Genomic DNA, 55,851 nt, shown 5'->3' on the forward strand with positions numbered 1-55,851 from the left:
CCGCAGCTCACCCCGGGCGCGGACACCGCCGACCTGGTCAAGCGGGTCGCCGCCGCGTGGCGCGGCCCGGCCGCCCCGCGGGTCCGGCTGCTGCCGCCGGTGCTGCCCTACGCCGACCTGGACCTCTCCGGGGCCACCGGGCTGCGGATCCCGGTCGGTGTCGCCGAGGCCGACCTGCGGCCGGTGGTGCTGGACTTCGCGGCCGAGCCGCACTTCGTGGTGTTCGGCGACGCGGAGTGCGGCAAGTCGTCGTTCCTGCGCGCGCTGGCCACCTCGATCATGGCCCGCTTCACCCCGGAGCAGGCCCGGGTGATCCTGGTCGACTACCGGCGCAGCCTGTTCGACCTCACCGAAGCGGTGCACGTCATCGGCTACGGCACGGCCGCCGCCCACACCACCGAGCTGCTGGAGTCGGCCGCCGGCTACCTCCAGGCCCGGGCGCCGGGCCCGGAGGTCACGCCCGCCCAGTTACGGGAGCGGTCCTGGTGGTCCGGTCCCGAGCTGTTCGTGCTCGTCGACGACTACGACCTGGTCGCCAGCGGCCCGGCGAACCCGCTGCGGGCCTTGGAGGAGCACCTGCCGCACGCGCGGGACGTGGGCCTGCACCTGGTCCTCGCCCGCCGTACGGGCGGTGCCGGGCGGGCGCAGTACGAGCCGGTGGCGCAACGGTTGCGCGAGCTGTCCACGGCCGGTCTGGTGATGGCGGGCAGCCCGGAGGAGGGTGCGCTCGTCGGTCCGGTGCGGCCCGGACCATTCCCGCCGGGACGCGGGCGGCTGGTCACCCGGCGCGAGGGCGTACGCCTGGTCCAGTTGGCTCATCTGCCTCCGCCGGGACTGGTGTCCCTGGAACGCCCCTGAGGGCGGGTGGGAACCGGTAATCTCCCTTCGTCATGTTTGCGTCGAGGTGATTGGCCGAGGATGTGACCAGGGTGCGGCGAAGCGGTGCCGCTCGACGTGCTGCCGGCCGGGCGTTGCTCGGTGTGGCGGCCGTTGCCGTGTCCGTCGGCCTGCCGGTCGCACCGGCGGCCGCCGCCCCGGCCGTCGGGGAGCAGGCCACCGCGCGGGTCACCGTGACGGTGCCCGGCGCCGCCGCCGGCCCGCTCGCCGCGCCTCCGGTGCGCCGCGCCCCCGACGCGAAGGGGCGTCCCGACCAGGTCCGCGACGAGCAGTGGCAGATCGACGCGCTGCGGGCCACCACCGCCTGGCGCACCTCCACCGGCTCCGGTGTGATCGTCGCGGTGATCGACTCCGGAGTGGACGCCTCGCATCCCGACCTGGCCGGCCAGGTCCTGCCGGGCCTCGACCTGGTCGGCCCGGAGGGCACGGCCGAACCGGATCCGGTGGGTCACGGCACCACCGTGGCCGGCCTCATCGCCGGCCGCAACGACGACAGCCGCGGCGTGGTGGGCCTGGCACCCGAGGCGCGGATCCTGCCGGTGCGGGTCCTCGACGCCAAGAACCGCTACGACGACGCCATGGTCGTCGCCAAGGGTGTGCGCTGGGCCGTCGACAACGGCGCCCGCGTGATCAACCTGTCGCTCGGCGGCAGCAGCGACAGCCCGGCCCTGGCCGCCGCGCTGGACTACGCCTTCGCCCGGGACGTGGTGGTCGTCGCCTGCACCGGCAACGTGGCGACCTCGACCAGCAGCAAGGTGTGGTACCCGGCACGCGAGCCGGGCGTGCTCGCGGTGTCCGGGCTGGAGGGGGACAGCGAGGACCTCTGGTCCGGCGCGATCACCGGCCGTCAGACGGTGCTCACCGCGCCCGCCACCGGTCTGGTCGGCGCCCGCTCCCCCGACGGCTACTGGCGGGTGCAGGGGACGAGCTTCGCCGCGCCGCTGGTGGCGGCCACCGCCGCGCTGGTCCGGGCCCGCTATCCGCAGATGTCCGCCGGTGACGTGGTCAACCGGCTGCTGGCCACCGCCCGCGACATCGGGCCGACCGGGCGGGACGACCGTTTCGGGTACGGGCTGGTCGATCCCGTTGCCGCGCTGACCGCCGACGTGCCGTCGGTCGGGCGCAACCCGCTGGACGACCGGTCCTCGCCCGGCGTGGTCGGCTTCGGTCCGGCACCCGGGGCGGCCGACGCGGCGGCGGGCGGCGACGAGATGGGCATCGACGCGTCCCGGCAGCAGGCCCGCTGGTCGGCCCAGCCGGCCGGCTCCCACCACGACTCCACCCCGGAGCGGCTCTGGACGGGGCTGGCGATCTCCGTCGCGCTGCTCACCGGGACCGCGCTGGTGGTGCGCCGGCTCCGCCAGTGGGGCCGCTGACCGCTCGCCGGATCCGTCCGACGCCGGTCTGGCCGGGTCACTTTCCGGGTAGAACGGACGTCATGACTGCGCCCGGCCCCCGTACGCTCCACCGGCCGTCCTGCCTGTCCTGGCGTGAGCGACGGCTGCACCCGGACGACGCCCGGGGTCTGCGGCTGACCCTGGCCGTGGCGGCCGCGTTCCTGGTGGTGGTGCCGTTCACGCTGCTCGCCCTGCTGGTGCTGTCGTCCTGGTCACCGCTGCGCCGGCTGGACCTCGCGGTGACCGAGACGCTCGTCGGCCACGGCCACGACCACCCGAGCTGGACCGGGGCGTTGTCGGTCTGGACCACCGTCTTCGGGCCGATGCCGCTGCGGGTGGGCGCCCTGGTGCTCGTGCTCTGGCTGCTCCGGCGCGGGCTCCGGCAGTTGGCGCTGTGGGTCGCCACCACCATGACGGTCGGCGGGCTGCTGGGGCCGCTGCTCAAGCTGCTCGTCGGGCGACCCCGGCCGGACCTTCCGGAGCCGCTGGCGCAGGCGGTCGGGCTGGCGTTCCCGTCCGGGCACGCGCTGAACGCCGCGCTGGCCGCCGGGGTGCTGCTGGTGGTCTTCCTGCCCGCGGCGGGCCGGCCCGGCGGGCGGTACGCGGTGTGCGCCGCCGCGCTGGTGCTCGCCGGGGTGACCGGGTTCAGCCGGGTGGCGCTCGGGGTGCACTGGGCCAGCGACGTGGTGGCCGGCTGGCTGCTGGGCGCCGCCGTGGTGACCGCGACCGCCGCCGCCTTCACCGTCTGGCGGGCCGTCCCGCCGACCGTCGCGCGGCCGTCGGCACGCTGACCGGCTGCCCCGCGTCGACGGTCACCGCCGGGACGTCGACGCCGCTCTAGGTGCAGTCGCCGGTGGCGACACCACGGGTGCGCTCGGCGCCGGCCAGGGCGACCGGGCGGGCCTCGGCCGCGGTCACCGCGAAGCCGGTGTTCGGGTCGTCGGCCGCCGCCGCGAAGATCACCCCGAGCACCAGGCCGTTCGAGGAGACCAGTGGGCCGCCCGAGTTGCCGCTCTGCACCAGCGCCCGGATCGTGTAGATCTCCCGGGTCACGTTCCCGGCGGAGTAGATGTCCGGACCGGTGATCTCGTCGACGTCCCGGATCCGGGCGGACTGCGCGTTGTACGGGCCGTCGAGCGGGAAGCCCAGCACGATCGCGTCCGCGCCGCTGCCCGCGTTGCCCGCGGCGAAGCGCATGGACGGGCCGGGCAGCCCCGGGGCGTACAGCACGGCCAGGTCCCGGTCCGGGTCGTACACGACCACCCGGGCGTCGTACCGGTCGCCGTTGAGTTCCACGACGGTGGAGCGGGTGCCCGCCACCACGTGCGCGTTGGTCATCACCCGGTCGTCGGCGTACACGAAGCCGGAGCCCTCGATCCGGCGGGAGCAGCTCGGCGCGGAGCCGAGGACCTTGACCACCGACCGCTGGCTGTTGGCCACCACCTGGGAACCGGCGAGCGCCGGGTCGGGCGGGGCGACCTGCCGGGCGCGGGTCGGCGCCAGGTCGCCGAAGACGTCGGGGAAGCCGTTGGTGTCGACGGTGTCCCGCAGCGCGGTGGAGAGTTCCTGCGCCTGGTCGGGCAGGACCCGGTCCACCACGGTGAGCAGCGCGCTGTTGCGGATCGAGGAGGCCAGCCAGGGCAGCGACGAGGAACCCAGCGGCACCGCGACCAGCCAGGCGACGAGGAGAACGGCGAACAGCGAGACGAACGCCCCGCCGATGTCGTCGGCCTGCCGTCCGACGTCGCTGGTGATCGTGCGGCGCAGGTGGGAACCGAGCCAGCCGGCGAGGGCCTGGCCCACCACCGCCAGCCCGAACACCGCGACCAGGGAGATCAGCACCCGGGTGCCGCTGTCGACGAACTGCTGCGCGAGCAAGGGCCCGAGCTGGAGCCCGACCAGCGCGCCCAGGAAGAAGCCGGAGAACGACAGCACCCCGATGACGAAGCCCTGGCGATATCCGCTGATCGCGAACACGAGCATGAGCAGCAGCAGTACGAGATCCACGGCGGACACGCCGTCAAGCGTACGGGCACCGGGCCCGCGGGATGACCATCGCTGGCGGAAGGTGACCGTCGAGTCAGCGCAGGGCGGTCTCGTCCACCTCGTCGCTGCCGGCGGACGGTGCCGGGCTGGCCCCCGTCGGCGGGAGTTCCACGACGCGTCCCCGGTGCCACGGGCGGGCCCAGCCGCCCATGTCCAGCAGGGTCGACAGCACACCGGCGGTGAAGCCCCAGACCAGCATCCCGCGTACCGAGAACGCCGGGCCGATCCAGCCGCTCGGGTGGCGTACCCGCATCCGGTTCTCCGGGTCCACCAGTTCGGCGACCGGCAGCCGGGCGACGTGGGCGACCTCGGCCGGCTCCCGGGGGTGCACCGGGTGCGGGGCGTGCCACCAGGCGAGTACCGGGGTCACCACGAAGTCGCTCACCGGGATCCACAGCTTCGGCAGCTCGGCGAGCACCGTCACGCTGGCCGGGTCGAGGCCGACCTCCTCGTTGGCCTCGCGGAGTGCCGTCGCCGACGCGTCCGCGTCCTCCGGATCGGCCGCCCCGCCGGGGAAGGCCGGCTGGCCGGCGTGGTTGCGCAGGGTGGCGGCGCGCTGGAGGATCAGCACGTCCGGGCCGGCGCCGGCCGCCTCGCCGAGCAACACCAGCACGGCGCTCTCCCGCCCGCCGCTCTCCGGGGTGGCGAGCCGGGTGAAGTCCTCGGTGCGCGCGCTGCCGAGCCGCGCCAGCAGCGGGTCGAGCCAGGGCGGCGGCTGACGGGTCACGCCGGCACCTCACACGCCGGCACGGCGGCCCCGCAGCACGCCGGCACGGCGGACGCCGCCCCGCAGCACGGCGGCACGGCGGACGCCGCCCCGCACCCCGGCCCTGATCCGCTCACGCCGGCACCGCCACGTCCAGGTGCTCGCGAACGAGGGCGGTGAGGCGGGCGTCGTCGAGCGCCCCGCTGGCGTCGACGTGCCGGATCCGGCCGCCGCCGTCGACGAGGACGGTCAGCGGGATCGCGTTGCGGCCCAGCGCCCGTTGCAGCGCCTCGCCCTGGTCGACCAGGGTCGGGAACCGGACCCCGAAGTCCTCGCCGATGGACTGCGCGCCGCCGCGCGTGTCCCGCGTGTTGACCCCGAGGACCGTCAACCGGCCGTCGGCCCGCTCGCTGAGGCGTTGGAACGCGGGAAGCTCCTTGCGGCAGGGCGCGCACCAGGAGGCCCAGAGGTTGATCACCACGGGCCCTCGGACGTCCCGCAACGCGACCGGCGCGCCACCGGTGAAGCAGGTCAGCGTCAGCTCGGGCAGCGGCGTACCCCCGTCGGTCGGGACGGGGGTCGCGGTGCCGGACGGCGCCGGCGCGGCGGTCAGCTCGGCGCAGTCCGCGAACGGGGACGGCCGGCTCTGCGCCGCGCGGTCCCGCGTGGTGGGGGCGCCCTCCTCGCCGCCAGCGGTGCAGCCGGCGAGCAGCAGCACGGGGACCAGCAGGGCGGCCAGCCGCGTCCTCACGGCGCCTCCGCGACGACGGCCTGGACGGGGACCAGCTCCGGGTCCACCCCGGCGGCCGCCGCCAGGTCCCGGGCGCGGGGCCCCTTGAGCAGCTTGGCGGCCGCTGCCGGCTCGGTCGGACCGGTGCCGTACGAGGGGCAGAGCTTCGCGAGGGTGCACGCACCGCAGGCGGGCTTCCGCGCGTGGCAGACCCGCCGCCCGTGGAAGATCACGCGGTGCGACAGCATGGTCCAGTCCCGCTTGGGGAACAGCGCGCCGACCGCGTGCTCGATCTTGACCGGGTCGGTCTCGGTGGTCAGCCGCCACCGGTGCACGAGCCGCTGGAAGTGGGTGTCGACGGTGATCCCCGGCACACCGAAGGCGTTGCCGAGGATGACGTTGGCCGTCTTGCGGCCGATCCCCGGCAGGGTCACCAGGTCGGCGAGCTTGCCGGGCACCCGGCCGTCGTACCGCTCGACCAGCGCCTGGCCCAGCTTGATCAGGGAGTCGGTCTTGTTGCGGTAGAAGCCGGTGGGCCGGATCAGCTCCTCCAGCTCCGCCCGGTCCGCGCCGGCGTAGTCGGCCGCGCGCGGGTAGCGGGCGAACAGCTTCGGGGTGACCTCGTTGACCTTCTTGTCCGTGCACTGCGCGGAGAGGATGGTCGCGACGGACAGCTCCAGCGCGTTGGAGTGGTTGAGTTCACAGTGCGCGTCGGGGTGGGTCTCGGTCAGCACCCGCCCGATCCGTCGGGCGCGGCGCGTCCGCCCGAGATCGGTCTCGGTGAAGCTGGTGGTCACGCGGAAAGCCTACGTCGCCGGCCCGACAGACGGTCGGGCCACGCCCGCGCCCCGGCCGGTCAGCCCTCGGCGGGCGGGCTGATCTTCCCCGAGTCGTCGAGGACCGCCCCGGTCTCCGGGAAGTCCTTCTCGCTGAGGTCCCGCACCAGGCCCAGGCCACGGTCGTCCGTGTCCATCCTCGGGAGACCCGCCGAGTTCATGTACGTCGCGGCGAACGACCCGCCGGCCCAGGTGCCGTCCGGCTTGAGCGAGACCTTCAGCACCCCGCCCCAGCCCAGCCGGCCGCTGTTGTTGAGCGAGTTGCCGCCACCGGCGAAGTTCCCCAGGCTGTACGCGATCAGCCGGCCCTTGTAGAACTCCATGCCGCGCAGCACGTGCGGGCCGTGGCCGACGATGAGGTCCGCGCCGGCGTCGATCATCGCCTTGCTGAACCGCACCGGGTCGCCCCGGTTCTCGCCCAGGTACAGCTCGGTGCCCGGCTTCACCCGGGTCTTGTCGGCCCCCTCGGCGCCCATGTGCACCTGCACGACCACCAGGTCCGCCATGCCGGCCGCCTTGGTGACGACCTCCTTCGCCGCCGCGATGTCGGTCAGCGGGTTCGACCACGGGTACGACGAGAAGCCGGCGACCGCGACCTTGACGCCCTTCACGTCGACCACGGCGATCTGGTCGGGCGCGCCGGTGTGCGCGAGCTCGTACTTCTCGAGCGCGGCCTGGGTGTTCTCGTAGCCCTTCGCGCCGTAGTCGTACCCGTGGTTGTTGGCCTGGTTGAGCAGGTCGAACCCGGCGTCGCGCAGGTGTGCCGCGTACTCGGGCGGGGCGCGGAACTGGTAGCAGCGGGTGGAGTTGGCCCCGCACTTGCCGGTGCCGGTGTCGACGGTGAGCGGCTCCTCCAGGTTGCCCATCACCAGGTCCGCGGCGAGCGCCTTCTCGACGTCGTCGAAGAAGCCCTTGCCGTTGTTCGCCGGAAGCTTGTTCGGCGCGTTGGCCATGATGATGTCGCCGGTGGCGGAGAGGGAGATGGCCGCCTCGGCGGGCTGCGAGGCCTCACCGGACGGCACCGGGGCGCCGGTGCCGCCACCCCCGGCGCCGGGCTGCCAGACGGGGCCGGCTCCCGGGCCGGCGTCGCCGCAGCCCGCCACGAGCAGGGCGACGAGCAGCGCGCCGACCACCGGGAGGAGGCGGCGGCGCGGACGGGGTGGCGCGGGGGCGGCAGCGTACATCGCCCGCGACCCTACCGGCAGGTGGACGCGCCGACATGACCCGATCGGGCAGATGTTCAGCCGGGGAGCCGGTGGGACCAGGGCACCACCGTGCCGGCGCCTCCGACGGTGACGGCGGCGTGCACCGCCCGGGCCAGCGGCGCGCCCCAGGTGGAGCGGGGGCCGCCGTACGCCGCCTCCGGCCCGTCGGCCGGGCAGAGGACCGTCACCGCGTCGGTGGGGGTGCCGGTGCCCGGCACCCCCAGCTCCGCGAGCGCCTGCGCCTTCGCCTCGGTGGCCGTCGCCACCGCGTTGACCAGGGCGGCGTGCCCGAGCCGGGCCGGCACGTACACCACGATGTTGACCGTTCCCACCCGCTGGGAGGGGGCAGCCGGTGTGCTCGCCGTCACTCCGCCCTCCACCGCGGCGGCCGCCCAGACCGGCACGCCGAGCCCGACCGTGGCCCAGACCCGCACGCCGCTGTCGGTCCGGGCCACCACCTCCGCGACGTCCACGCCGGTCAGCAGGCCCACCCCGGGCCCGTCGAGGCCGAGCTGGTCGGTCAGCTCGGCCAGGTGGTCGGCCGGGTCCTCCCGGTCGTACGACATGGACACGGTGGCATTGACGACCCATTCCCGTACACCGAGGCCACCGCCGAGTGGCGCCGAGCTCACGGCGAGAAGCGGACGGTCGGCCCGCCACACCAGCAGCGGGGCGTCCCGCCCGTCCTCGCGGCGGGTGGTCAGGAACGGCTCGTTCAGCACGTGGCGACCCTACGACCTGCGGCACCGGCCGGCGTGCGCCCCTCCGGCGGGCGGGCGATCCTAGCGGGTGATCACGACGGGCACGTTACGTCCAACGATCAAGATTCCAGGGGTGCACCTCGGATAACCGCTCACGTGCGCCTAGACTGGCGACGCGCGAGGGAGAAGCGGACGGCGGACCCGGCCGAGAAGACGGCACGCGCAGGCGGAGGTGCGCGATGGACGAGGTACTGGCCCGCAGCGGGATCTTCCAGGGCGTCGACCCGGAGGCTGCCGAGGCGCTCGCCAAGGAGATGGAGACGCTCGAGGTCCGGAAGGGCGAGGTCGTCTTCAACGAGGGCGAGCCCGGTGACAGCCTGTACATCCTGCTGTCCGGCAAGATCAAGGTCGGCCGCCGGGCGGCGGACGGCCGGCAGAACCTGATCGCGGTCATGGGACCGTCGGACATGGTCGGCGAGCTGTCGCTCTTCGACCCCGGCCCGCGTACGGCGACCGCCACCGCGGTGACCGACACCCGCCTGGTGCGGCTGCGCAAGCAGGCGCTGCGCCCCTGGCTCAACAACCGGCCGGAGATCGCCGAGCAGCTGCTGCGGGTGCTCGCCCGCCGCCTGCGCCGGACGAACGACTCGCTGGCCGACCTGATCTTCACCGACGTCCCCGGCCGGGTCGCGAAGAACCTGCTCCAGATGGCCGGCCGGTTCGGCACCCGCGACGGCGGCGTGCTGCGGGTGACCCACGACCTGACCCAGGAGGAGATCGCCCAGCTCGTCGGCGCCTCCCGCGAGACGGTCAACAAGGCGCTCGCCGACTTCGCCTCGCGCGGCTGGCTGCGCCTGGACGGCAAGAGCATCATCATCCTCGACCCGGAGCGCCTGGCCCGCCGCGCCCGCGTCTGACCAAGAGCATCTGACGAAACGGCCCGGCCCACCCTCGCGCGGGCCGGGCCGTTCGCGTCCACCCGCCCCACTCCCCGCCGATCATGGAGTTTTGGTCCCCGTTTCGCCCCCGTCTGTGGCTTTTGCGGGGTCCAGAACTCCATGATCGACGGGAGCCGGGACCGCGGTGGTCTGCCGGGAGCAGAACGGGGTCGACGTCGTGACGGAGCGTCGGGGACGGTGGGACGATGCTTCAGCGGGTTGCTGTTCTCTCCGACATTCATGGTGTGGTGCCGGCGCTGGAGGCTGTGCTGGGCGAGCCGGACGTGGCCGGTGCTGACCTGATCGCGGTCACCGGTGACATCGCCGCCGGCCCTGCTCGGCCCGGGCGTGCAGCTCCGGCGCACCCTGTTCGACGTGGACGCCGCGTGCGCCCGGATTGCCGCCGAGTCGACGTACCCGGACGCCGCCGCCTTCGCCGACGAGTACGTCCGATCCCGCCACAGCGACACGGATGCGTTGACCGTCTTCGCCCCGCGCGACGGCCGCTGACCCGCTCCGGCCGCGGAGCCCATGAGCGTCTGATGAGACCGGCCGTTCCGGCCCAGCTCGCGATCAAACGATCATGAAAAGGGAACGACACCGCAGCGGTGCCACTGGCGCGGCTGTTCGTCGCCTCAGAAAAAGTCAGGCTTGACTGTTTGTTTTGCGGGCGGCACGCTGAGGCCGTGTCCGGTGTATCGACCCGCGTCCCCCAGCAGGAACGCAGCCGCGCCACCCAGGCCCGGTTGCTGGAGGCCACCGTGGACTGCCTGGTCGAGCACGGCTGGTCGGGCACCACCACGACCGTCGTGGCGACCCGGGCGGGCGTGTCGCGTGGCGCCCAGCTCCACCACTACCCGACCAAGGCGGCGCTGGTCACCGCCGCGGTCGCGCACCTCGCCGAGCGGCGCGCGGAGGAGTTGCGCGTCGAGGCGGAGGCCCTGCCGGCCGGCCCGCAGCGACTCGACCGGGTGGTCGACCTGCTCGCCGCGGCCTTCACCGGCCCGCTCTTCGTCGCCGCCCTGGAGCTGTGGGTCGCCGCCCGCACCGACCGGGAGCTGCGGGAGGCGCTGGTGCCGCTGGAGGCACGGGTCGGCCGGGAGATGCACCGCCTGACCGTCGCGCTGCTCGAGGTCGACGAGCGCCGCCCCGGCGTACGGGAGGCGGTGCAGGCGACCCTCGACCTGCTCCGCGGCCTGGGCGTCGCCAACCTGCTGAACGACGACTCCGCCCGCCGCACCGCGCTGCTCGCCACCTGGAAACGCCAGCTCACCCACCTGCTCGCCCTCTGACCCCCGGCACCCGGCGTCGCCCGCCCGCCGAGCCGGCACCCCCGTCCCACGCCGCCACCACAGATCCGCGCCGGAACAGAGCCACCGCACCACCCCCGGACACCCGGCCCAGCCGCACCCCCGCACCGACGTACCGCATCCGGACCCACCGCACCGACCACCGCCGAGACCCCCGGAGGCACCATGGTCGACCTCACGGACCTGCTGACGGATCTGGCCGCCGAGTCAGACGACCTGGACTCCCTCGTCGCCCCGCTGTCCGCCGCCGACTGGGCCCGACCCACCCCCGCGCCGGGCTGGACGATCGGCCACCAGATCGCGCACCTGGCCTGGACGGATCACGTCGCCCTGCTGGCCGCGACGGACGCCGACGCGTTCTTCGCCTCGGTGACCACCGCGCCGGCCCCGGCCCGGCTGGTCGACGTCGGCGCCGAGGAGTTCCTCGCGCCGCCGGACGAGCTGCTGCCCCGCTGGCGGGCCGGCCGGGCGGCGCTCGCCGCCGCGCTCGCGGCCGCGCCACCCGGCGAGAAGCTGCCCTGGTACGGCACCGGGATGTCCCCCGCGTCGATGGTCACCGCCCGGATCATGGAGACCTGGGCGCACGGCGAGGACGTCGCCGACGCGCTCGGCGTCACCCGGCCCGCCACGGCGCGGCTGCGGCACGTCGCGTACCTCGGCTTCCGTACCCTGCGGCACTCCTTCGCCGCGCACGGCCGCGAGGTGCCGACGGCACCGGTGCGGGTCGAGCTGGCCGCGCCCGCGAGTGCGAGGAGTGAGCTTGCGAGCCCCGCAGCCGGGAGCGAAGACAACACCGACGGCGCGATCTGGTCCTACGGGCCGGCGGACGCGGCCGACCGGGTCACCGGGCCGGCGCTGGACTTCTGCCTGCTGGTCACCCAGCGCCGGCACCGTGCCGACCTCGGCCTCACGGCGACCGGGCCGGTGGCCGACGCCTGGCTCGACGTGGCCCAGGCGTTCGCCGGCCCGCCCGGCGCCGGCCGCGAGCCGCTGTCCACCCAGGACGCCTCCGAGGTGACGGCGTGAGCAGGTATGTCGAGCGAACCGCGTCTCGCAGGGTCGCCGAGCGGAGCGGGGTGACGGCGTGAGCGACGTCCTGCGGATCGGCAACGCCTCCGGCTTCTACGGCGACCGGTTCGCCGCCTGGCGGGAGATGCTCGACGGCGGCGAGCTGGACGTGCTCACCGGTGACTACCTGGCCGAGCTGACCATGCTCATCCTCGGCCGGGACCGGATGCGCGACCCCGACCTCGGCTACGCGAAGACCTTCCTCCGCCAGCTGGAGGGCACGCTCGGCACCGCGCTGGACCGGGGCGTCCGGATCGTCACCAACGCCGGTGGCCTGAACCCCGCCGGCCTGGCCGCCGCCGTCCGGTCGCTCGCCGCGCGGCTCGGGCTCGACGTCAAGGTCGGGTACGTCGAGGGCGACGCCCTCGCCCGGCCGGACGCGCTGACCGCGAACGCGTACCTCGGGGCGTTCGGCATCGCCGCCGCTCTCGACGGCGGCGCGGACGTCGTGGTCACCGGGCGGGTCACCGACGCGTCCCTGGTGGTCGGGCCGGCCGTCGCCCGGTTCGGCTGGGGGCGGGACGACCTGGACGCGCTCGCCGGCGCGACCGTCGCCGGGCACCTCCTCGAGTGCGGGGCGCAGGTGACCGGGGGCAACTTCAGCTTCTTCACCGAACTCCCCGACGGCGGGCACCGGCCCGGCTTCCCCCTCGCCGAGCTGCGCGCCGACGGCTCGTCGGTCATCACCAAGCACCCGGGCACCGGCGGCGCGGTCACCGTCGAGACGGTCACCGCCCAACTGTTGTACGAGGTGGGCGGGCCGGCGTACCTCGGGCCGGACGTGGTGACCCGCCTGGACACCGTGAGCCTCACGCAGGACGGGCCGGACCGGGTACGGGTGTCCGGCGTCCGGGGCACACCGCCGCCGGACACGCTGAAGGTCGGCGTCAACAACCTCGGCGGCTTCCGCAACTCGATGACGTTCGTGCTGTGCGGGCTGGACATCCCCGCGAAGGCGGCCCTGGTGCGCGGCCAGATCGAGGAGGCGGTCGGCAAGGAGGGGCTGGAGTTCGTCCTCGCCCGCACCGACCACCCCGACGCGGCCGACACCGAGGCGGCGAGCGCGCTGCTGCACGTACACCTGCGGGACGGTGACAAGGCACGGGCCGGACGCGCCTTCTCGGCGGCCGCGGTCGAGCTGGCCCTGGCCTCCTACCCCGGCTGCACGCTGACCACGCTGCCCGGCGACGCGACACCGTACGGGGTCTTCACCGCCGACACCGTGCCGCAGGACGCGGTGGACCACGTGGCGATCCTGCCCGACGGCGAACGCGTGCCGATCGGTCCGCCGACCCGGACCGCCTCCCTCGCCAGCGAGCCGGCGTCCGGCGAGTCTCGCCCAACCCTGAGCAGCCAGGCCGACGCGACCCCGCGCGGCAGCACCGGCACGACCGCCGGCCGACCGACGGGCGGCGACGCTGCGACCCGGCGGGCCCCGATCGGTGAGCTGGTCGGAGCCCGCTCGGGCGACAAGGGTGGCGACGCCAACCTGGGAGTCTGGGCGCGGACCGACGCCACCTGGGCCTGGCTGCGCGACTGGCTGACCGTCGAGCGGCTGGCCGAGCTGCTGCCGGAGACCGCGCCGCTGACCGTCGAGCGGTACGAGCTGCCGAACCTGCGGGCGGTCAACTTCCTGGTCCGGGGACTGCTCGGGCAGGGGGTGGCCGCCTCGACCCGCTTCGACCCGCAGGCCAAGGTGCTCGGCGAACTGCTCCGCTCGCGCGTCGTCGAGCTGCCGGCCGACCTGACTCCGGGGGCACCGTCATGACCATCGTGGACACTCCGGAACGCCGGCAGCTCCGCGAGCTGACGCGGGCGTTCGTGACGAGGGAGGTGCTGCCGCACCTCGACGACTGGGAGCGGGCCGGCGAGGTCCCCCGCGACCTGCACGCCACCGCCGCGAAGCTCGGGCTGCTCGGCATCGGCTTCCCCGAAGAGGTCGGCGGCAGCGGCGGTGACCTGCTCGACTCCATCACCGTCACCGAGGAGATCATCCGCTCGGGCGGCTCGTCCGGCCTGATCGCGGCGCTGTTCACGCACGGCATCGCCCTGCCGCACATCGTCGCGGCCGTCGGCGACACCGCTGCGTCCGCCGGTAACGCCGGGTCCGCCGGCAACGCAGGGTCCGCCGGCAACGCAGGGTCCGCCGGTAACGCCGGCTCCGCGACCACGCCCGGCCGCAGCAACGACTTGGCGCACGACCTCATCGACCGGTACGTCCGCCCGACCCTCGCCGGCACGATGATCGGCGCGCTCGCCGTCACCGAGCCCGACGGCGGCTCGGATGTCGCGAGCCTGCGCACCACCGCCCGCCGCGACGGCGACCACTACATGGTGAACGGCGCGAAGACCTACATCACCAGCGGCCACCGGGCCGACTTCGTGACCACCGCCGTGCGCACCGGCGGGCCGGGCGCGGGCGGCATCTCGCTGCTGGTGATCGACAAGGGGACGCCCGGCTTCACCGTCGGGCGGCGGCTGGAGAAGCTCGGCTGGCACTGCTCGGACACCGCCGAGCTGTCCTTCGCCGACGTCCGGGTTCCGGTGACGAACCTGGTCGGCGCGGAGAACACCGGCTTCCTCGCCATCATGCGGAACTTCGCCAGCGAGCGGATCTCCCTGGCCGTCCAGGCGTACGCGACCGCGCAGCGCTGCGTCGACCTGGCCACCCGGTGGTGCCGGGACCGGAAGACGTTCGGCCGGCCCCTCGCGAGCCGGCAACTCGTCCGGCACCGCCTCGCCGAGATGCACACCCGCGCCGAGGCGGCCCGCGCCTACGTGCTCGCGGTGGCCGAACGTGCCGCCGCCGGGGAGCCGGTGATCAGCGAGGTGGCGATGGCGAAGAACGTCGCGGTGGCCGCCTGCGCCGACGTGGTCGACGCCGCGCTGCAACTGCACGGCGGGTTCGGCTACCTGCGCGACGCCGAGGTGGAGCGGCACTACCGGGACCAGCGCATCCTCGGCATCGGCGGCGGCACCACCGAGATCATGAACGAGATCATCGCGAAGGGCATGGGCCTGTGACCACACTCGACACCGCGATCGACCCCGCCTCCCCGGCAGCCCAGGCCAACCGGACAGCCCTGCTGGAACGCCTCGCCGAGCTGGACGCGGCGCTAGACCAGGCCCGCGCCGGCGGCGGGGAGAAGTACGTGGCCCGCCACCACAAGCGCGGCAAGCTGCTCCCCCGCGAGCGCATCGAGCTGCTGCTCGACCCGGACAGCCCGTTCCTGGAGCTGTCGCCGGTGGCCGCGTACGGGACGGACTTCCCGGTCGGCGCCAGCGTGGTGACCGGCATCGGCGTGGTCGAGGGCGTCGAGTGCCTGATCATCGCCAACGACCCGACGGTACGCGGCGGGGCCGTCAACCCCTGGTCGCTCGCCAAGACCCGGCGGGCCGGCGAGATCGCCCTCGCCAACCGGCTGCCGATGGTCAACCTGGTCGAGTCGGCCGGGGCGGACCTGCCCACCCAGGCGGAGATCTTCATCCCCGGCGGGCGGGTCTTCCGTGACCTGACCCGGCTCTCCGCAGCGAAGATCCCCACGGTCAGCGTGGTCTTCGGAAACGCCACCGCCGGGGGCGCGTACGTGCCGGGCATGTCCGACCACGTGATCATGATCCGGGACCGGTCGCAGGTCTACCTGGCCGGGCCGCCGCTGGTGAAGATGGCCACCGGCGAGGACGCCGACGACGAGTCGCTCGGCGGCGCGGCCATGCACGCCTCGACCTCCGGCCTGGCCGACTACCTGGCCGAGGACGAGCGCGACGGCATCCGGCTGGCCCGGCAGTGCGTACGCCGGCTCAACTGGCGCAAGACCGGCCCGCCGCCCCGCACAAGCCGTCCCCAGCCGCCGAAGTACGACCCGGAGGACCTGCTCGGCATCGCGAGCGCCGACCTCAAGGTGCCGTTCGACCCGCGCGAGGTCCTCGCGAGGGTGCTGGACGGCAGCGAGTTCGACGAGTTCAAGCCCAGCTACGGCACGGCGCTGGTCACCGGCTGGGGTGAGCTGCACGGGTACCCGGTCGGCGTGCTCGCCAACGCCCGGGGCGTGCTGTTCAGCGCGGAGGCGCAGAAGGCGGCGCAGTTCATCCAGCTCGCCAACGCGTCCGACACCCCGCTGATCTTCCTCCAGAACACCACCGGCTACATGGTCGGCACCGAGTACGAGCAGCGCGGCATCATCAAGCATGGCGCCTTGATGATCAACGCGGTGTCGAACTCGACGGTGCCGCACCTGACGGTCAACCTGGGCGCGTCCTACGGGGCCGGCAACTACGGCATGTGCGGCCGGGCGTACGAGCCCCGCTTCCTGTTCACCTGGCCGAACGCCAAGTCCGCGGTGATGGGCCCGGCGCAGCTCGCCGGCGTGCTGTCCATCGTCGCGCGGCAGGCCGCCGCCGCGAAGGGCCGCCCGTACGACGAGGAGTCCGACGCCGCGATGCGGATGATGGTCGAGCAGCAGATCGAGTCCCAGTCGGGGGCGCTCTTCCTCTCCGGCCGGCTCTACGACGACGGCGTGATCGACCCCCGGGACACCCGTACCGTCCTCGGGCTCTGCCTGTCGGCGATCCACAACGGACCGGTGAAGGGCGCCGACGGCTTCGGCGTCTTCCGGATGTGAGGACACGATGATCCAGAAGCTGCTCGTAGCCAACCGCGGTGAGATCGCCCGCCGGATCTTCGCCACCTGCCGGTCCCTCGGCGTGCAGACGGTCGCCGTGCACTCCGACGCCGACGCCGACGCGCCCTTCGTCGCCGAGGCCGACCAGGCCGTCCGCCTGCCCGGGAACACGCCCGCCGAGACGTACCTCCGGATCGACCTCATCCTCGACGCGGCCCGCAAGGCCGGCGCGGACGCCGTGCACCCGGGCTACGGCTTCCTCGCCGAGAACGCCGAGTTCGCCACGGCGGTCACCGACGCCGGCCTGACCTGGGTCGGGCCGCCCGCCAAGGCGATCGCCGCGATGGGCGACAAGGTGGCCGCGAAGGCGCTGCTCGCCGAGGCCGGCGTACCGATGCTCCCCACCTGGACCGACGCGGACCAGGTCACCGACTTCCCGGTGCTGGTGAAGGCGTCCGCCGGGGGCGGCGGGCGCGGCATGCGCGCCGTCCGCGACGCCGCCGGGCTCGCCGAGGCCGTCGCCAGCGCGCGCCGCGAGGCGGCCGCGGCGTTCGGCGACGGCACGGTCTTCATCGAGCGGTACGTCGAACGCGGCCGCCACGTCGAGGTGCAGATCTTCGGCGACGGGTACGGGACGGTGGTCGCCCTCGGCGTCCGCGAGTGCTCGATCCAGCGCCGCCACCAGAAGATCGTCGAGGAGGCACCCGGCGTGCTGCCGCCGCAGGTGCGGCAACGGCTGCACGAGGCGGCGGTGGCCGCCGGCCGGGCGGTCGACTACGTCGGCGCGGGCACGGTCGAGTTCCTGCTCGCGCCGGACGGCGACATCTACTTCCTGGAGATGAACACCCGCCTCCAGGTCGAGCACCCGGTCACCGAACTCACCACCGGCCTCGACCTGGTCCGGTTGCAACTGCTCGTCGCCGAGGGCGAGCCGCTACCCCTGTCCGCGACCCCGCCGCCAAACGGCCACGCGATCGAGGTACGCCTCTGCGCCGAGGACCCGGCCCAGGGCTACCGGCCCGCGACCGGAACCCTGCACCGGTTCGCCCTGCCCGGGGTGGCGGCCGAGTTCGGACCGCTGGCCGGTCCGGGCCTGCGGCTCGACTCCGGCGTGGTCGACGGCTCGGCGGTGAGCGTCCACTACGACTCGATGCTCGCGAAGGTGATCGCCTGGGCGCCCACCCGCGCCGAGGCGGCCCGCGTCCTGGCCGGTGCCCTGGCTCGGGCCGAACTGCACGGCGTGGCCACCAACCGGGACCTGCTGGTCCGCGTCCTACGGAGTCCGGAGTTCGCCGCCGTCGAGGTCGACACCGGCTTCCTGGACCGGCACCCCGAGGTCTTCGAGCCGCTACTGCCCGCCGACGAGGTTCCCCTGGTCGCGCTCGCAGCGGCCCTCGCGTCAGCGGCCGACCGTCGCGCCTCGGCGTCGGTGCTGGCCGGGCTGCCGTCGGGCTGGCGCAACGTGCCCGCCTTCCCCCAGGTCACCCGCTTCACCGGCCCGGACGGCGGCGAGATCGAGGTCCGCTACCGCCTGGATCGCGCCGGACGGCTCGCCGAGTGGTCAACACTGCCGGCCGCCTCCGGACGGGCTACCTCGGCGGCAACGTCCGACAGCGGCCCGGCCGCCCGGGGCGGGATAGCCGGCAACCCGACGTCGAACGGCGGCTCGCCGGCAGCGGCCGGCGACGCCACGACCTCCGACGAATTCGGCGGTGCGCCGACCGTCGCACTGGTCGAGGCCGCCACGGAACGGGTCGTGCTCGACGTGGATGGGGTGCGGCGGGCGTACCGCGTACACCGTCAGGGGTCGGAGGTCTTCGTGGACGGCCCGGACGGGGCGGCGAGCCTCGCCGAGCTGCCGCGCTTCCCCCTACCCACCGCGGAGCTGGCCGCCGGGTCGCTGCTCGCGCCGCTGCCCGGCGCGGTGACCCGGGTGCACGTCGAGGTCGGCCAGCGGGTCGCCGCCGGTGACCTGCTGCTGACCCTGGAAGCGATGAAGCTGGAACACCCCGTGCTCGCCCCCACCGACGGCGTGGTCGCCGAACTGCCGGTCCCGGCCGGCGGCCAGGTCGACACCGGCGCCGTGCTGGCCGTGGTCAACCCTCTTGAGGAGGCTCAGTCATGAACTTCGACCTCACCCCCGAGCAGGACCAGCTCCGCGACGCCGTGCGGGCGCTGGGCAAGCGGTACGGCCACCGGTACTTCGTGGAGAAGGCCAAGGCCGGCGAGCACACCACCGAGCTGTGGAACGAGGCCGGCCGGCTGGGCTACCTGGGCGTGAACATCCCGACCGAGTACGGCGGCGGGGGCGGCGGCATCACCGAGCTGGCCATCGTCTGCGAGGAGCTGGCCGCAGCCGGCTGCCCGCTGCTGCTGCTCGTGGTCTCCCCCGCCATCGCCGCCACGGTCATCAACCGGCACGGCACCGACGAGCAGCGCAAGCGCCACCTGCCCGGCTTGGCGGACGGCTCCCAGAAGATCGTCTTCGCGATCACCGAGCCGGAGGCCGGCTCGAACTTCCACCGCCTCGGCACAGTCGCCCGCCGTGACGGCGACGACTGGGTGCTCTCCGGCCGCAAGTGCTACATCTCCGGGGTCGACGACGCCGGTCACGTGCTCGTGGTGACCCGCACCGAGGACGCGGTGAGCGGCAAGCTGAAGCCGGCGCTGTTCATCGTCCCGACCGACGCGGCCGGGCTGACCTGGTCCAAGCTGGACATGGAGATCCTGTCCCCGGAGAACCAGTTCCTGCTCTACCTGGACGACGTCCGCCTGCCCGGCGACGCGCTGGTCGGCGAGTCGGTGGAGGCCGGCCTGCCGGCGCTGTTCTCCGGGCTCAACCCGGAGCGCATCACGGTCGCCGCGATGGGCGCCGGCACCGGCCGGTACGCGATCGAGCGCGCGTCGGAGTACACGGCGACGCGGGCGGTGTGGGGCGGGCGGACGATCGGCTCCCACCAGGGGGTGTCGCATCCGCTGGCGCACGCGGCGGTGCAGGTGGAGTTGGCCCGGCTGATGATCCAGAAGGCTTCTCTCCTCTATGACGCCGGGCGTGACCTGGAGGCGGGTGTCGCCGGAAACATGGCGAAGTACGCGGCTGGCGAGGCCGCGGCTCTGGCGGTGGACACGGCGGTGCAGGTGCACGGCGGGGCCGGCATGACCACGGAGTACGGGGTGGCGACGCTGCTCGGGGCGGTACGGGCGGGCCGGATCGCCCCGGTCAGCCGGGAGATGATCCTCAACTTCGTCGCCCAACACGTCCTCGGCCAAGACAAGTCGTACTGAGTTGGCACAGCTGGTCGGCCGCCTTTTCTCAGTCAGCTAGCTGCCCGGCTGCGGTGCCATGAGAGGCTAGGTCGCCACCTTCTGCGCGAGCTAAGCATCTAGTAGTCGCCCGATTTGTCGCACGAGCTTATCGAACGAGAGGCATCGTTGGGCTTGCTCTATGCTCAGCATGGCGGAGAAGGCCGGCTGGTGGATTGTCTCCCGGTACTTCTCTACCATCTGGCTCTCGAGCCGCGACTTCGCACCTCTCGGCAGTTCAGGATCACCCTCGAAATGTGCATCATCACGTACTGATCGATGAGTCCTCAGGGACTCAATTGCAGCCAGGAACCACGCCTCGTATTCGCGGACCGCGATGGCAACCAAGACGCCCTCCCTCTTCGCCGCATCTTCAATTTGCGTTGCTAGTTCTGATGGATCATCGTCGTCGGCATCAGCAACGACGAGCACGCCACCCTCGTTCGCAATTCGAGCCGTCTGCATCTCCACAGCACGACACATCGTTGGGCCAACCATCTGGTTCCGAGGAACCCGGTGAGGCTTGCTAAGTTCCACCGTAGCGCAGCCGAAAACCTCCAGGGCGATTCTCCGCACGAGAACGGGTAATGCGCTCACTTCGCCATAACCTTCAACTATCGATGCAATCGTAGGAGGCGCGCTCATCTAAACAACTCCAACTGCCCCGAATCGTTCTTCTCTGGAGCCAGTTGGTCAACTCGAAGCAGCTCACCTGGCGTAAATAGGCTTTCTCGCAATGCTTTCTGCCCAGCTGCGTCAACGCGGCCAATAACTGTGTTGCCTTCAATAGACCTTACAGCCAGAATCTCGTCTGGCGAGATGGTCGAGGAATCAAGCAGATCTGGGCTGTGTGTAGTTACTATGACTTGGCGAGACTCGCTTGCGTCCCGTAGGGCATCTAGAAGGAGGCCGGCCGCAGCAGGGTGCAGGGCAGCTTCTGGTTCTTCGACACCGACAGGGCTTGGCCTACCAGGGGCTCCACCAAGCAGCGCGGTGAGGACTCCGAGAGCTCTCAAAGTGCCATCACTCATCGAACTAGCCTGGAAGGTCCAAGGGGCTACATCTCCAGCAACCCGTTGCCGAAACTCAATGGTTTCCCAAGAACCAAGTCCTCTGCGCTCAACGCCCACTACGCCCTCTACGACCCGGCTCAGATATTCCTCAATCTTGGCCTTGGCATCCGGGTAGTCCCGCCGCAGCCGCTCGATCACGCTTGCAATATTTGATCCATCACGACGCAATAGGTCGCCGGCTTCAGGCTTCTGCAAGTGGCGCATAGCGTCCGGGTTCAGGTTATACACATTGATGCTGGAAAGACCCTCGTACACGAACCTGAAGGCCTCGATACCAGACACCGCCACTAAGTACAGTCGATCCTCGGAAACCTTTGGCAGCAACGGCTCGCTAGAGGACACGACCTTGCCTTCACGTACCTCATAAAACTTCTCGCTATAGAGCAGCGCCCGCAGTCCACCGGGGTCTATTACTTCGTCAGACTCAGGCCACCACACTCTGCATTCTTCACGCGAGACGCGGAAGTCCCCACCGCTAACGGCCCCCACCTGGAATCCGAATGTGCCACGCAAACCCGCCGCTGTGAATTCCATTGAAACGCCGAAGTGCGTTGGATGACCTCGTGAGCGTCGTCTAACCTCACTGATTCCGCCCCGTTCACGAAGCGCGTTGTCAAGATTTTCGTTGAGCGCCTGCGCGACAAGCCGAAGTGAGTCCAACACATTGCTCTTACCTGCGCCGTTTGGGCCAACTAACAGCGTCAGCGGACCCAGGTTTATGTCGCAGCCCGCGATACTCCTATAGTGACGCAGCTTTAAGCGGTTGATGGAAAACTTACCCATCGGGTCGGGCGCTACGAAAGGTTCATTCGTCACTTAGTTCCTCGATCCCGAGCCTGGCGCGGTGTGGGGTTGCCGCAACCCGCTAGAGCTGCGGCCGATGTCATAATGTCTCAGCCTAGTGTGCCTGTTCGTCATCCTGTTTGTCGTCGACCCGCCCTGCTGGCGGGAGTGGGTCGTAACCTTGGGCACCGACAACCCATAAGAGGCGTGCACGTGGCAGCGGTGCTGGACTAGGTCGACAGGACGTCAGACACGTGGACCTCCCCCGCGAACGACGCGGGGCTAGGGCGCAAGTCATGGTCTGGGTTGAGTCCTTTGACACGGTCGTATCGGCCGGGATGGCAGGCGCCGCCAGCTACGACGCGGGGCTGCTGCGGTGTACTACCGACTACGGACTGCCGTGGTCGAGGTCGACCGATCGGGCCGCTCCCCACCGTTGCATGGGCAAAACGGGCTCCATCGACACTGCGCTCACCCGGCCGAGCCGTACAGTCTCCGCCGTCCCACCCAGCCCTGGATATCGGCTGGTTCCCTTGCTCAGACGTCGAACTTACCGGTCTTGATGGCCTCGATGAAGCCACTCCACTCGCGGGGGGGTAAAGGACAGCACCGGTCCCTGCCGGTCCTTGCTGTCTCGGATCATGACGGCGTGGGGTGGGGCGGCGACCTCCACGCAGTCACCGCCACCGTTGCTCCGCGTACTCTTCTTCCACTTGAGGGGGGTCATGTCTGTTCCTCTGCGATCGATGCGATGAGCTTGCGAGACTGCGCCTCGCTGAGGGCTTGCTGCTCGATGGCGGACCATACGCCTTCGTACGCTGCGACCTCTGCGGGCTTGTCGAGATAGAGGGCGCCAGTGAGGCCGTCTGAGTAGATGATCGACGGCTCGCTACCCGCGTCGAAGTCGAGGATCGTGAAGGCGCCGTTGGTCATGCTGGCGCGGTGCAGGCCGACGCCGAACGGCACCACGCGCACAGACACGTTGGGCTGGCGGCTCACCGTGACGACATGGTTGAGCTGTTCGGCGTCCACACCCCGGCGCAGCACAGCTTCGTCAAGCATGATGTCCACCTGCGGAGCGCGGGGTGCGGAGCGGGTCAGCAGCGCCTGTCGGCCGAGTCGCACCGCTACGCCTCGGTCGATTTCCTCCGCGGTCATGTCCGGGCGTGCCACCTCGTAGACCCGTGTGGCGTACGCCTTGGTCTGAAGCAGGCCAGGGATCAACTGCGCCTCGTACTTCCGCAGGCGGCGTGCGGCGGCTTCCAGGCCCACATACAGCTCGAACCACTCGGGGATGGCGTCGCCATACGAGTGCCACCAACCGCGCCCCTTCGTCTCCTTCGCGAGGCCCATCAGCGCCTCGGTCAACTCCGGTGACGCTCCGTAAATTCTGCACATCGCCTCGACGTCGAGGGAGCGCATCGACGTCGCACCCGTTTCGATCCGCCAGATCTTCGGGGTGGACCACTCCAGCGCGTCGGCTGCTGCCTTGACGGTCATGCGCGCCTCTTCGCGGAGGTGCCGCAGGTGCCGCCCGAGCTGCCGCCGAGGAACCGTCGAGCCGGTGTCCGTCGTCATTGCCACTTCCTCTCCGGCACTACATACCGGGCGAAACTTGCGCTCGATATGTAACACCTGTTCGCCACGCTCAGCAATGGAACCTAACGAGGTGAAAGCTCCTCGATCGTTTCATCCAAAATGTAATCTTGCATATTGAGTGTTCGCCGGTAAACCATGAGCTGGGTGTGGCGGTCGGATGACCGTGCGTGGCCCGGCCGCCATGCCCCCAAAGCGAGGGGGCCGGATGAGCAGGCATGTCGCCTACGACCAGTACGTGATCGCAGTTGCGCTGACGATGGCTCGGCGGCACCGTCCGGTGTGGTCGTGGCAGAAGTGGCAGCGGGTCTGCCGATGCGGAAGCGCCCTGCCCTGCCAGGCAAGACACCGAGTGCCGATCAACCGCAGGCACTGGCCGGGTGAGGGCCGATGACCACGCATGGCCCTGTTCTGCCGATCTGGACGTGCGGCGGGTGTGGCGCCCCCTGGCCCTGCCGCACCCGCCGCAACGAACTCAAAGCCGAGTACGAGGATGCCCCGGTATCCCTAGCTCTCTACCTCGGCTCGTGCCTCGTAGCCGCGACCCAGGACATGGCCTGGGCACCGGCCGGCCTGCTCCACCGCCGCTTCCTCGGCTGGCTGCCATGACGGACCTGCGCGCCGGCACCCTGCTCCACATCGACCGCGCCGCCAGCGTCCAGTTCCTGACCCCGATCAAGTTCCGCCTGATCAGAGTCCTCGACTGGATCACGTACGACGGCTGGGTCTGGCTGGACGGCTACCAGCTCAACGCCAAGGGCGACGCCATCGCCCGCCGCACGATCTACCTCCAGAAGGCAGGACTCACCGGCACGCAGCGTCCACCCGGTGCACCGGGCGGACCCGCCGGCCCAGCCCCTCCAGCAGCGAGTCCTCGACGTGGAAGTCGTGGATCCGCAGCCGGTGCCGGGGCAGCTCCGCCTCTGAAGGGCAGAGCACCTGCGCGCGTACCTGATCCACCGGCACGTACCGCACCCCGCCGCGCTCCTGAGGGATCACCGTGTGGATGTCGAGGCGCTGATGAGCCGCCCGCACAAGCTGACTCCCGACCAGCTCAAGTCGCTGTGGCTGCACCGAGCGGTGGCGCGCCGCCTGGCCACCGATCCTGACGAGGTGCTCCGCAGGGCCAGAGTGAATCTCGACCGGCTGCTCCTGCAGCATCAGAAGACAATGACCGAGGTCTGGCTGAGGCGCTGGCAGGACAAGATCGACGAGGGTGTCGGCGCCGTTTACAGGGCACTGATCGCGGAAGATCCGGAAGCTGTCGACCTACGCCAGAACTCGCCCTTCGCTGGCATACTCCCTCAACCGCAGCGCCGGAAGATCCTCGCGGCCTTCAACGCGGCGACCGCTAGGACAGGTCGCGTCGAGAGCAGTTCGTGTCGCACCCTCTCGTTACTGTCCTCGTACTCCGTCGACCGCGACTCCCGCCCGTGCTGCCACCACCGGAACCTCTCGATCGACCCCTAACATGGGAGGCATGACCGTGTCCGCGCATGACATCGCCGCCGAACTTCGCGACCGGCTACCCGGACTTCCGGTCAAGAAGCTGCACAAACTGCTCTACTACTGCCAGGGCCACCACCTCGCCACCTTCGATCGCCCTCTGTTCGGAGAGCGCATCGACGCGTGGGACATGGGCCCAGTCGTGTCCTCACTGTGGCGGGACGAGCGCAGGGGTCACGCACCCCCGCCGCGCCGCCAGCTTGGAGAGGCGGAGCTGAACACCATCGGGTACGTGATCTCTCGGTACGGCAACCTCACCGGCACCGACCTGGAGAACCTCACGCACGGCGAACCACCCTGGCGCCTGGCCGACAGCAGCCGTCGTCCTGGTGAGTCCGTCACGATCCGGCAGGACTGGATCAAGGAGTTCTTCCGTACCGCTGGTGCTCCTCGCCAGCAGGACGACGAAACGGTCCTCGACACCGCCGACGTGCGGGCATGGCTGGCCGACGCCGCCATGGACGAGCGGGGGATGCACGAAGACAGCGTTGAAGCCCTCCGCGCGAGGCTCGTTACTGGTGTCTGACGCCGCTTTGTGGTCGCTGAAGGGCTTCACCGACCACCTCGACATCTGGATCAAGACCGAGTCCCCCGACCAGGACCTCATCAACCTGGTGACGGCATGGGTGCTTTCCCGCTTTGAGGACCCCTATCAGGGCGTTCGCCGCGAACCAGGCTTTGACAACCTGTGGTGGGGGCAGGTGCCCTTGTCGCTCCACGACGGCACCGTGGTGGTTTGCTCGTATGTGATTGAGGAACGGACACGCACCGTAACCTGCAAGAGCATCTCGGCCCTGTCCTGGCCGATTTAGCTGATTATCGGCAGGCAGCGTCCACCCGGTGCACCGGGCGGACCCGCCGGCCCAGCCCCTCCAGCAGCGAGTCCTCGACGTGGAAGTCGTGGATCCGCAGCCGGTGCCGGGGCAGCTCCTCCTCCGAAGGGCAGAGCACCTGCGCGCGTACCTGTCCCACCGGCACGTAGCGCACGCCGCCGCGCTCCTGGAGGATCACCATGTTGACGTCGTCGGTGGTCACCACGTGCCCCCGGATGTCCTCGGTAACTCCGACAGAGGCCCCGGAGGAGTCCCCCACCGTCGTCACGGTGAGCGGCAGCACCGGCGTACTGATCACCGGCAGCGCCACCCACACCAGCATGGCCAGCACGGCGAGCTGGGTGAGCGAGGCGAGTGGCCGGATCACCACGCCGGGCAGCGGCCCGGCGATGAAGAGCGCCAGCAGCGGCGGAACGACCAGCAGCACGATCGCCAGCCACTCTTCCAGCCGCCATGCGTCACGCAGCGTCGGCACGAGCAGGAACAGGTAACCGCCGAACACCGCCGCGACGACGAGGACCCGGGCCACGGGTTGCTCGTGCAGCCGTTCCGGCCGCACCTGGAACGCCGCGAAGGCGGCGGGCACCAGCAGCGGCAGGTACAGCAGCGGCCAGGTCACCAGGGCCATCAGGAAGCTCGCCGCCACGAACCAGGTCGGGGTGACCTCGACCCAGCGGGCGAAGAGGGGCCGGCGCGCCGCACCATCCACGCTGGCGGCGAGCACCGCGCCGAGCGCGAAGACCGCGACGAGCGCGGTGGCGAGCAGGCGCGCGGCGGTGGTGAGGAAGCCGGCCAGCAGGTTGATCGGCCCGACGTTGGCCACCAGCAGCAGCGTCGTCTGCAACTCGCCGCCGGCCTCGACCCCGAGCCGGAGCACCGAGAAGATCGCCGGCACGCCGACCACGGCCGTCCAGAACGACTGGCTGGCCCGCGCCCGCCGCTCGACCTGGTCCCAGCCGCCGACGGTCCCCGTCCGAGGCGTGACGGGAGCTGGCTCGACCTGCCCCGCCGCCGACCCGAGCGGCGGCCCCTGCGACGGCGACGGCGACCCGAGCGACTCCGCCGCCGGCGAGGGCGAGGGCGACGGCGACGATGGCACGGGTGGCGTCCCCGGCGGCGAGGCTGACGGTGGTGCGGGTGAACGCGGGACGGGCGGCGTCGGGCCGCCAGGATCGCCGGTCGCCGCCGCCGTGCTCATCGCCGGGGCGCCTTGTCGTCGAAGTCGACCAGCTTCGGCACGTCGAGCGGTTGCGGCTGCCGCTTCTCCACGCGCAGCCACGGCCCGAGCGTCCGGTTGTACGCGGTCTGCCACGGGCTGGTCTGCCCGTTGCGCCCCTGCTGGTAGCTCTTGTCGAGGAAGTACGCCACCAGGTCCCGCAGCGCCGGGTCGCCGATCGGTACGCCGACGCCGAGCAGTTCGCTGGTGCCGAACGGCATGTCGACGATCTCGAACTCGGTCGGGTGGCGGGCCAGGAAGCCGGCGAGGATCGTCTCGTCGGAGCTGACCGCGTCGTACCGGCCGGCGCGGATGCCCTCGACGCAGTCCCAGACGTCCTTGACCACGACCGTGGGGACCTGGTGTTTCTCCAGCTCCGCCTCGGTGGTGGAGCCGCCGCTGGTGCAGATCTTGTACTTCGGGTTCCGCAGGTCCTCGATGGTGCGGATGGCGTCCTTGTGCCGGGTCGGGACCAGCACCTCCTGCGTGGTGACGAAGTAGGGCCCGGCGAAGCTGACCAGCTTCTTGCGCTCGTCGGTGATGGAGAAGCTGGAGACCACGAAATCCACCACGCCGCCCTGGAGGGCGGGGATGCGGTCCTCGGTGGACACGTTCACGAACTCGACCCGCTGCTCCCCCTCGTACCCGAGGGAGGCCGCGATGTAGCGGGCGATCTCGACGTCGAAGCCGACGTGCGTGCCGTTGCGGACCTCGCCCATCAGCGGCTCGTCGTCCGCCACCCCGATCCGCAGGATCGGCTGACCCCAGATGTGGGACTCGCGGAGCTTCTCCTGCACCGAGGGCAGCTCCGGCTCCCGCTGGCTGTCGCAGCCGGCGGCCGCGGCCAGGAGCAACGTCGTCGCCACGGCGACGGTGGTGGCGACCGAACGGAACCGGGACATGGATCACCTCGCTACGCGGCGGAGCCTGTGGGAAACCGACGGTAGCGGGCGCCGTCGAACGTGAGAAAGAGCCGGGGTACGGCGGGCGCTCGATCGCCCGCCGTACCCCGGGGTCCGTCAGCGGACGGTCAGCGTGCCGACCGCGGGCAGCGGCGCCACCACCGGCGGGAGCTGCTTGCGGTCACCGCGACGCGGCGCGTCCTGCGCGGCGCGGGCGTTCGACGGCTTCGCCCGCTCGGTCGCCGCCGGCTCGTCCGGCAGCGGCACGAAGGGCTGGATGTCGCCCGTGCAGACCGTGCCCTTCGCCGGCAGCGTGCCCCGGATCAGGTACGCGTCGACGGTGCCGGTGACGCAGGCCGACGTCCCGTACGCGGTGTGGCCCCAGCTGTCGCTGCTGAGCAGGCGGCTGTTCGGCAGGAGCTTCGCCGCGGCGACCGCGCCCTGGTAGTTGGTGGCCGGATCCCAGTAGTTACCGACCACCAGCACCGGCGCGCTGGTCTTCCGGTTGAACGGCCCGGTGAACCGGTCCTCGTCGCGCACGGTCCAGGTGTCGCGGGCGCACGGCGAGGTGCCCCACGTCCACAGCCGGCCGAAGTACGGATCCCGCTTGTCGGCCTTCGCCGCCCGCGCCGGCCACGAGCCGGCGTCCTTCGGGTGGTTGCCGTCGGTGCAGTCCACGCCGAGGAAGGTCTCCAGCCCGTTGTTGTACGGGAAGTCGAACTTCCGCTGCTGGCGCGCCTGCGCGGCGAGCCGGACCACGCCGGCCTTCGCCTCGGTCTTCGCGGCCGGGGAGGCGGCCGGGTCGGTCAGCACCAGCAACTCGGCGGTGAGGCCGACGACCTGCTCGTACCCGAACGGGCCGTAGAGACCGCCCAGAGTGGACCCGACGAAGTCCGCGTACGTGACGGTGAACTGGCCCAGGTCGGGGTCGTCGATGACGAGCGGCTTGGCGCGCAGGCGCTTGGCGACCAGGTCGTACGAGGCGACCGGGTCACCGGCGGCCAGGGAGCACAGCTCCTCGCCGGCCTTCTCGCACCGGTCCAGGATCTCGCGGAGCGCCCTGTACGCGCCCTGGGCGCTGCGCATCCGGTCCTCCTGGGTGACGTCGCGCGCCTTGCCCTGCCCCACCCACGCATTCGGGTCGAGGACGCCGTCGATCACCAGGGCGCGGACCCGGTCCGGGAACATGTTCGCGTAGTACTGCCCGAGGATGCTGCCGTAGCTGAACCCGAGGAACGTCAGCTTCTTGTCGCCGACCGCCCGGCGCAGCACGTCCATGTCGCGGGCGACCTCCGCCGTGGACATGGCGCCGCTGAGCGGCTTCCCGGTCGTGGAGCAGCCCTTCGCGACGGCCTTCGAGGACGTGACGTACGCCTTCTCCTCGTCCTTCGTCCAGGGGAACGCCACGTTCAGCCCGGCGTACGCCTTGGTCTGCTCCTTCACCGACGGGAAGCAGCGGACCTGCTCGCTGGCGGCGACGCCGCGCGGGTCCACACCGACCACGTCGAAGCGGTCGAGCACCTCGTCACCGAGGAAGTACGGCGCCGCGAGCGCGATGTCGGTGCCGGAGCCACCCGGGCCGCCCGGGTTGACGAAGAGGCTGCCGATCCGGTTCTTCTGGTCGCGGGCCTTGACCCGCAACAGGGCGATCTCGGTCGTCGCGCCCTTCGGCTTGTCGTAGTCCAGCGGCAGCTCGACGGTGGCGCACTCGGCGTAGTCGTAGCACGCGTACCAGTCCAGCTTGGGCGTGGGGACGCGGTCGACCCGCCGCGCCTCGGCGGGGCTGGTGCGGTCGGACGTGACGGGCCGACCCCAGCCGGCCTGAGCGGGTGGGACCGCCAGTCCGCTGAGGAGGATGCCGGCGATGCCGGCGGCGGCGAGGGACCGGGTTCGTCGTGGCATGTGGACGCCTTCCGGTGGACAACAGGGACGGTGTCGAGGTGTCGCTCGACCCCCGTCACTCTAGAGATCGCAGGCAATGAATGTCGCGCCCCGAAGAGCCACATTCCAGACAAGCCGCCCAGCGGTGTAACGAAAAGTTCATGCCGGACGCTGTTATGGCCCCATGTCCACGGCCGACGGGCCGGCGAGTTGACAGCCGACCGTTCGTGGACATCCTGGACGGGTGACGGTACGCAGGCCCGACGCACGGCTGGTGGCGCTCGTCGCCGGGATGGCGGCGGTGGCGCTGCTGGTAACGGTGGTCGTGCTGCGCGGCGAGGGCCTTCTCGCGGTCGTCCTGGCGCTGCTCTGCGTCCTGTCGGCGGCGATCTCGGGAGTCGCCGTGGCGGCCGTCCGGGACGGACGCGAGCCACCCGCCATCCCCGTGTCGCCCCCGCCGGCCGACGCGCTGCACGCCCTCGACGCCGACACGCTGGAGACCCTCGGCAACCGGGAGGCGGTGCGCGCTATGCGGGACCGCTACCGGGGGCCGTCAGCTGACGGTGAAGGTCGGTGACGCGAGCGCGTCCAGGCCGCGCCCGGCCAGGCAGCGGTAGGTCCGGTCGGCGGCGTCCGGCGGGAGCACCTCCAGGTTCCACCCGTCGGTGTACGCGATGCCGCTGGTCAACCGGAACGTCGTCGGGTTGCAGACACGCCGTACGGCGGGGTCGGTGCTGACCTCGTCGTAGCCGGCGCCGAGCAGCGTGTCGGGCAGCACGCCCTCGACGTAGCTCTCCCACGTGTGCTCGCCGGCGCACGGCACTCGCGTCGCCCAGGCCCGCGCACCGCGCACCTGCATCGGCCCGAAGCACTCCAGCTCGTCGCCGCACCGCGCGCCGTCGGGCAGCTCCGACACCTGCGAACAGGCCGGCCGCAGCACGGCCGTGACGGCGGCCGTCGGCGACGGGAGCGGCGCGGCTGCCCCGGCGGCCAGCCAGGCACCGGCCCCGGCCGAGGCGGCGAGCGCGACCACCCCGGCGCCGCCGAGGAACCAGCGGCGCCGACGCTGCCCGTCGGCCGGCACGGTGGGGTGCGGGTCCTCCATCGGCGGGCGCGGCGCGGGCTGGGCGGACCGGCCGACGGCGTACGGCCCGGACGGCGTGCCTCCGCCGTGGATCGGGGCACCGCCGTGGCCGGGCACGGCACCGCTGAGCGGCAGGTCGGCGAGCAGGGTCTTCAGCTCGGCCGCGGACGGTCGCGCCCCCGGATCGTTGGACATGCCGGCGCGGAGGATGTCGACCAGGCCCTCCGGAACGCCGGGCAGGCCCGGGATCGGCTGGTGGAACATCTCCAGCACGGTGACCAGGCTCGGGTTGCGCTCGGAGCGCCAGCGGGGCGGCCGGCCGTGCATCACCGCGTAGAGGGTGGCGCAGAGCGCGTACACGTCGACGGCCGGTGACGGCGGGCTGTGGTTGAACATCTCCGGCGGCGCGTACGCCGGGGTGAGCACCTCCAGGGCGACCGAGGCGTCGCGCATCTCGGCGACGACGGCCAGCCCGAAGTCGGCCAGCACCGCCGGGTTGAAGTGCGAGTAGAGGATGTTGGCCGGCTTGACGTCGCGGTGCAGCACCCCGGCCGCGTGCGAGTGGGCGATCGCGTCGGCGATCTTCACCCCGAGGTCGCGGGCCTCCAGCGGGCCGAGCGGGGAGGTCCGCATGCGCTCGGCGTACGACCCGTCGCACAGCTCCATGATCAGGTAAGGGTGCTGGTCGACCGTGACCCCGACGTCGAAGAGGTCTACCACGTGGGGGTGCGAGGACATACGCCCGGCTGCGCGCGCCTCCCGGAGGAACCGCGCCTGGTCCCGCTCGCTGTCCAGCGTGCGGTTCTCGACCTTGACCGCGACCTCGCGCCCCACCGAGATCTGGGTTGCCTTGTAGATCGTCGCGTAACCACCCCGGGCGAACACCCGCAAATCGGTTAGACCCGGCACGATGGGCAACGGCAGGGCGCCGGGCGGAGTGTCGGTCACAGCTCGAAAATACCGAACCGGGCCGGCCGCTCAGTGAACCGCGTCCGCCGCGGACGGCGGCGCGGCCTGACCGGCGGGCGTCGTGGCGGTGGCGAGCGTCGATGCGGCAGCGCCCCGGCGGGCGTCCCACCAGAGGCCGGCGGCGGTCGCCAGCGCGCCCAGCCCCTCCCAGGCGGCCACCCCGAAGAACCGGCCCGGCGCGACGTCGGCCAGCACCGCGATGGAGAAGACGGCGAAGGTGACCAGCCGGAACCAGACCGTGAAGCGGTAGAAGGCCCGCCACTCGGTCGCCGTGGCGAGCAGGTAGTAGACCCCCATGTTGAACGAGGCCATCGAGGACGCCGTCAGGAAGGTGCCGGTGTGGTCACCGGGCGCCCGGGACGCGGGCACCTCGAAGCCGAGCATCCGCAGCAGCGCCTCCGGCCAGATCAGCCCGACCGCGCCCATGAGCAACGCGAGCACGCCGAAGACCGCGATCGTCCAGCCGGCGGCGGAACGCGGCAGCTTCATCGGACCCCTCCCCGGCCGGCGCGGTCGCACCCCGCGTCCGGCTTCCACACGCTAGCGACCACCACCGACATCCACATCGGCGAAACCGCCAAACCTGGCGCCGGGGGTCACCCTCCAGACAGGCGGGCGCGGAGCGCGTCGGCGTTGCGGCGTTCGCTGCGCTGCTCGGTGGCGTACGCCAGGCGCACCGCCTCCTCCGCGCTGGCCAGCGCCTCGGCCGGGCGGCCGCAGGCGGCGAGCGCCTCGGCGAGGACGCTGGCCGCGATCACCTGGCTGCGCACGTCCTCCGCCGGGGCGGCGACGGCCCGCCGCGCCCAGTCCAGCGCCTGCTCCCGCTGGCCGTGCGCGAGCAGGGCGGACGCGTACCGGGCCAGCGTCTGGCGGCGGGAGAAGAGCAGCGACGGCGCGTTGATGGCGGCCGTGGCGACCGGGGCGAGCAGCCCGACCGCGGTGGCCGAGTCGCCCGCGGCCAGCCGCGCGGTGGCCAGCAGTACCCGGGGCGCCACCTGCGCGGGTGCCTGCGGGTTGTGCGGCTCGACGGCGGTCAGCACGGCGCGGGCGTCCCGCTCGGCGAGGTCGCAGTCGCCCATGTCCAGCGCCACGAACCCGCGCAGCGTGCCGGCCATGCCGGTGAGCAGCGGGTGGGAGGTGCGCCCGGCGAACGCCAGCGCGTCGGTGAGCAGGTCGGCGGCGTGCTCGGGCTCGCCCAGGCTCCGCGCGATGACGCCCCGCACCACCAGCGCGAAGCCGCGCCCCCACTCGTCGGAGACGGCGGCGAAGTCCCGGTACGCCCGACGGGCCAACCGGTCCGCCTCGGCCAGGTCGCCCAGCTCGGCGGTGGCGAACGCCTCCACCGCGCGCAGCGTGCCCACCGCCCACTCCTCGCCGACCCGCTCCCCGAAGGGCAGGAAGACCTGCGCCATCCGGCAGGCATCCCGCAGCCGGCCGGCGAGCAGCCGGGCGTACGCGGTGGTGCCGCGCAGCCAGGCCCGCCCGTACGGGTCCTTCAGCTCGGCGAAGAGCCGGGCGGCCCGGCCCAGCACGGCGTCGGTGCCGGCGAAGTCGCCCCGGGTGGTGGTGACCCAGGCCAGGTTCTGCAACGACCAGGCCTGCCCCCGGCGGTCCTGCACCGACAGGCTTACCTGGTACGACGCGGCGAGCCGGCTGCTCGCCTGGCCCAGCCGCCCGGCGATGAAGTCGGCCATGCCGAGGCGGCGCATCGCCGAGGCACGCAGCGTCGGCAGCCCGTGCGCGGTGGCCACCTGCAACGCCTCCTGCCAGCAGGCCACCGCCCGGCCCTGGTCGCCCATCGTCTGGTGCGCCTGGCCGGCGAGGAGCAGGGCGCTGGCCCGGGTCGCCGCCTCGTCGCCGGCGTTGGCGGCGATCTTCTCGGCGGAGGAGAGCGCGTCGGCCGGGCGGCCGATCTGGAGCAGCGCCCGCGCGTGAACCACCCGGTCGGCCGCCGGTACGGCACCGCGGGCGAGTTCGGCGGCGCGTTCCGCGTACTCCACGGCCATCGCCGGCTCCCCGACCTGCAGTGACCGGCGGGCGGCCCGGCCCAGCGCGGCCACCCCCAGCGGGACCACCGTCCGGGCGGACGCGTCCGGGCGCAGGCCGACCACGTCGGCGAGCGCGGTGGCCCGCTCGACGTGCCCGGCCACGAACTCGTCCCGGGCCTCCTCGGTGAAGCCGCCGGGCGCGGGGGCACCGGCCGGCGGGTCGGCGGCGGCCCAGCGGGCGAGCGCGGCGTGCCGCTCGGCAAGTTCGGCCTTGCTCACCCCGGAGTAAGCGGCCTCCCGCATCAGCGGGGTGGCGAAGGCGTACCCGGCGCGGGTGCGGTGCAGCATCCGCCGTTGCAGCAGCTCCTCGACGGCGCGTTCCAACTCGACGGCGACGACCGCCGCCGGCCGGCCGTCCCGGCCGGTGCGCTGCTCGCGGAGCGCCTCCAGGGTGCCGGCGGGCACGGTGTCCCCGACGACCGCCGCGTCCCGCAGCGCCGACCGGGCGTCCGGCGGCAGCGCGTCGATACGGGCGGCGAGCACGGCGGCCAGGTCCCGGGAGAGCAGCCGGCTGCCGAGCGAGCCCGGCGCGAGCCGCCAGGAGTTGCCGGTGCCCGCGGTGAGCGCCCCCCGCTCCATCAGCAGGGTGACCAGCTCGGCGAGGTAGAACGGGTTGCCCTGCGCGGTGGCGAGCAGCCGGTCGGCGTCGGCCTGCGGCAGCCTGCCGCCGCCCAGGTAGCTGGTGAGCAACCGGGCCGCGTCCGCACCGCGCAGCGGGGGCAGGGCGTGCACCTCGGCGTCCGCGACCCGGGTCAGCGCGCCGGCGGTACGCACCAGCTCGGGCCGGCCGAGCAGCAGCACCAGCACCGGGCCGCTGAGCCGGTTGAGGGTCAGCCCGAGGGCCTTGATGGTCTCGGCGGTGGCGTCGTGCAGGTTGTCGACGACGACCGCCAGGGGCGCCTCGCCGGCGAGGGCGCTGAGCAGGTCGGCCACCGCGTTGGGTACCGCCTCGGCGTCGGCGGACTGCGCGGTGGAGGTCCACTCGCCCTGGTCGGTGGGGCCACCGCTGGGCAGCTCCGCGTACCCGAGGAGGGCCAGCAGCTGCTCGGTGGCGATCGGGGCGGGCTCGCCCCCGGCCCGGCCGAGCCGCTGGCCGAGCCGGCGCAGCCGCTCCTCGACGGCGGGGCGGGTGAGCGTGGTGGCCGCGTCGGTGGGCAGGCCGACCGCCGCGCGCACCAGGTCCGCGAGGGGCGCGAGCCGGCGCCGCTCGCCGAACGCGGCGCAGCGGACGGAGAGCACCCGCGCGCCGGTGTGGGCGGCGAACCGGCCGGCGCCCACGTCGTAGCCGGCGGCGAGGCGCTCCACCTCGGCGGCGAAGCGGGACTTTCCGATGCCCGCCTCGGCGGTCATGAGCAGCACCCGGGGCTCGCTGCGGTCGATCACCTCGGCGAGCCGGCCGGCCACCCGCCCGATCTCGGTCTCCCGACCGACGAAAGGGGCCTCGTCGCCGAGGCCGGACCGGGTGCCCGGGGCGTCCAGGAGGCCCAGCAGCTCGTACGCCTCGACCGGCTCGCGCTTGCCCTTGAGCCGCAGCGGGCGCAGCGCCCGCCAGGACGCGACGTGCCGGGTCGCGGCGGCGGTCCGGGCACCGGCGTAGACCGCGCCGACGGCGGCGGCGTCGGCCAGCCGGGCGGCGGTGTTCACCGTGTCGCCGATGACCGTGTACTCGATCGCGGCCTGGATGCCGGCGATCACGTCCCCGGTGTTCAGGCCGACCCGCAGGCCCAGCGGCGCGCCGCCGCCGCGCTCGTCGTCGAGCACCCGGCGGACCGCCCGCTGCATGGACAGCGCGGCCCGCACGGCCCGTTCGGCGTCGTCCTCGTGCGCGACCGGCGCGCCGAAGACCGCCATGATCCCGTCGCCGGTCAGCTTGTCGACGTGCCCGCCGAAGGTCTTGACCGCACCGGCGAGAGCGGCTAGCACCCGGTCGGTGACCGCGCCGACCCGCTCCGGGTCGAGGTCCTCCGACCAGGAGGTGAAGTCGGAAAGGTCGCCGAAGAGCACGGTGACCACCCGGCGCTCGGTGGCCGGGAGCGTCGCGGCTGCCGGCAGCGCGGCACCGCAGTTGTGGCAGAACCGCGCGCCGGGTACGGCGACGGTTCCACACACCGGGCAGGTCACGTCTGCTCCAACCCCGCGCCGGTGCCGCCGGATTCCCGGCCGAGGTACTCGAGCTGCGCCCGCACCGACCACTCCGCCGCCCACCACAGCGAGCGGTCCACGTCCGCGTAGACGATCGCGACGACCTCGGCGGCGGTGGTGGCGCCGGCGTCGAGCGCGGCCCGGACCTGGTCGAGCCGGGCCCGCCGGTGGGCCAGGTAGAACTCGGCCGCCGCACCGCAGTCGGCCAGCGCCGGGCCGTGGCCGGGCAGGGCCGGGATCCCGGCGTACGTCGAGAGCAGCTCCAGGCTGCTCAGGTAGTCGCCGAGGTGCCCGTCCGGGTGGGCGACGACGGTGGTGCCGCGGCCGAGGATCGTGTCGCCGGTGAGGACGACGCGCTGGCCCTCGTGCTCGACCAGGAAGCAGACGGAGTCACCGGTGTGGCCGGGGGTGTCGAGCAGACGGATCTCCAGGCCGAAGCCGCCGAGGTGCTCACCCGGCTCGGTCAGCGGCTCGCCGCCGATGGTGTGCGCCGGGTCGGCGGCGAGGACGTGGGTGCCGCCGAGCAGGTCGTGCAGGGGCGCCGAGCCCTCGGTGTGGTCCGGGTGGCCATGGGTGATCAGGACGAGCCCGACGGGTCCCTGCGCCGCGATCGCCGCGAGGTGCGCCTCGTCAGCCGGCCCCGGATCGACCACGACAGCGGGCTCGCCGGGGGCGGCCCGCAGCACCCAGGTGTTGGTGCCGTCGAGCGTCATCGGCCCGGGGTTGGGCGCCCGCAGCAACATGACCCACCCCGGCAGCTCGTCCGCGAGAGCCGCCGCCGGTGCCGTGAAGTGCCCGCCCATGGCTGCGATCGTACGGCCCCCGCCACCACGCCCCGCGATCTTGCACTTTCGGCCCCCGGTTCGTGCCCCTTCAGGGCCTTTGCCGGGGCAGGAAGTGCAAGATCGCGGTGGTGGTCGGGCTACGCCACCTCGACGATGACCTCGATCTCGACCGGGGCGTCGAGCGGGAGTTCCGCTACGCCCACTGCGCTGCGGGCGTGGCGGCCGGCCTCGCCGAAGACGGCGCCGAGGAGGTCGGAGGCGCCGTTGATGACGGCGGGCTGGCCGGTGAAGCCGGGCGCGCTGGCGACGAAGCCGACCAGCTTGACGACCTTGACGACGTTCTCCAGGCCGACCAGCGAGTCGATCGCGGCGAGCGCGTTCAGCGCGCATCGGCGGGCCAGGTCCTTGGCCTGGTCGGCGGAGACACCGGCGCCGACCTTGCCGGTGGCCAGCAGCTTGCCCTCGGCCATCGGCAGCTGGCCGGAGACGTAGACGTGCTGCCCCGACTGCACCGCCGGCACGTAGCTGGCCACCGGGGGTACGACCTCGGGCAGTTCGTGACCCAGCTCGGCGAGCTTCGCGTGCGGCCCGGTCATGCCTTCGGCCGCTTCAGGTAGGCGACGAGCTGCTCCGGGTTCGGGCCGGGAACCACGGACACCAGTTCCCAGCCGTCCTCGCCCCAGTTGTCGAGGATCTGCTTGGTCGCGTGGACCAGCAGCGGGACCGTGGCGTATTCCCACTTCTGCATCGCTGGGAGGCTCCCTCTCGTGGAGTGCGGCTCTTGGGGACTGCCGGGAAACGCCGACAGTCTCCTTTTCAGCCACAGCCTACGGTCCGCTCGCGGGCCGGGGTGCCGGACGCTGCTCCGGAGCCACCGGCACGTCGCCGCACGGACCGCTGTGCTCGTACGGCTGGGGGCAGCGGGACCGGTCGGGCAGCAGGAGGTCGCAGAACACGCGGTGCCGGTTGTTCTGGTCGTCGGCGGTGGAGACCGTGGTCTCCCCGGCGTCGACCTCGCCGAGGAAGCTCAGGGAGGTGGCGATCGTGCTCGCCAGGGCGGTGGCGGCGGCCAGGTCGGCGACCCGGATCGGCAGGTGCACCACGTAGCCCGGGCCCTCCTCGTCCCGGGGCCGGTCCCCGGACTGGCCGAAGGCGCGCGGCACGTCGACGGGCTCGCTGATCCGGCGGTACGACCGCTCGTTGATCGGCAACCCGCCCCCGTCGCCGCCCGGCCCGGGCCGCCGGGTCGCCGCCGGGAACTGGGTTCGGGGGGTGTTCTCCACGTCGCGCATGCCCTGCCTCCGGCCGTCGTACCTGGTCGAGTGCGCCTGTCGATCCGACCCTCCGGCCCCGGCCCGCATTCCGCACCCGGGGGAAAACGTAGGACCGGCCCGGCGTCCCGCCAACAGGACGCGCGGGGACGGTTCACCACAAGTCACATATGCGACACACCGCAGGTAGAAGGCCTGACCGCAGGCCCCGGCGGAGACCTGCCGTCCACCCACGACCCGGACGCGGGACCGGTACGCGCCGGACGGCCGGCTCGACCGCTACCCTTCCGGACGGAACGGACGGGTCCGCCACGCCCGACGTTCCGTCGCCTCGCCGAGCCGACGTCAGTCCACCCCGGGGGAACGATGACCGAACCACCCAGCGGCGATCCGGCCGCCCCGGCCGGCTCCGCCGCGGCCACGCCCTCCGTGCCGCGTCAGGACCCGTCGGCGATCCCGCCGCCGCCCGCCGGCTACCCCGCGTACCAGGGTCCGGAGGCACCACGCCGGAAGCGGGGCGTGCTGGTCGCGTCGATCGCGCTGGCGGTGATCCTGGTCCTGTGCGCCGGCGGCGGCGTCGCCGCGTTCCTGACGCTCCGCACCGCGGAGACCGGTACCGGCGCGAAGGAGCCGGAGGCGGCCGTCGAGGAGTTCCTCAACGCCGTCTACAAGGACCGCGACGCCGGCAAGGCGGCGGCCCTGGTCTGCTCCGCGTCACGGGACGACGAGAAGATCGCGGCCAAGGTCGCCGAGGTGGAGCGGTACGCGGCCACCTACCAGAATCCGCGCTTCCGGTGGAGCGCCCCCCGGGTCGACAACCAGACCGGTGACCGGGCCACCGTCACCACCAAGGTCACCATGACCACCGCCGACGAGAAGCTCGCCGACCTGCCCCTGCGCTTCACCGTGGTCAAGAAGACAGGTTGGTGGGTCTGCGAGGTCGCCTGACCTGGTTAGGCTCGACGGGTGGGAGCAGCGAAGCGTCCGGACGAGCCGGCGGCGACGGAGTGGCCGGCCCGGCTCCACGTGGTGACCGGCAAGGGCGGCACCGGCAAGACGAGCGTGGCCGCGGCGCTGGCCCTGGCGCTGGCCACCGGCGGTCGCCGCACGCTGCTGGTCGAGGTCGAGGGGCGCCAGGGCATCGCCCAGCTCTTCGACACCGAGCCGTTCCCGTACGCCGAGCGGCACCTGACCGACGCGCCCGGCGGCGGCGAGGTACGCGCCCTCGCGGTGGACGCGGAGGAGGCCCTCCTCGAGTACCTGGACATGTTCTACAAGCTTGGCGGGGCCGGCCGGGCGCTGCGCAAGCTGGGTGCCATCGACTTCGCCACCACCATCGCCCCCGGCCTGCGCGACGTGCTCCTCACCGGGAAGGTCAAGGAGGCCACCACCCGCACCGCCGGCCAGCGGCGGGTGTACGACGCGGTGGTGCTGGACGCGCCACCCACCGGGCGGATCGGCCGCTTCCTGAACGTCACCGCCGAGACGGCGCGACTGGCCCGGGTCGGCCCGATCAAGACGCAGAGCGAGGGCGTCGCCGCGCTGCTGCGCTCGCCGATGACCGCCGTGCACGTGGTGACGCTGCTGGAGGAGATGCCGGTCCAGGAGACGGTCGACGCGATCGACGAGCTGACCTCGCTCGGCTTCCCGGTCGGCCGGGTCATCGTCAACGGCACCCGGCCGCCGCTGCCGGTCGGGCGGCCGGTCACCCCGGACGAGCTGGCCGGCGGGCTGCACGCCGCCGGGTTGCCCGCCGACGAGCGGACCGTCTCCGGGCTGGCCGCGGAGGCACGCGACCAGGTGATCCGGCGTGAGCTGGAGGACTCGCTGCGCACCGACCTGGTGGAGCTGGGCCTGCCCATGGTCGAGCTGCCGCTGCTGCCCGACGGGGTGGACCGGGCCGGGCTGGACCGCCTGGCCGAGGCCCTGGTCCGCGCGGATTGACTCACACCTCACCTCGGCGCGGGCGCGCGGCGGGAGCCGGCCCGATACGCTCGATTGGTGCCTTCCGACAACGTGGCGCCGCCCCTGGACGTCGACCGGATCCTCGCTGATCCGGGCGTACGGATCGTGGTCTGCTGCGGGGCGGGCGGGGTGGGCAAGACGACCACCGCCGCCGCGCTCGCGCTGCGGGCCGCGGAGGAGCACGGCCGGCGCACGGTGGTGCTCACCATCGACCCGGCGCGCCGGCTGGCGCAGTCGCTCGGGCTGACCGAGCTGGACAACACCCCGCGGCAGGTCAAGGGCATCGACGTGGAGGCGAGCGGCGGCGAGCTGCACGCCATGATGCTGGACATGAAGCGCACCTTCGACGACGTGGTGCTCCAGCACACGGATCCGGCGAAGGCGGCGGAAATCTTCGCGAACCCGTTCTACGCGGCCATGAGCTCGACCTTCGCCGGCACGCAGGAGTACATGGCGATGGAGAAGCTCGGGCAGCTGCACGCGCGGGGCGAGTGGGACCTGATCGTGGTGGACACGCCGCCGTCCCGCTCGGCGCTGGACTTCCTCGACGCGCCGGCCCGGCTCTCCCGCTTCCTCGACGGGCGGATGCTGCGGCTGCTGCTCGCCCCGGCCCGCACGGGCGGCCGGAGCATGTTCACCTTCGTGACCGCCGGCTTCGGGGTGTTCTCGAAGGTCGTGCAGAAGATCCTCGGGGCCCAGCTGCTGACCGACCTCTCCGGCTTCGTCGCGGCGCTCGACTCGATGTTCGGCGGCTTCCGGCAGCGTGCGGAGCAGACGTACCGCATCCTCCAGGCCCGCGAGACGGCGTTCCTGCTGGTCGCGGCCCCGGAGCCGGACGCGGTCCGGGAGGCCGCCTACTTCGCGGGCCGGCTCCGGGACGAGAAGATGCCGTTGGCCGGCCTGGTCCTCAACCGGGTCCACCGTCCGGCCGTGCCGGATCTCGGGCCCGACGAGAGCCTGGCCGCCGCCGAGCGGCTGGCCGAGCAGGGCGGCCACGAGGGCACCGTCGACGTGCTGCGGGCCCACGCCGCGCTGGCCCAGCAGGCGGTACGCGAGCAGCGGGTGGCCACGCGGTTCACCGAGGCGTTCCCGACCGTCCCGGCGGTGTCGGTGACGGCGCAGCCCGCCGACGTGCACGACGTCGACGGGCTGCGGACGATCGGTGCGGCGATCAGCCGCGTGTGACCGGGCCGGTCGACCGGCCGGGCCTCAGCTGACTGCGCCGGCGCACCTGGTGCCGGCTCAACCGGCCGTGCCGGCGAGGACCCTGTCCTTGCCGGCCTTCTCCTTCGCGTTCTTCTTCATCGCGGCCTCGAACATCTTGCGCCAGCTCGTGACCTGCGGATGGCGGCGCAGCAGCGCCCGGCGTTCCCGTTCGGTCATGCCACCCCACACACCGAACTCGATCCGGTTGTCCAGCGCGTCCGCCAGGCACTCGTACCGGACTGGGCAGCTCCGGCAGATCCGCTTCGCCACGTTCTGTTCGGCGCCCTGTACGAACAACGCGTCCGGGTCTCCGTTCTGACACGCCGCCAGTGACGGCCAGTCAGTGATCATGCCCATCTGTACACGTCCCCCCTTGCAGTACTACCGACCCCGTTCGCGGACCAGCCGGCAATTCCCCCCGGTCGTCCGGCCGGCCTTCCCCAAGGCGGCACGGACGACATGTGGCGCTGTCGCCGCCCTCATCATGCTCTGTAGTTGCCCGATTACGCAATGTTATCGGCCAAATCCATCATTCCGGACACTCCCGGGCTTCCCGGGCCCTCGACCGCCGGTTACCCCGCTCGGGTACGCGAAAACGCTGCGCGGCCTCCCCGAAAGGGGGAGACTCGGCGCCAGGTCCACGCAACCTCGAACCGGGGGTCGTGCGTTTAGCACAACGAGGCCGGCGCGCGCAGGAAATGGGGAAAAGACGCCCCGCGCCCCTCGTTGCCTGTTCGCGTACCCTGTCGAGGTGACCTGGATGCGGAAACGTGACCACAATGTGCTGACCAACGCCGCATCGCTACTCATCTGTGGCCTGTTGGCCGGCGTGGTGGTGGCCGCAGCGGCCTTCCCCGCAGTGGCGATGTCCGGCCTGGCGGCGAAGGCCGGCGCCGAGACCTTCGGCGCACTGCCCAAGGAACTGACGGTGGCCCGCGCACCGCAGATCAGCTACCTGCTCGCCAACGACGGCAGGACGCCGCTGGCGACGATGTTCGACGAGAACCGCCGCGACGTGAAGCTCAAGGACATCGCACCGGTCATGCGCGACGCGATCATCGCCGCCGAGGACCACGACTTCTACAAGCACAACGGCGTCGACCTGAACGGTGTCGCCCGCGCCTTCGTCAACAACAGCTCCGGCACGACCGACCGGCAGGGCGCCTCGACGCTGACGATGCAGTACGTCCGGCTCGCCATCGCGTACTCGGCGACCCACCCGGCCGACGTGGTCGCGGCCACCGAGGACACCAGCGCCCGCAAGCTCCGCGAGATGCGCTACGCCATCCAGATCGACAAGGAGCTCTCCAAGGACGAGATCCTGGAGCGCTACCTCAACATCGCCGCGTTCGGCAACGGCGCGTACGGCATCTTCGCCGCCAGCCAGGTCTACTTCGCCAAGCACCCGAGCAAGCTCACGATCGAGGAATCGGCGATGCTCGCCGGCCTGGTCAAGGCCCCGAGCGCGTTCAACCCCACCACCCGCAGCGGTTACCCGCAGGCGGTGGCCCGGCGTGACTACGTCATCAACAACATGTACGAGATCGGCAAGATCACCAAGGAGCAGGCCGACACGGCCAAGGCGGTCAAGCTGAAGGTCGTCGGCAAGCGGGCCCCCAACGGCTGCGTCGACACCTACAAGAAGGACTGGGGCTTCTTCTGCGACTACTTCTACCGCTGGTGGATGCAGCAGGAGACGTTCGGTTCGACCTCGTACGACCGCGAGCGGCGGCTCAAGAGCGGCGGCTTCACGGTCATCACCACGCTGGAGCCCCAGGCCCAGAACGCCGCTGACCGGGCGGTCCGCAAGAACCTCGGCGTCAACAGCAAGGCCGCCCGGATGGTCGCGGTCGTCGAGCCGGGCACCGGCCGGGTCCGCGCGCTCTCGGTCAACCGCAACTTCAAGCTCGACGACCCGGACAACCCGCAGAACAAGCCGCACAGCGACCCGAAGCAGCGCCGGAAGAACCCCAACAAGCGCGGCAACTACCCGAACACCGTCAACCCGCTGCTCAGCGGCGGTGACGGCATCACCGGGTACCAGGCCGGCTCGACGTTCAAGATGTTCACGATCGTCGCGGCGCTGGAGAAGGGCATCCCGCTCAGCTACACGATCAACGCGGAGAAGCAGTTCCGGTCCGAGTACATCATCGACAGCAGCAGCCCCGCGGCCTGCAAGGGCACGCACTTCTACTGCCCGACCAACGCGAGCGACAGCATGGTCGGCGTCCACAACATGTGGACCGCGTTCGGCCGCTCGGTGAACACCTACTTCGTGCCCCTTCAGCAGCAGGTCGGCGCCGACAACGTGGTCAAGGCCGCCAAGAAGCTGGGCATCAACTTCCGCGCCCAGGAGGACCTGGACCTGGAGAAGGGCGCCGAACAGTGGGGTGCCTTCACCCTCGGCGTCTCGCAGACCATGCCGCTGGAACTGGCCAACGCGTACGCCACCCTCGCGGCGGACGGCAAGTACTGCGAGCCGATCCCGGTGCAGGAGATCCGCGACCCGGACGGCAAGAAGCTCGACATCGCCAACCCGCGGTGCGAGCAGCGGATCAGCACCGAGGTGGCCCGCGCCGCGGTGGACGCTGCCCGCTGCCCGGTCGGTGACAGTTCCAGCACGTCGAAGTGTGGCGGCGGAGGCACCGCCCGCAACGTGCGGGGCATCGTCGACGCGCCGGTGGCCGGCAAGTCCGGCACCACCGACTCGGAGAAGAGCTCGTCGCTGGTCGCGATGACCAAGCAGTACTCGGTGGCCGGCATCATGGCCGACCCGGACTGGCCGCAGACCACGCAGAAGATGGGCCACAACGAGCCCACGGGCATCAACCCGCCGGTGTACGAGACGCTGCGCGACGCGATGAAGGGCAAGGAGCGGATCAACTTCACCCCGCCCGGCAACAAGATCCGCGAGGGAGACCAGCGGAGAATCCCGGACGTCAAGTGCGTCAGCGTGGACCAGGCGAAGTCCCGCGTCGAGGGCGCCGGCTTCGACGCCGTCGTCTCCAGCAACAAGGTCCCGTCGACCTGCCCGGCGAACACCGCCGCCGGCACCAGCCCGGACGGTCGCACCATCAAGGGCGGTGTGGTCATGATCCAGGTCAGCTCCGGCGCGGGCAACACGCCGAAGCCGGGCTCGACCGGCACCCCGCCCACCAACCCCGGCCGGCCGCCGGGCCGTCCCGGCGGCTGACCCGCTCCACGACGACGAACGGGCGGGCACCCCTCGCGGGGTGCCCGCCCGTTTCGCGTACTCGGGAAAGAAGCGTCAGACGGCGAGCTGCCGGCGTACCTCACCGGCGACCCGGCCCCCCTCGGCCCGGCCGGCCACCGCGGCCTGGGCGGCCTTCATGGCCGGGCCCATCTGCGCCTTGCCGGTGAAGCCGCCGGCGGCGAGCGCCCCCGCGACCACGTCGGCCAACTCCTCGTCGGAGAGCTGCTGCGGCAGGTAGCGCTCCAGCACCTCCCCCTCGGCGCTCTCCTTCGCGGCCTGCTCGGTGCGCCCGGCGTCGGCGAACGCCGCCGCGGCCTCGCGGCGCTTCTTCGCCTCCTTGGTCAGCACCGCGAGCACCTCGTCGTCGGTGAGCTCACGCTTGGCCTTGCCGGCGACCTCGGCGGTGCCGACCGCCGCGAGCGCCATCCGGAGGGTGGAGGTGGTCAGCTCGTCGCGCGCCTTCAGCGCGGTACGCATGTCCGCGGTGAGGCGGTCCTTCAACGTGCTCATGGACGGTCAAACTACCCTGATCGCCATGCGAAAGCGCACACTATTCCGGCTCGCCGCCGGGACCGCCGCGGTCGGCGCGGCCACCCTGGCGTACGCGTCGCTCGTCGAGCGCAACATGTTCACCCTGCGGCGGTACGACGTGCCGGTGCTGCCGGCCGACGCGGAGCCGCTGCGCGTCCTGCACCTGTCCGACCTGCACATGATGCCCGACCAGCGGCGCAAGCAGCGCTGGGTGGCGTCGCTGGCCGGCCTGGACCCCGACCTGGTCGTGGTGACCGGCGACAACATGGCTCACCCCGGCGCGGTGCCCGGGGTGCTGCGCGCCCTCCAGCCGCTGCTCGACTACCCCGGCGCCTTCGTGTTCGGCTCCAACGACTACACGGGGCCGGTCTTCAAGAACCCCTTCACCTACTTCCTGCCTGAGCGGGAGTACGTCGAGGGCGTCGAGCTGCCGTACGACGAGCTGCGCGACGTGTTCACCGGCGCCGGCTGGGTCGACCTGAACAACGCCCGGACCACGCTCAAGGCCGGCGGGCGGCTCGTCGAGCTGGTCGGCGTGGACGACCCGCACATCGAGCGCGACGACTACGCCTCGGTCGCCGGCCCGGTCACGCCGTCGGCCGACCTGTCCATCGCGCTCAGCCACTCGCCGGAGCCGGCCCTGCTCGACCAGATGGCGGCCGACGGGTTCGGGCTGCTGCTCGCCGGGCACACCCACGGCGGCCAGGTCTGCGTGCCGGGCGTCGGGGCGCTGGTCACCAACTGCGGGCTGCCCCGGTCGATGGCGAAGGGCCTGCACCGCTGGCCCGGCTCCGACTCGTGGCTGCACGTCTCGGCCGGCCTCGGCACCCACCCGACCGCCCCGGTCCGGTTCGCCTGCCCACCCGAGGCGAGCATCCTGACGCTGATCCCGCGCTGAGGTCGCGCCCCCGGCGTGGCCCCCGGCGTGGCCGCCGGCATGGCCGCCGGCATGGCCGCCGGCATGGCCGCTGGCGTGGCCGCGGATCTTGGTGGGGGCGCCCGGGCCGAGGGGGTACCGAGTTTGACCGTCGGACCGGGTGGGCTACTATTTGTCGGCACGCCTCGGGGTGTGGCGCAGTTTGGTAGCGCGCTTCGTTCGGGACGAAGAGGTCGTCGGTTCAAATCCGGCCACCCCGACCACAGTAAGGCCAGCTCAGGGCCGGTTTCCCTCACGGGAGACCGGCCCTGAGTTGTCTCCCGAGGGTGCCCCTGGGAGAAATCTGGGAGAAGATCTTGAGATTCCTCTCCCCAATCGCCTCTACGCGCCGCCTCTCAACAGGCGGTCAAGCACTGCCACGGGCGAGCCGGGAGCCATCTCCCGGCGCGCAGTCAGCGCCGCTTCCCACACGCCGGTTAGCCCCGTCACGAGCCGTTGCCGCATGTCCGGCGTGACGTGCGAATAGCGAGCCTGCACCGACCCGTCCTCGTGTCCCATCCGCTCGTCCATGAGCTTTGGCGGGGTGCCCAGCTCGACCATGAGCGTCTTGTGTGTGTGCCTGAGGCCGTGCGGCGTCAGGCCGGGCGCGATAGGCAGCCAGCAGGATTCAGCGCGGCCGGTGGCGTTCCGCCCGCGTACTGGCACGCCCGGCCACGGGTCGGCGAGCACGGGCACCGGGCGCGGCTCTTGCGGTGCCTTCTTCGGGTACCAACCCGTAGCCGCCGGGTGGAACAGCCAAGTGGCGAAACTGTTGCGTCGCCAGTGAGCGGCCAGCTCCCCCGACACACCATTGCCCCGGACATAGCCCAGGTCTCCGACTGCGCGCTGAACCTTGGCGCGCGTTGTCTCGCGCACCATCTCCGGATGGTTCAACACGGCGGAGGCGGTGCCGACCGAAACGCCCGCGCGGCGGGCAACGTCGGCAAGCTTTGGTCCTGGCCGTTGCGCTGCCCCATTAGCGGCCCGGTAGCCCCCGAAGACGTATTTGCGGCCGTGACAGGTACACGGCTTCGGTTTCGTGCGCGCGATGTGGTCCGACACCAAGCCGAACAGCCACTCAGGCAAATCGACGGTGCGATGAGAATCGTCCTTGGGTGGACAACGGTGAAGCTCTCCGGAGTCGAGTTCGTATAGCTGCCATTCCACTCTTAGTCCGGTCGGCCGTACGTATTGCGTCTCTAGCCCTACAAGCTCACCCCACCGCATTCCGGTGTAGCCCTTGAGGACAACGGCCACGAATTCATCGTCACGACCGGATAGGAGCGCGGCCCTTTCAGCGAGCAGCAGAATGCCGAGCGGGTTGGTAACAGCCTTCTCCGGGCCGCGATTGCGAGAACGGCCGGCGCGCTTACCTCGGCCACGGCGGCGGGTAGCCGGGTTGGAGTCGCGTAGTCCCTCTTCTACGGCATCGGCAAGGATGAGGTGGAGGGTCGCGCGCCATGTCTTGATACTCGACTCGGCGTAGCCGAGCGCCCTTTCTTCTTTCTCCCACGCCGCCACGTCGCTAGCTGTGATGTCGGCAATTGCGGCGTGCTCGAATGCGGGTAGCAGGTGCTCCTCAATGTGTCGCTTGTAGTTCTGCAAGGTAGACGCGGCCAGGTCTTGAGCCGCGTACCACCGGCCGACGTACTGGCCGAACGTGATCCGGCTCTCGGTGGGGTTGCGCCGCCGGCCGTTGCGCACCTTGGTTTCCTCTTCATTGGCCGCACGTTCGGCCTCGCGTTTGGTTCGGAAGCGGATGGTTTCGCCGTTGTCGTCGCTGACGGTTCCGTACTTTCCGCGATCTATCTTGTACCGGCCGCGCCAGTAGCCTCCGCGCTTCTCGGCATACCCCAAATCTTTCCCCCTTCGAATACAGCGGTGCCGCCCGGCGAGAGGCCGGGCGGCACCGAGCTTGGATTAGGCCGCGAGGGACGAACCCTCGCCCGCATTGCGCGTCCGCCGGGGCCGACGCGCCTTGAGTTGAACTGCCGGCGCGGCGGTCTCGGATCGACTGCGACGCGGCGCGGGGGTCTCGCGTTGTGGCGGCACAGCAGTGGCGGGCCGCCGCTCGAACAGCCGAATTATTTCCGCGACGTGTTCGTCAGTGAATCGGTAGCTGCCTCCGATCCAGGCGAACGGGATGCGGTCGTTTCGCGCTTGCTCCTTTACCCACCACTCGGAACAGCGGAGAATTTTGGCGACTTCCGCTGGCCGGTAAAGCGGCCCAGGGTTAGCCGGCTTGTCGCGACGAAGCTTCAGGTCGTGCGGCTTCACGGGCGAGTCTCCTCACGGTCGCGGGGTACGGCGTTGAGGTAGATGCGGTGCCAGGTGGACGGCGGCCGGTCCGGGCAGGGACGGCTGACGTGGTGGATATCGAGCACGCGGGCGAGCGCGGCGAGGGTGGCGGCGGTCTCGGCCTGGGTGCCGTGCAGCCTGATTCGCATGCTGGCGGCCTTTCGGTCGTCGGGCAGGGTCAGGTGGTGGTTCGGTGTGCTGCTCGGCAGAGGGGCGTAGGGCGGCCCGCTGAGAGCGCCGTAGAGCCAAGATCTCGGGCGGGTTGGTGTAAGGGGATGCGCCGAGTCTTCTCAGGGGCTCTCAGCGGGCCGCCCTACGCGGGTCCGGTAGCGGGCGGTCGGCGCGTGTTGCGGGAGGGGCTGAACCATCTCCGCATCTCCGCATCTCCGCAAACAGGGCTGTGAGCTGCGCAAACAGTTGCGGAGATTGACGGCCGGTCGTGGTGGCCATCTCCGCAACGGCCGGTGATCTCCGCAAGATCGTGCGGAGATGCGGAGATCGGGATTGGTCTATCGGTCGGATCTCCGCAGGGTGTTTCCGCAGCTTGGCCGGGGTTTGTGCGGCGTTGCGGAGATGCGGAGATGGTTCAGCCGGTTGTCCTCACCCCTCGTGCTGCTCGACCCAGAACACGCCCCGGTCGCCTCGCTCGCTGCGGCCGGCACGGATGACGTACTGACCGCGCCAGCGTCCGGCCTGCCCGGTGAGCATCCGGCCGAGTTGCAGCGGGTTCGGTAGCCGCCCGGCCTGAGTGGTGATGAACTGCCCGTCCCACGGGTCGTGTAGGTCGCTGCCGAGGTGCATGGGCTCAGCGTCGCGGCGCAGCTCGGCGGCGGTCATCGCCCGGCCGCCGTGGCGGTCGTGCCAGCAGGTGAGGAACGCGCGCCAGCGCGTTTCGTCTTCATCGATCTCGCGCACGTCGGCGGCGTTGGTCAGGAACCCGTCGATGCCGTGATGCGCCAGGAACCCGCCGAGGGCTTGCGCCCACGGCGTGAACTGCCGCATCGACAACCCGGACACCTTCGGCGCTCCCTGCCGGGTCCAATCGAGCACCAGCACCAGAAGATGCCAGAGAACCTTCAGTTGGTTCGCCGGAACGGTGATCCACTGGTCAAGGTGCGGGATGCCAAACCCGGATTGGTCGCGCAGCTCCGGGCGCGGCATATTCGGGTCGAGATGCACCCGCACTGTTCGGCTGGCCATGTCTCCGCCCACCTGGAGGTTGTTGCCGGTGGCCATCCACAGCCGGTCATTGACGGTGGCGATGTTCCGGGACGCGCCCAACTGCCGGTCCGACCACACGCCGGTCGTGACGAGCTGCGCGAGCACCGCCGAGTCAATGACGGTGCCTTCCGCGAGGTTGTCCCAAATCACCACGCCCACCTGCTCGGCCAACACAGCGGTAATGGACTTGCGCAACTCTTCATCGGAGTAGGCCCACGGCATGACCCGCTGGCCGTAGAGCATGCCCGGCCCGGCCGTGAGAATCGTCTTGCCGGATGAGGGCATGGTGGCGTCGATCAGCGCGAACGGCGTCAGCGACCGGGTGAAGTGCCGCAGGATCGGCGTGGCCAGCAGCGCCACATAGTTGGCCCGGTCCGCCGCGCTGGCCCACGGGAAGTCCCGCAGGAACCGGCCGAGCAGGAACCGCCGTGCCTCGTTGACCTGCTCGCGGGTGGGTTCGTCCGGGACGGGCGGTAGCGCCACCTTGGAGGCGAGGTAGAGGCCGGTGGCCGGGTCGTAGCCGGGCTGTTGCAACAGGGTGCCGTCACGGCGCAGCACCGGGGCACCGATGATCCCGCGCAGCGGCGGCACACCCGGCCACGTCTTCCCCGCCAGCACCGACGACAGGATCTCCCTCGGTGGGGTCACCTCCTCTTCGAACGTCTCCGGGTCGCCGTTGTCGCTCTTGCGTGAGCGCAGCCGGTAGACGTAGGCGTGCTCGGCGAGTAGCCCGGCCAGCCCGGCGGGGGTGACCACGCTGGCCGACACCGGCAGCGGCGAATCTTCATCGGCGGCGGCGGCCAGCCCACCGGAGACGGCTTCCATGTGCACCAGCGCGCCGGCCGACACGTACGTGTCCGGCAGCACCCCGCCGACCAGTGCGGCCTTGAGCACTCGGATCGATTCGGGGCCGGTGCCGATCTGCAACCGCTCGGTCATGCTGCCTCCCTGATGCTGGTCAGGTGGCGGGGCTGGCGTGCGCCGGTACGCAGCCCGGACGCGATCGTGCGGGTCACCTCGCCCGCCGGCAGTCCGAGGGACAGCGCCGCCGGTTCCAGCACTGCGTACACGTCGACTTCGGTCAGTGCGCCCCCGGCGGCGAGCTGCCCGAGCGCCACCGCAGAGGTGAACAGCGCGTGATTGCGCTTGCCCTCGGTCGCGGCGGCCAGGTGGGCGACCTGCCGGCGGATCGCGGCGGCGACGTACCGGCCGCGCCGGTCGGCTGGCAGGGCAACCGCGGTCGGCCGGTAGACCGGTCGCGGGGCCGGCGCTAGCAGCGACGCGAGCCACGCGGGCAGCGGCGCGGGCTCGCAGTCCAGCGCGACCGTGTAGGGGCGGCCGGCGACGGTGGAGCCGGCGGCCACGACGTAGCCGCCGTGCGCGCGGGTGTCCACCTTCCACCCGAGTCCGCCCCGGTCTCCGGTGGTGTTGCGCAGCTGCGGCCCGTGCTCGGGGTGCCGGTAGTAGAGGTGGCTGCCGCCGCGTCCGGTGGTGACGGTGTAGGTCGGCTCGACGGGGCCGCCGTGCCGGTCGGCCAGGGCGGCGAGCACGTCCGCGCCGTCTCGCGCGCCCGCCCACTCGGCCGGCGGGGCGTCGGCGGCGTTCTTGGGCACGTCCAGGTCGACCACGACCAGTCCGGACGGGCCGCAGGCGATGCCCACTCCGTAGGGGCGGGTCGACCATGCGCGGCGGATGCGGTCGGGGTCGGTGGTGGCGCGGGCCTCCCACCCGACGTGCCCGGCACGGCAGCGGGGGTCGCGGCCGGTGCAGTCGTCGGCGGTGTGGTCGGGGAACGCGGGCCGCTTGTCGTCAGGGCGTAGCGGGAACACGTGCCAGCCGCGCGCGGCGTGGGCCAGGGCGGCGGCGAGCAGATCGGGATTGGGCATGAGGTGCCTCCCTGTCGTCGAGCGGGCGGGTTGCCGGCGGACCATCGGCGTGGAGCGGGGTTCGGGCTGTCCGGCGATCGCGGCCGGGGTGTGCGCCGGGCAGCGCGGCCCTTGCAGGAACGGGCGCACACCCTCAGCCGCGCCGCAGTAGCGGCCCGCCGCACCGATCCAGTGCCGGCAGGCCGGGGCGGTCATCGGCGCGCGGGCAGCCGGTAGGAGTCATCAAGGCGAGCAGCGACCTTGCCCAAACAGGCCGTGAGGACCTGCTCCGGGTCGTGGCCGAGCGAGGCGATAGCCACGAGCGCGGTCAACACCACGTCGGCCAACTCGCCGGCCACGTCAGCGGTGGTGTGAGTCACGCCCTTGCGCGGGTTCTGCCCGAGGGTGCCGATCCACGCGGCGGCGGCCTCGCCGGCCTCCTCAGTGACCTTGAGGATGCGCAGGCCGGTCTCTTCGCGGCCGGTGCCGTTGATCGCGTTGAGGCGGGCCGTGACGTGTGCGGCGATGTCGAACAGGGTGAAGGTATTGGTGGTCATCGGGGTGCCCTTCCGGTGGGTGGCGGGGGTCAGGTGAAGCACGCGCCGTTGTCGCACAGCGCGTCGTCGTCGAAGCCGGGCAGCATGTCCTGCGCAGTGCCGATCGCGTCGGCGAGCGGCCGGTTGAAGCGGGTCAGCCACACCGGGTCTTTGCCGAGCACGGCTCGCCGGGCGTTGAGCAGGTTTTCCAGGTCGCAGGCGCGGGCGAACAGGTCGGGCCGGTCGCGGCGCGTCTCCGCCCACGTGGCGGGTCGCCGGAACGGGCAGAACCAACACGCCGACTTGGGCGGCACCGGCAGGCCGGCGGCGGCGATGATGCGGGCGCAGTCGTCGCGGCGCAGCGGCGGCGCGTGGTCCAACAGCGGGTAGACGGTGCGTTCGTAGGACTCGGCGCGTCGGTTGTTGACCCGATCGATCTCATCCAGGCTGATGCCCACGCCCACGGTCGCGGGGTTGTCAGCGGTCGCGCCGTGGGTCTTGAGCCACCGGCCGATGACCTTGATTTTGAAGTCGGCCGTGCACGAGCGGGTACCGGGTGCGCCGTTGGACATGCGCACCGGGATCGGCAGCGACCGCGACCCGTCACGGGTCAGCCGCCCGTACAGGGTCTCGCGGCTGCCGTCGCGGCGCTGCCGGTGCAGCTCGTGGAGCTGGATGCCGTGCAGCGCCGCGTACGGCTTGGCGTACCGCTCCAGATAGGCGAGGGTGGCCGGGTCTTCGGAGTCATCGCCGACGTTGGCGAACAGGAACACCCCAAAGTCGATCCGCCCCGCAGCGGCCAGCACCAGCGCGGCGGTGGACTGCACCCCGCCGCCGTAGGAGAACACCCGCAGACCCATCAGGCGGCCCGCTCCGGCGGGAAGCACGCGGGGCAGGCCAGCGCGCCGCAGTGGTCGGCCCATGCGGCGGTGACCTCGCACCAGCCGCGCCCGGCGTGCGGGTCGGCCGGGTCCGGGTCGGGCCGGCAGGCCGGGGTGGTGATCCAACTCCGGTCGGTGGTGAACACCAGCCGCCCACCGCTCGACGGGTTGCCCTCGGCGTCGGTGCCGAGGACCGTGCGCGACGGCCGGTGCGCCAGCGCGCCAGGCGTGATCCGGGTCGGGGCGCAGACGATCAGCGCGGCGCGCTGGCTGTTGGTGAAGCGGACCGCCGTGCCGGCGGCCGTCGCGGTTGGGGTGGTGGTCATCGCGGGGTCCCCTTGTCGTGAAGCTCGCGCAGGTAGTTGAGGGCGATCCGTCCGGGGCGCAGGTGCTCGCCGGTGCCGTCGCAGCGCCGGCAGGCACGGCGGGCGCGGAGCATGAGGGAGCGGCGGCGGCCGGTGCCGTCGCAGCGGCGGCAGCGGCGAAACGGCCGCCACCAGCACACGCCGACGTAACAGACGGTGACGGCGGCGGCGATGAGCAGGAACAGGGCGACGGTGGCGGCGGTGTGGGTAGCGGTAGCGGCTAGCGAGGGCATGCGGGTGCCTCCAGGGCCGGTTTTCCGGGGTGTGGGGGTTGCTGGCGCTACCCGCTACATCGGCATGTAGGGGCTGGCCAGGCATGTAGCGGGTGGATGTAGCGGCGGCGCTACCTGTAGCAGCGCCGCCGCTACATCTCAGGCGGACTCGCGGCCGTCCATCAGACGGACAATGTCGACCTTCCGGGCACCCCGGTTGACCGACCCGCGCATGTTGACGCTCACGCTCGGTACACCAACCGCACGGCACTGCGCCGAGATCGACTCTTCGGTGCCGTCGGCGTAGTGCTCCGGCATCGACTCGGCCAGCCGCGCCGCAATGACCTTCCAGTGCAGGCCGGGTTCCTTGCCCCGGAACACCGAGCGCACGTCGGCCAGCACGTCGCGGACCTCGCGGGCGATCTCCTCACCGAGGGCGTAGCCGGACAGGGTGCCGGCCGCCTCGCGGTGGCGGCGGGCAGCGGTGAGGATCCGCTCGGCGTCCCCGTGATCGGCCAGGTACGTGCGCACGATCGGGGTATCGTCGTGGGCCCCGTAGAGGATGCCCACCCCCAGGTACTCCTTGCCGGTGGGCAGGGCGGAGGCATCGAAGCCCTCGGCGTAGGCGTCACCACCGAGAATCGCCTCCGACACGACCCGGTTGCCGCACTTGAGCGCGAACCGCACCGCGTGGTTGTCCCGGTAGCGGTTGAACAACCTGGCCACGTCACCCGCGCCGACCCCGGAGGGCTTCTGCGACGACGACAGGATGATCACCCCGGCGGACGGGCCGACCGCCATGATGAAGCTGAGCAGGGCGGCGATCTCCTTGTTGGTGTCCTGGTCGTCGGTCTCGAAGTAGTTCTGGAACTCCTCCATGACCAGCACCCACACCCGCAGCACCGGGTACTTGCGCGACAGCTCCCGCGTGATCTTCCCTTCCGGGCACTCCGAGGTGGGCAGCTTGGCCAGGAAGTCGTTGACCTCCTCGATGTGGGCCTTGACCTCGCGCAGCATGTCCAGCAGGTGCGTGATCGGGTCGTTGTCGCGGCTGTTCGGGACTACCCCGCACACGTAGCGGTGCGCGATGAGCCGGAACTTGTCCCAGTCGGCCGACATCTTCCCGTCGACCACCAGCAACCGCGCATACGGGTCGAGCGCGGCGAACAGCGCCAACGCGCGGGCGGCGAACGTCTTGCCCTTGCGCGGCTGCGCACCAATCAGGATCGACACCCACATCATCAGCAGCTCGACCTTGCGGCCCCGCTCGTCGAGCCCGAACGGGGCCGGCGTCCAGATGTCGCGCGGCTTGCCGTCCAGCAGCGGCGTACGCCCCGCCGCCACCGCCAGGGGGTCCCGGTCGGCGACGAACAGGGTGTGCCGACGGTGGGAGGTCTTGTCCCGAGTCAGGAACACCTGGTTGACCGACACGTCCAGACCAGCGGCGATCGCCGGCCGGGCCTTGAGCACGTCTTCCCAGGTCTTGCCGTTGAACGGCAGATCGATGAGCACCTGAGAGCCGGTGTCGGAACGGTCGCGGGACATGTTCGACCCGAACGTGATCTGCTGGTTGGCCCGGTCCGGGTGCCCGAGACCAGCGGCGTAGTAGGCGCGCAGCACGACATCGGAGTTGATCCGCCGGAACCGGCCCGCCACCGTGGCGGGGGTGATGATCGGCCGGTCAGCGGGTCGGCCGACGTGCGCCAGCCCGGCTACCACGCCCACCGTGGCCAGCGCCAGCGCCCACCAGGGGGCGAGGGCCACCAGGATCGGCCCGCCGACGACAACGGCGACGGCCTCGGCCACCAGGACGGTGCCGCGCCACGCACGAGTGGCCTTCACCTCGCGGTGCAGCTTGTGCCACATCGCCGCGTCGTTCGCGTCGGCGGCGGCCTGCCGCAACGCGCTCTGCTCACTGACCCACCACCAGCGGCGCTGCCGGTTGGCCAGCCGGACCAACCCGACCGTCGCCCAGAACGACGCTTGGGCGGCGTACCAGGGTGAGCGCAGGCCATGGAAGCCGGCGCGGTAGGCGGTCACCGCGAGGGCGTAGCGGGCCGACGCCTTGATGTTCGCCCACCCCGCCAGCGCCGGGGGAACGACCGGCTTGCGGCCGGACGGCGACAGGGGCGGCACGTCGACCGGCCCGCCGCCGGGGGTGGGCTCCTCATCCAGAGGCACGTCGTAGTGCGTGCGCTCGTCCCCGGCGGGCGGGCGCGGGCGCGGCGCCCGCCGCGAACGCGCGTCGTCCAGGTCCACCACCTCGGCATCCGCGCCGGTGGTGGGGTTGCTCAGGTCGTGTTCGGCGGCCTGCCAGTCGAAACGGTCGTCATCGTGCGGGGGCGTCATGATGGTGCTTCCTCCAACTCGACATGTGCGGGGCGGGGGCCAGCCGGCGGCACGGCACGGGTTTCCAGGCCAGAGGCCGTGCCGCCGGGGCGGGGTGGTCAGCGGCGGATGGTGAGGCCACCGCGGATCTCGTCGACCTGCCGGCCGACCCTGGCGTTGCCAGACCGCACGTTCTCGGTCCGGCCCGCCGTGGTGTCGGCGGTCTTCGGGGTGTCCTTGCCGGTGGCGCGGCGACCGTGGACCTGCCCGACCTGCACGGCCACGCGGTCATTGCCGGACGCCACGTTGTGCTTGCTGCCCATCAGGTGGTGCTCCTTCCCGGCCGTCCAGGCGGTCTGGCGGCCACCGAACGCCACCGGCCCGGTGAGCCGGTGGCGGCGGAAGCGGCCAGCGGGTGCTGGTGAGGAAAGGTCAGCGGCGGTCGCGCGGGGCGGCGCGGCCGTT

General features: G+C 72.0%; 54 protein-coding genes, 1 tRNA gene and 4 pseudogenes (2 of these 59 running past the window's edge). 25 read left to right on the forward strand and 34 right to left on the reverse strand.

The annotated features are described in order from the left end of the window. The 3 genes from eccCa to HCJ94_RS19425 form a co-directional block, all read left to right on the forward strand. Window positions 1-858, forward strand: the 3' end of a protein-coding gene (gene eccCa / locus HCJ94_RS19415) for a type VII secretion protein EccCa (RefSeq protein ID WP_168002456.1). Its footprint begins 3,123 nt before the window's first position; 858 of the gene's 3,981 nt are visible here — the last part of the coding sequence; the start codon falls outside the window, past its left edge; the stop codon is at window positions 856-858. Window positions 859-908: 50 nt separating this feature from the next. Further along, complete coding sequence (mycP, locus tag HCJ94_RS19420) at window positions 909-2,273, forward strand: type VII secretion-associated serine protease mycosin (RefSeq protein ID WP_168002457.1); 1,365 nt, start codon at window positions 909-911, stop codon at window positions 2,271-2,273. A gap of 62 nt (window positions 2,274-2,335) precedes the next feature. Continuing rightward, window positions 2,336-3,085, forward strand: a complete 750-nt coding sequence (locus HCJ94_RS19425) for a phosphatase PAP2 family protein (RefSeq protein ID WP_168002458.1) — start codon at window positions 2,336-2,338, stop codon at window positions 3,083-3,085. A gap of 46 nt (window positions 3,086-3,131) precedes the next feature. Here HCJ94_RS19425 and HCJ94_RS19430 read toward each other — a convergent pair whose 3' ends face one another. The 6 genes from HCJ94_RS19430 to HCJ94_RS19455 all read right to left on the reverse strand — a co-directional run bounded on the left by HCJ94_RS19430 (window position 3,132) and on the right by HCJ94_RS19455 (window position 8,539). Then, window positions 3,132-4,310, reverse strand: coding sequence for a MarP family serine protease (locus HCJ94_RS19430; protein ID WP_168002459.1), 1,179 nt, complete (start codon window positions 4,308-4,310; stop codon window positions 3,132-3,134). A gap of 64 nt (window positions 4,311-4,374) precedes the next feature. Continuing rightward, window positions 4,375-5,067, reverse strand: coding sequence for an NUDIX hydrolase (locus tag HCJ94_RS19435; RefSeq protein WP_168002460.1), 693 nt, complete (start codon window positions 5,065-5,067; stop codon window positions 4,375-4,377). Between the two features lie 112 nt (window positions 5,068-5,179). Next, a complete protein-coding gene (locus tag HCJ94_RS19440; RefSeq protein WP_168002461.1) occupies window positions 5,180-5,797 on the reverse strand; it encodes a TlpA family protein disulfide reductase in 618 nt (205 codons plus the stop codon). Then, on the reverse strand, window positions 5,794-6,573 hold the full coding sequence (gene nth, locus HCJ94_RS19445; protein ID WP_168002462.1) for an endonuclease III: 780 nt from the start codon (window positions 6,571-6,573) through the stop codon (window positions 5,794-5,796). Before nth ends, HCJ94_RS19440 begins: the two co-directional genes overlap by 4 nt. Before the next feature lie 59 nt (window positions 6,574-6,632). Then, window positions 6,633-7,796 (reverse strand): CapA family protein, encoded by a 1,164-nt coding sequence (locus HCJ94_RS19450; RefSeq protein WP_168002463.1) that lies wholly within the window; start codon window positions 7,794-7,796, stop codon window positions 6,633-6,635. Window positions 7,797-7,852: 56 nt separating this feature from the next. Then, the gene (locus tag HCJ94_RS19455; RefSeq protein WP_168002464.1) at window positions 7,853-8,539 is read right to left on the reverse strand and encodes an adenosylcobinamide amidohydrolase; all 687 of its coding nucleotides are present in this window, start codon (window positions 8,537-8,539) and stop codon (window positions 7,853-7,855) included. A 218-nt stretch (window positions 8,540-8,757) separates the two neighbouring features. On the opposite strand from HCJ94_RS19455, the gene HCJ94_RS19460 reads away from it, so the two are divergent. The 10 genes and pseudogenes from HCJ94_RS19460 to HCJ94_RS19500 all read left to right on the forward strand — a co-directional run bounded on the left by HCJ94_RS19460 (window position 8,758) and on the right by HCJ94_RS19500 (window position 19,741). After that, window positions 8,758-9,435, forward strand: a complete 678-nt coding sequence (locus HCJ94_RS19460; RefSeq protein ID WP_088981720.1) for a Crp/Fnr family transcriptional regulator — start codon at window positions 8,758-8,760, stop codon at window positions 9,433-9,435. Window positions 9,436-9,771: 336 nt separating this feature from the next. Beyond that, window positions 9,772-9,966: a hypothetical protein gene (locus HCJ94_RS30350; RefSeq protein ID WP_240944340.1), complete on the forward strand. Its 195-nt coding sequence runs from the start codon at window positions 9,772-9,774 to the stop codon at window positions 9,964-9,966. Window positions 9,967-10,142: 176 nt separating this feature from the next. Next, window positions 10,143-10,748 (forward strand): TetR/AcrR family transcriptional regulator, encoded by a 606-nt coding sequence (locus tag HCJ94_RS19470; protein WP_168002465.1) that lies wholly within the window; start codon window positions 10,143-10,145, stop codon window positions 10,746-10,748. Between the two features lie 183 nt (window positions 10,749-10,931). Continuing rightward, window positions 10,932-11,792: a TIGR03084 family metal-binding protein gene (locus tag HCJ94_RS19475; RefSeq protein WP_168002466.1), complete on the forward strand. Its 861-nt coding sequence runs from the start codon at window positions 10,932-10,934 to the stop codon at window positions 11,790-11,792. A 127-nt stretch (window positions 11,793-11,919) separates the two neighbouring features. After that, on the forward strand, window positions 11,920-13,602 hold the full coding sequence (locus HCJ94_RS19480) for an acyclic terpene utilization AtuA family protein (RefSeq protein ID WP_373684359.1): 1,683 nt from the start codon (window positions 11,920-11,922) through the stop codon (window positions 13,600-13,602). Beyond that, window positions 13,599-13,841, forward strand: a pseudogene (locus HCJ94_RS31520) (acyl-CoA dehydrogenase family protein); the annotation flags it as partial. The gene HCJ94_RS19480 and the pseudogene HCJ94_RS31520, both read left to right, overlap by 4 nt. Before the next feature lie 192 nt (window positions 13,842-14,033). Continuing rightward, window positions 14,034-14,858: pseudogene (locus HCJ94_RS19485) on the forward strand (acyl-CoA dehydrogenase family protein); the annotation flags it as partial. Further along, the gene (locus HCJ94_RS19490; protein WP_168002469.1) at window positions 14,855-16,456 is read left to right on the forward strand and encodes an acyl-CoA carboxylase subunit beta; all 1,602 of its coding nucleotides are present in this window, start codon (window positions 14,855-14,857) and stop codon (window positions 16,454-16,456) included. The pseudogene HCJ94_RS19485 and the gene HCJ94_RS19490, both read left to right, overlap by 4 nt. A 7-nt stretch (window positions 16,457-16,463) precedes the next feature. Further along, window positions 16,464-18,581, forward strand: a complete 2,118-nt coding sequence (locus HCJ94_RS19495; protein WP_168002470.1) for an ATP-binding protein — start codon at window positions 16,464-16,466, stop codon at window positions 18,579-18,581. Continuing rightward, entirely contained in the window at window positions 18,578-19,741 is a 1,164-nt protein-coding gene (locus tag HCJ94_RS19500; protein WP_168002471.1) for an acyl-CoA dehydrogenase family protein, read from the forward strand. The genes HCJ94_RS19495 and HCJ94_RS19500 overlap by 4 nt, the downstream gene beginning before the upstream one ends. A gap of 90 nt (window positions 19,742-19,831) precedes the next feature. Here HCJ94_RS19500 and HCJ94_RS19505 read toward each other — a convergent pair whose 3' ends face one another. The 4 genes and pseudogenes from HCJ94_RS19505 to HCJ94_RS19520 all read right to left on the reverse strand — a co-directional run bounded on the left by HCJ94_RS19505 (window position 19,832) and on the right by HCJ94_RS19520 (window position 23,193). Then, window positions 19,832-20,404 (reverse strand): DUF4276 family protein, encoded by a 573-nt coding sequence (locus HCJ94_RS19505; protein WP_168002472.1) that lies wholly within the window; start codon window positions 20,402-20,404, stop codon window positions 19,832-19,834. Further along, window positions 20,401-21,648 carry an AAA family ATPase gene (locus tag HCJ94_RS19510; RefSeq protein WP_205801555.1) on the reverse strand — a complete coding sequence of 416 codons (1,248 nt, stop codon included), beginning with the start codon at window positions 21,646-21,648 and terminating at the stop codon, window positions 20,401-20,403. The genes HCJ94_RS19505 and HCJ94_RS19510 overlap by 4 nt, the downstream gene beginning before the upstream one ends. Before the next feature lie 504 nt (window positions 21,649-22,152). Next, window positions 22,153-22,342, reverse strand: a pseudogene (locus tag HCJ94_RS19515) (DUF397 domain-containing protein). Beyond that, the gene (locus HCJ94_RS19520) at window positions 22,339-23,193 is read right to left on the reverse strand and encodes a helix-turn-helix domain-containing protein (protein WP_168002474.1); all 855 of its coding nucleotides are present in this window, start codon (window positions 23,191-23,193) and stop codon (window positions 22,339-22,341) included. The pseudogene HCJ94_RS19515 and the gene HCJ94_RS19520 overlap by 4 nt, the downstream one beginning before the upstream one ends. Window positions 23,194-23,816: 623 nt before the next feature. On the opposite strand from HCJ94_RS19520, the pseudogene HCJ94_RS31525 reads away from it, so the two are divergent. Next, window positions 23,817-24,056: pseudogene (locus tag HCJ94_RS31525) on the forward strand (hypothetical protein); the annotation flags it as partial. Here the strand turns inward: HCJ94_RS31525 and HCJ94_RS19535 are convergent. Continuing rightward, complete coding sequence (locus HCJ94_RS19535) at window positions 24,016-24,210, reverse strand: hypothetical protein (protein WP_168002411.1); 195 nt, start codon at window positions 24,208-24,210, stop codon at window positions 24,016-24,018. The pseudogene HCJ94_RS31525 and the gene HCJ94_RS19535 sit on opposite strands and share 41 nt — an antisense overlap. A gap of 3 nt (window positions 24,211-24,213) precedes the next feature. Between HCJ94_RS19535 and HCJ94_RS19540 the strand changes: the two genes are divergently transcribed. The 3 genes from HCJ94_RS19540 to HCJ94_RS19550 are packed head-to-tail and all read left to right on the forward strand — an operon-like array spanning window position 24,214 to window position 25,529. Then, window positions 24,214-24,681 (forward strand): hypothetical protein, encoded by a 468-nt coding sequence (locus tag HCJ94_RS19540; protein ID WP_168002412.1) that lies wholly within the window; start codon window positions 24,214-24,216, stop codon window positions 24,679-24,681. Window positions 24,682-24,691: 10 nt separating this feature from the next. Next, a complete protein-coding gene (locus HCJ94_RS19545) occupies window positions 24,692-25,243 on the forward strand; it encodes a Panacea domain-containing protein (RefSeq protein WP_168002476.1) in 552 nt (183 codons plus the stop codon). Continuing rightward, window positions 25,236-25,529 carry a hypothetical protein gene (locus HCJ94_RS19550; protein ID WP_168002477.1) on the forward strand — a complete coding sequence of 98 codons (294 nt, stop codon included), beginning with the start codon at window positions 25,236-25,238 and terminating at the stop codon, window positions 25,527-25,529. Before HCJ94_RS19545 ends, HCJ94_RS19550 begins: the two co-directional genes overlap by 8 nt. 4 nt (window positions 25,530-25,533) lie before the next feature. Here the strand turns inward: HCJ94_RS19550 and HCJ94_RS19555 are convergent, their stop codons facing one another. From HCJ94_RS19555 to HCJ94_RS19565, 3 genes are all read right to left on the reverse strand, one after another. After that, entirely contained in the window at window positions 25,534-26,649 is a 1,116-nt protein-coding gene (locus HCJ94_RS19555) for a hypothetical protein (RefSeq protein WP_168002478.1), read from the reverse strand. Window positions 26,650-26,744: 95 nt separating this feature from the next. Next, the gene (locus HCJ94_RS19560; RefSeq protein ID WP_168002479.1) at window positions 26,745-27,668 is read right to left on the reverse strand and encodes a transporter substrate-binding domain-containing protein; all 924 of its coding nucleotides are present in this window, start codon (window positions 27,666-27,668) and stop codon (window positions 26,745-26,747) included. Window positions 27,669-27,785: 117 nt separating this feature from the next. Next, window positions 27,786-29,570, reverse strand: a complete 1,785-nt coding sequence (locus HCJ94_RS19565) for an alpha/beta hydrolase (RefSeq protein ID WP_168002480.1) — start codon at window positions 29,568-29,570, stop codon at window positions 27,786-27,788. A 223-nt stretch (window positions 29,571-29,793) separates the two neighbouring features. On the opposite strand from HCJ94_RS19565, the gene HCJ94_RS19570 reads away from it, so the two are divergent. Further along, entirely contained in the window at window positions 29,794-30,126 is a 333-nt protein-coding gene (locus HCJ94_RS19570; RefSeq protein WP_168002481.1) for a hypothetical protein, read from the forward strand. Here HCJ94_RS19570 and HCJ94_RS19575 read toward each other — a convergent pair. The 6 genes from HCJ94_RS19575 to sp36 all read right to left on the reverse strand — a co-directional run bounded on the left by HCJ94_RS19575 (window position 30,103) and on the right by sp36 (window position 37,325). Next, window positions 30,103-31,542, reverse strand: coding sequence for a serine/threonine-protein kinase (locus HCJ94_RS19575; RefSeq protein ID WP_309227348.1), 1,440 nt, complete (start codon window positions 31,540-31,542; stop codon window positions 30,103-30,105). The two genes, HCJ94_RS19570 and HCJ94_RS19575, sit on opposite strands and share 24 nt — an antisense overlap. A gap of 69 nt (window positions 31,543-31,611) precedes the next feature. After that, window positions 31,612-32,091, reverse strand: a complete 480-nt coding sequence (locus HCJ94_RS19580) for a hypothetical protein (protein ID WP_168002483.1) — start codon at window positions 32,089-32,091, stop codon at window positions 31,612-31,614. A 107-nt stretch (window positions 32,092-32,198) separates the two neighbouring features. After that, window positions 32,199-35,771, reverse strand: a complete 3,573-nt coding sequence (locus HCJ94_RS19585) for an adenylate/guanylate cyclase domain-containing protein (RefSeq protein ID WP_168002484.1) — start codon at window positions 35,769-35,771, stop codon at window positions 32,199-32,201. Further along, window positions 35,768-36,595: an MBL fold metallo-hydrolase gene (locus HCJ94_RS19590; RefSeq protein WP_168002485.1), complete on the reverse strand. Its 828-nt coding sequence runs from the start codon at window positions 36,593-36,595 to the stop codon at window positions 35,768-35,770. Before HCJ94_RS19590 ends, HCJ94_RS19585 begins: the two co-directional genes overlap by 4 nt. 119 nt (window positions 36,596-36,714) lie before the next feature. Beyond that, window positions 36,715-37,173 carry a RidA family protein gene (locus HCJ94_RS19595; protein WP_168002486.1) on the reverse strand — a complete coding sequence of 153 codons (459 nt, stop codon included), beginning with the start codon at window positions 37,171-37,173 and terminating at the stop codon, window positions 36,715-36,717. Continuing rightward, a complete protein-coding gene (gene sp36, locus HCJ94_RS19600; RefSeq protein ID WP_013736319.1) occupies window positions 37,170-37,325 on the reverse strand; it encodes a Sp36 family protein in 156 nt (51 codons plus the stop codon). Before sp36 ends, HCJ94_RS19595 begins: the two co-directional genes overlap by 4 nt. A gap of 2 nt (window positions 37,326-37,327) precedes the next feature. Between sp36 and HCJ94_RS31530 the strand changes: the two genes are divergently transcribed. From HCJ94_RS31530 to bagB, 4 genes are all read left to right on the forward strand, one after another. Next, on the forward strand, window positions 37,328-37,684 hold the full coding sequence (locus HCJ94_RS31530; protein WP_373684360.1) for a DUF5320 family protein: 357 nt from the start codon (window positions 37,328-37,330) through the stop codon (window positions 37,682-37,684). 530 nt (window positions 37,685-38,214) lie between these two features. Continuing rightward, window positions 38,215-38,796: an Rv0361 family membrane protein gene (locus HCJ94_RS19610; protein WP_168002488.1), complete on the forward strand. Its 582-nt coding sequence runs from the start codon at window positions 38,215-38,217 to the stop codon at window positions 38,794-38,796. A gap of 18 nt (window positions 38,797-38,814) precedes the next feature. Beyond that, window positions 38,815-39,792 carry an ATPase BagA gene (gene bagA / locus HCJ94_RS19615; protein WP_168002489.1) on the forward strand — a complete coding sequence of 326 codons (978 nt, stop codon included), beginning with the start codon at window positions 38,815-38,817 and terminating at the stop codon, window positions 39,790-39,792. A 54-nt stretch (window positions 39,793-39,846) separates the two neighbouring features. After that, window positions 39,847-40,998 (forward strand): ArsA family ATPase, encoded by a 1,152-nt coding sequence (gene bagB, locus HCJ94_RS19620; RefSeq protein WP_168002490.1) that lies wholly within the window; start codon window positions 39,847-39,849, stop codon window positions 40,996-40,998. A gap of 57 nt (window positions 40,999-41,055) precedes the next feature. Here bagB and HCJ94_RS19625 read toward each other — a convergent pair whose 3' ends face one another. Then, window positions 41,056-41,376, reverse strand: a complete 321-nt coding sequence (locus HCJ94_RS19625; protein WP_168002491.1) for a WhiB family transcriptional regulator — start codon at window positions 41,374-41,376, stop codon at window positions 41,056-41,058. Between the two features lie 403 nt (window positions 41,377-41,779). Here HCJ94_RS19625 and HCJ94_RS19630 point away from each other — a divergent pair, with 403 nt between their 5' ends. Beyond that, a complete protein-coding gene (locus HCJ94_RS19630; RefSeq protein WP_168002492.1) occupies window positions 41,780-44,212 on the forward strand; it encodes a penicillin-binding protein in 2,433 nt (810 codons plus the stop codon). Between the two features lie 75 nt (window positions 44,213-44,287). Here the strand turns inward: HCJ94_RS19630 and HCJ94_RS19635 are convergent, their stop codons facing one another. Continuing rightward, window positions 44,288-44,743 (reverse strand): GatB/YqeY domain-containing protein, encoded by a 456-nt coding sequence (locus HCJ94_RS19635; protein WP_168002493.1) that lies wholly within the window; start codon window positions 44,741-44,743, stop codon window positions 44,288-44,290. A gap of 25 nt (window positions 44,744-44,768) precedes the next feature. On the opposite strand from HCJ94_RS19635, the gene HCJ94_RS19640 reads away from it, so the two are divergent. Beyond that, complete coding sequence (locus HCJ94_RS19640) at window positions 44,769-45,662, forward strand: metallophosphoesterase (protein WP_168002494.1); 894 nt, start codon at window positions 44,769-44,771, stop codon at window positions 45,660-45,662. Window positions 45,663-45,827: 165 nt separating this feature from the next. Then, window positions 45,828-45,904: transfer RNA gene (locus HCJ94_RS19645), tRNA-Pro, on the forward strand. A 118-nt stretch (window positions 45,905-46,022) separates the two neighbouring features. Here the strand turns inward: HCJ94_RS19645 and HCJ94_RS19650 are convergent. From HCJ94_RS19650 to HCJ94_RS19705, 12 genes are all read right to left on the reverse strand, one after another. Then, the gene (locus HCJ94_RS19650) at window positions 46,023-47,537 is read right to left on the reverse strand and encodes a tyrosine-type recombinase/integrase (RefSeq protein ID WP_168002495.1); all 1,515 of its coding nucleotides are present in this window, start codon (window positions 47,535-47,537) and stop codon (window positions 46,023-46,025) included. Window positions 47,538-47,600: 63 nt separating this feature from the next. Continuing rightward, complete coding sequence (locus tag HCJ94_RS19655) at window positions 47,601-47,957, reverse strand: helix-turn-helix domain-containing protein (protein ID WP_168002496.1); 357 nt, start codon at window positions 47,955-47,957, stop codon at window positions 47,601-47,603. Then, a complete protein-coding gene (locus tag HCJ94_RS19660) occupies window positions 47,954-48,127 on the reverse strand; it encodes a hypothetical protein (protein ID WP_168002497.1) in 174 nt (57 codons plus the stop codon). Before HCJ94_RS19660 ends, HCJ94_RS19655 begins: the two co-directional genes overlap by 4 nt. A gap of 451 nt (window positions 48,128-48,578) precedes the next feature. After that, window positions 48,579-50,138 carry a hypothetical protein gene (locus tag HCJ94_RS19665; RefSeq protein WP_168002498.1) on the reverse strand — a complete coding sequence of 520 codons (1,560 nt, stop codon included), beginning with the start codon at window positions 50,136-50,138 and terminating at the stop codon, window positions 48,579-48,581. Then, window positions 50,135-51,085, reverse strand: coding sequence for a bifunctional DNA primase/polymerase (locus HCJ94_RS19670; protein ID WP_168002499.1), 951 nt, complete (start codon window positions 51,083-51,085; stop codon window positions 50,135-50,137). Before HCJ94_RS19670 ends, HCJ94_RS19665 begins: the two co-directional genes overlap by 4 nt. A gap of 191 nt (window positions 51,086-51,276) precedes the next feature. After that, on the reverse strand, window positions 51,277-51,621 hold the full coding sequence (locus tag HCJ94_RS19675; RefSeq protein WP_168002500.1) for a nucleoside triphosphate pyrophosphohydrolase family protein: 345 nt from the start codon (window positions 51,619-51,621) through the stop codon (window positions 51,277-51,279). Between the two features lie 29 nt (window positions 51,622-51,650). After that, window positions 51,651-52,460 (reverse strand): adenine nucleotide alpha hydrolase family protein, encoded by an 810-nt coding sequence (locus tag HCJ94_RS19680; RefSeq protein ID WP_240944341.1) that lies wholly within the window; start codon window positions 52,458-52,460, stop codon window positions 51,651-51,653. Then, a complete protein-coding gene (locus tag HCJ94_RS19685) occupies window positions 52,460-52,807 on the reverse strand; it encodes a hypothetical protein (protein WP_168002501.1) in 348 nt (115 codons plus the stop codon). The genes HCJ94_RS19680 and HCJ94_RS19685 overlap by 1 nt, the downstream gene beginning before the upstream one ends. Then, window positions 52,804-53,079, reverse strand: a complete 276-nt coding sequence (locus HCJ94_RS19690) for a hypothetical protein (RefSeq protein ID WP_205801556.1) — start codon at window positions 53,077-53,079, stop codon at window positions 52,804-52,806. The genes HCJ94_RS19685 and HCJ94_RS19690 overlap by 4 nt, the downstream gene beginning before the upstream one ends. Before the next feature lie 138 nt (window positions 53,080-53,217). Beyond that, window positions 53,218-55,407 carry a cell division protein FtsK gene (locus tag HCJ94_RS19695; RefSeq protein WP_168002502.1) on the reverse strand — a complete coding sequence of 730 codons (2,190 nt, stop codon included), beginning with the start codon at window positions 55,405-55,407 and terminating at the stop codon, window positions 53,218-53,220. Window positions 55,408-55,505: 98 nt separating this feature from the next. Further along, window positions 55,506-55,709, reverse strand: a complete 204-nt coding sequence (locus HCJ94_RS19700; RefSeq protein ID WP_168002503.1) for a hypothetical protein — start codon at window positions 55,707-55,709, stop codon at window positions 55,506-55,508. Window positions 55,710-55,818: 109 nt separating this feature from the next. Next, window positions 55,819-55,851 carry the 3' portion of a hypothetical protein gene (locus HCJ94_RS19705; RefSeq protein ID WP_168002504.1) on the reverse strand. 156 nt of this gene lie beyond the right edge of the window, so only the last 33 of its 189 coding nucleotides appear in the window; the start codon falls outside the window, past its right edge — the gene reads right to left on this strand; the stop codon is at window positions 55,819-55,821.

The sequence above is a fragment of the Micromonospora thermarum genome, from assembly GCF_012034245.1.
GTDB classification, from domain to species: domain Bacteria; phylum Actinomycetota; class Actinomycetes; order Mycobacteriales; family Micromonosporaceae; genus Micromonospora; species Micromonospora thermarum.

What these genes read in the sequence shown, in the direction of transcription:
- HCJ94_RS19610 (WP_168002488.1), top strand. Translation starts at nt 38,215, where the DNA reads ATGACCGAACCACCCAGCGGCGATCCGGCCGCCCCGGCCGGCTCCGCC.
- sp36 (WP_013736319.1), bottom strand. Translation starts at nt 37,325, where the DNA reads ATGCAGAAGTGGGAATACGCCACGGTCCCGCTGCTGGTCCACGCGACC.
- HCJ94_RS19665 (WP_168002498.1), bottom strand. Translation starts at nt 50,138, where the DNA reads ATGACCGAGCGGTTGCAGATCGGCACCGGCCCCGAATCGATCCGAGTG.
- HCJ94_RS19450 (WP_168002463.1), bottom strand. Translation starts at nt 7,796, where the DNA reads ATGTACGCTGCCGCCCCCGCGCCACCCCGTCCGCGCCGCCGCCTCCTC.
- HCJ94_RS19505 (WP_168002472.1), bottom strand. Translation starts at nt 20,404, where the DNA reads ATGAGCGCGCCTCCTACGATTGCATCGATAGTTGAAGGTTATGGCGAA.
- HCJ94_RS19595 (WP_168002486.1), bottom strand. Translation starts at nt 37,173, where the DNA reads ATGACCGGGCCGCACGCGAAGCTCGCCGAGCTGGGTCACGAACTGCCC.
- HCJ94_RS19495 (WP_168002470.1), top strand. Translation starts at nt 16,464, where the DNA reads ATGATCCAGAAGCTGCTCGTAGCCAACCGCGGTGAGATCGCCCGCCGG.
- HCJ94_RS19670 (WP_168002499.1), bottom strand. Translation starts at nt 51,085, where the DNA reads ATGCCCAATCCCGATCTGCTCGCCGCCGCCCTGGCCCACGCCGCGCGC.
- HCJ94_RS19700 (WP_168002503.1), bottom strand. Translation starts at nt 55,709, where the DNA reads ATGGGCAGCAAGCACAACGTGGCGTCCGGCAATGACCGCGTGGCCGTG.
- HCJ94_RS19425 (WP_168002458.1), top strand. Translation starts at nt 2,336, where the DNA reads ATGACTGCGCCCGGCCCCCGTACGCTCCACCGGCCGTCCTGCCTGTCC.
- HCJ94_RS19640 (WP_168002494.1), top strand. Translation starts at nt 44,769, where the DNA reads ATGCGAAAGCGCACACTATTCCGGCTCGCCGCCGGGACCGCCGCGGTC.
- HCJ94_RS19480 (WP_373684359.1), top strand. Translation starts at nt 11,920, where the DNA reads ATGCTCGACGGCGGCGAGCTGGACGTGCTCACCGGTGACTACCTGGCC.
- HCJ94_RS19460 (WP_088981720.1), top strand. Translation starts at nt 8,758, where the DNA reads ATGGACGAGGTACTGGCCCGCAGCGGGATCTTCCAGGGCGTCGACCCG.
- HCJ94_RS19660 (WP_168002497.1), bottom strand. Translation starts at nt 48,127, where the DNA reads ATGCGAATCAGGCTGCACGGCACCCAGGCCGAGACCGCCGCCACCCTC.
- HCJ94_RS19545 (WP_168002476.1), top strand. Translation starts at nt 24,692, where the DNA reads ATGACCGTGTCCGCGCATGACATCGCCGCCGAACTTCGCGACCGGCTA.
- HCJ94_RS19580 (WP_168002483.1), bottom strand. Translation starts at nt 32,091, where the DNA reads ATGAAGCTGCCGCGTTCCGCCGCCGGCTGGACGATCGCGGTCTTCGGC.
- HCJ94_RS19500 (WP_168002471.1), top strand. Translation starts at nt 18,578, where the DNA reads ATGAACTTCGACCTCACCCCCGAGCAGGACCAGCTCCGCGACGCCGTG.
- HCJ94_RS19520 (WP_168002474.1), bottom strand. Translation starts at nt 23,193, where the DNA reads ATGACGACGGACACCGGCTCGACGGTTCCTCGGCGGCAGCTCGGGCGG.
- HCJ94_RS19590 (WP_168002485.1), bottom strand. Translation starts at nt 36,595, where the DNA reads ATGGGCGGGCACTTCACGGCACCGGCGGCGGCTCTCGCGGACGAGCTG.
- HCJ94_RS19635 (WP_168002493.1), bottom strand. Translation starts at nt 44,743, where the DNA reads ATGAGCACGTTGAAGGACCGCCTCACCGCGGACATGCGTACCGCGCTG.
- HCJ94_RS19690 (WP_205801556.1), bottom strand. Translation starts at nt 53,079, where the DNA reads ATGCCCTCGCTAGCCGCTACCGCTACCCACACCGCCGCCACCGTCGCC.
- HCJ94_RS19560 (WP_168002479.1), bottom strand. Translation starts at nt 27,668, where the DNA reads ATGTCCCGGTTCCGTTCGGTCGCCACCACCGTCGCCGTGGCGACGACG.
- HCJ94_RS19675 (WP_168002500.1), bottom strand. Translation starts at nt 51,621, where the DNA reads ATGACCACCAATACCTTCACCCTGTTCGACATCGCCGCACACGTCACG.
- HCJ94_RS19630 (WP_168002492.1), top strand. Translation starts at nt 41,780, where the DNA reads ATGCGGAAACGTGACCACAATGTGCTGACCAACGCCGCATCGCTACTC.
- HCJ94_RS19475 (WP_168002466.1), top strand. Translation starts at nt 10,932, where the DNA reads ATGGTCGACCTCACGGACCTGCTGACGGATCTGGCCGCCGAGTCAGAC.
- HCJ94_RS19685 (WP_168002501.1), bottom strand. Translation starts at nt 52,807, where the DNA reads ATGACCACCACCCCAACCGCGACGGCCGCCGGCACGGCGGTCCGCTTC.
- HCJ94_RS19565 (WP_168002480.1), bottom strand. Translation starts at nt 29,570, where the DNA reads ATGCCACGACGAACCCGGTCCCTCGCCGCCGCCGGCATCGCCGGCATC.
- HCJ94_RS19695 (WP_168002502.1), bottom strand. Translation starts at nt 55,407, where the DNA reads ATGACGCCCCCGCACGATGACGACCGTTTCGACTGGCAGGCCGCCGAA.
- HCJ94_RS19680 (WP_240944341.1), bottom strand. Translation starts at nt 52,460, where the DNA reads ATGGGTCTGCGGGTGTTCTCCTACGGCGGCGGGGTGCAGTCCACCGCC.
- HCJ94_RS19625 (WP_168002491.1), bottom strand. Translation starts at nt 41,376, where the DNA reads ATGGGCATGATCACTGACTGGCCGTCACTGGCGGCGTGTCAGAACGGA.